At 49.6% G+C, this 57671-nt stretch carries 37 protein-coding genes (2 of these 37 running past the window's edge); 19 read left to right on the plus strand and 18 right to left on the minus strand.

Translation table 11 applies throughout. The features are described from left to right. The 5 genes from ACMGDE_RS06300 to ACMGDE_RS06320 form a co-directional block, all read right to left on the minus strand. Positions 1 to 2291 carry the 5' portion of a cadherin-like beta sandwich domain-containing protein gene (locus ACMGDE_RS06300; RefSeq protein ID WP_436831919.1) on the minus strand. 31 nt of this gene lie to the left of the window's left edge, so only the first 2291 of its 2322 coding nucleotides appear in the window; it begins with the start codon at positions 2289 to 2291; its stop codon lies beyond the left edge, outside the window. 368 nt (positions 2292 to 2659) lie between these two features. Continuing rightward, on the minus strand, positions 2660 to 5617 hold the full coding sequence (locus ACMGDE_RS06305) for a LamG domain-containing protein (protein ID WP_436831920.1): 2958 nt from the start codon (positions 5615 to 5617) through the stop codon (positions 2660 to 2662). A gap of 100 nt (positions 5618 to 5717) precedes the next feature. Next, the gene (locus ACMGDE_RS06310) at positions 5718 to 6632 is read right to left on the minus strand and encodes a DUF5017 domain-containing protein (protein ID WP_436831921.1); all 915 of its coding nucleotides are present in this window, start codon (positions 6630 to 6632) and stop codon (positions 5718 to 5720) included. Positions 6633 to 6649: 17 nt separating this feature from the next. Next, on the minus strand, positions 6650 to 8497 hold the full coding sequence (locus ACMGDE_RS06315; RefSeq protein WP_436831922.1) for a RagB/SusD family nutrient uptake outer membrane protein: 1848 nt from the start codon (positions 8495 to 8497) through the stop codon (positions 6650 to 6652). A gap of 23 nt (positions 8498 to 8520) precedes the next feature. After that, positions 8521 to 11724 carry a SusC/RagA family TonB-linked outer membrane protein gene (locus ACMGDE_RS06320; RefSeq protein WP_436831923.1) on the minus strand — a complete coding sequence of 1068 codons (3204 nt, stop codon included), beginning with the start codon at positions 11722 to 11724 and terminating at the stop codon, positions 8521 to 8523. A 594-nt stretch (positions 11725 to 12318) separates the two neighbouring features. Between ACMGDE_RS06320 and ACMGDE_RS20050 the strand changes: the two genes are divergently transcribed. After that, positions 12319 to 12690, plus strand: a complete 372-nt coding sequence (locus ACMGDE_RS20050) for a hypothetical protein (RefSeq protein WP_495911615.1) — start codon at positions 12319 to 12321, stop codon at positions 12688 to 12690. A 35-nt stretch (positions 12691 to 12725) separates the two neighbouring features. On the opposite strand, the gene ACMGDE_RS06325 is transcribed toward ACMGDE_RS20050, so the two are convergent. The 6 genes from ACMGDE_RS06325 to ACMGDE_RS06350 form a co-directional block, all read right to left on the minus strand. Further along, positions 12726 to 13565 (minus strand): helix-turn-helix domain-containing protein, encoded by an 840-nt coding sequence (locus ACMGDE_RS06325; protein WP_436831924.1) that lies wholly within the window; start codon positions 13563 to 13565, stop codon positions 12726 to 12728. Between the two features lie 67 nt (positions 13566 to 13632). Beyond that, positions 13633 to 15057: an arabinose isomerase gene (locus ACMGDE_RS06330; RefSeq protein WP_436831925.1), complete on the minus strand. Its 1425-nt coding sequence runs from the start codon at positions 15055 to 15057 to the stop codon at positions 13633 to 13635. Positions 15058 to 15114: 57 nt separating this feature from the next. Next, positions 15115 to 17151, minus strand: a complete 2037-nt coding sequence (locus tag ACMGDE_RS06335) for a family 20 glycosylhydrolase (protein ID WP_436831926.1) — start codon at positions 17149 to 17151, stop codon at positions 15115 to 15117. 19 nt (positions 17152 to 17170) lie between these two features. Beyond that, the gene (locus ACMGDE_RS06340; protein WP_436831927.1) at positions 17171 to 19957 is read right to left on the minus strand and encodes a family 78 glycoside hydrolase catalytic domain; all 2787 of its coding nucleotides are present in this window, start codon (positions 19955 to 19957) and stop codon (positions 17171 to 17173) included. Between the two features lie 20 nt (positions 19958 to 19977). Then, a complete protein-coding gene (locus ACMGDE_RS06345; RefSeq protein ID WP_436831928.1) occupies positions 19978 to 21513 on the minus strand; it encodes a RagB/SusD family nutrient uptake outer membrane protein in 1536 nt (511 codons plus the stop codon). A gap of 12 nt (positions 21514 to 21525) precedes the next feature. Further along, the gene (locus ACMGDE_RS06350) at positions 21526 to 24570 is read right to left on the minus strand and encodes a SusC/RagA family TonB-linked outer membrane protein (RefSeq protein ID WP_436831929.1); all 3045 of its coding nucleotides are present in this window, start codon (positions 24568 to 24570) and stop codon (positions 21526 to 21528) included. 276 nt (positions 24571 to 24846) lie between these two features. Here ACMGDE_RS06350 and ACMGDE_RS06355 point away from each other — a divergent pair, with 276 nt between their 5' ends. From ACMGDE_RS06355 to ACMGDE_RS06375, 5 genes are all read left to right on the plus strand, one after another. Further along, on the plus strand, positions 24847 to 25632 hold the full coding sequence (locus ACMGDE_RS06355; RefSeq protein WP_436831930.1) for a beta-carotene 15,15'-monooxygenase: 786 nt from the start codon (positions 24847 to 24849) through the stop codon (positions 25630 to 25632). A gap of 70 nt (positions 25633 to 25702) precedes the next feature. Then, positions 25703 to 26887, plus strand: a complete 1185-nt coding sequence (locus ACMGDE_RS06360; RefSeq protein ID WP_436831931.1) for a 1-deoxy-D-xylulose-5-phosphate reductoisomerase — start codon at positions 25703 to 25705, stop codon at positions 26885 to 26887. A gap of 10 nt (positions 26888 to 26897) precedes the next feature. After that, a complete protein-coding gene (rseP, locus tag ACMGDE_RS06365; protein ID WP_436831932.1) occupies positions 26898 to 28226 on the plus strand; it encodes an RIP metalloprotease RseP in 1329 nt (442 codons plus the stop codon). Between the two features lie 4 nt (positions 28227 to 28230). Continuing rightward, positions 28231 to 28707 carry a Dabb family protein gene (locus tag ACMGDE_RS06370; protein ID WP_436831933.1) on the plus strand — a complete coding sequence of 159 codons (477 nt, stop codon included), beginning with the start codon at positions 28231 to 28233 and terminating at the stop codon, positions 28705 to 28707. Positions 28708 to 28770: 63 nt separating this feature from the next. Next, a complete protein-coding gene (locus ACMGDE_RS06375) occupies positions 28771 to 28965 on the plus strand; it encodes a YwbE family protein (protein ID WP_436831934.1) in 195 nt (64 codons plus the stop codon). Between the two features lie 22 nt (positions 28966 to 28987). On the opposite strand, the gene ACMGDE_RS06380 is transcribed toward ACMGDE_RS06375, so the two are convergent. The 3 genes from ACMGDE_RS06380 to ACMGDE_RS06390 form a co-directional block, all read right to left on the minus strand. Continuing rightward, a complete protein-coding gene (locus ACMGDE_RS06380; RefSeq protein WP_436831935.1) occupies positions 28988 to 29929 on the minus strand; it encodes a T9SS type B sorting domain-containing protein in 942 nt (313 codons plus the stop codon). A 105-nt stretch (positions 29930 to 30034) separates the two neighbouring features. Then, on the minus strand, positions 30035 to 30721 hold the full coding sequence (locus tag ACMGDE_RS06385) for a hypothetical protein (RefSeq protein ID WP_436831936.1): 687 nt from the start codon (positions 30719 to 30721) through the stop codon (positions 30035 to 30037). Between the two features lie 14 nt (positions 30722 to 30735). After that, positions 30736 to 31578, minus strand: coding sequence for an immunoglobulin domain-containing protein (locus ACMGDE_RS06390; RefSeq protein ID WP_436831937.1), 843 nt, complete (start codon positions 31576 to 31578; stop codon positions 30736 to 30738). A 640-nt stretch (positions 31579 to 32218) separates the two neighbouring features. Here ACMGDE_RS06390 and carA point away from each other — a divergent pair. The 3 genes from carA (at position 32219) to ACMGDE_RS06405 (ending at position 35109) form a co-directional block, all read left to right on the plus strand. After that, positions 32219 to 33361, plus strand: a complete 1143-nt coding sequence (gene carA, locus ACMGDE_RS06395) for a glutamine-hydrolyzing carbamoyl-phosphate synthase small subunit (RefSeq protein WP_436831938.1) — start codon at positions 32219 to 32221, stop codon at positions 33359 to 33361. A gap of 62 nt (positions 33362 to 33423) precedes the next feature. Continuing rightward, positions 33424 to 34716, plus strand: coding sequence for a phosphopyruvate hydratase (gene eno / locus ACMGDE_RS06400; RefSeq protein ID WP_436831939.1), 1293 nt, complete (start codon positions 33424 to 33426; stop codon positions 34714 to 34716). 90 nt (positions 34717 to 34806) lie between these two features. Continuing rightward, entirely contained in the window at positions 34807 to 35109 is a 303-nt protein-coding gene (locus tag ACMGDE_RS06405) for an FtsB family cell division protein (RefSeq protein ID WP_436831940.1), read from the plus strand. 34 nt (positions 35110 to 35143) lie between these two features. On the opposite strand, the gene ACMGDE_RS06410 is transcribed toward ACMGDE_RS06405, so the two are convergent. Beyond that, positions 35144 to 36040: a DUF3078 domain-containing protein gene (locus ACMGDE_RS06410; protein ID WP_436831941.1), complete on the minus strand. Its 897-nt coding sequence runs from the start codon at positions 36038 to 36040 to the stop codon at positions 35144 to 35146. A gap of 103 nt (positions 36041 to 36143) precedes the next feature. Between ACMGDE_RS06410 and rlmH the strand changes: the two genes are divergently transcribed. Both rlmH and ACMGDE_RS06420 read left to right on the plus strand, forming a co-directional pair. Beyond that, complete coding sequence (gene rlmH, locus ACMGDE_RS06415; protein ID WP_436832471.1) at positions 36144 to 36617, plus strand: 23S rRNA (pseudouridine(1915)-N(3))-methyltransferase RlmH; 474 nt, start codon at positions 36144 to 36146, stop codon at positions 36615 to 36617. A gap of 119 nt (positions 36618 to 36736) precedes the next feature. Next, entirely contained in the window at positions 36737 to 36859 is a 123-nt protein-coding gene (locus tag ACMGDE_RS06420) for a hypothetical protein (RefSeq protein ID WP_436831942.1), read from the plus strand. 56 nt (positions 36860 to 36915) lie between these two features. Here ACMGDE_RS06420 and ACMGDE_RS06425 read toward each other — a convergent pair whose 3' ends face one another. Together ACMGDE_RS06425 and ACMGDE_RS06430 are read right to left on the minus strand one after the other, a co-directional pair. Next, positions 36916 to 37323, minus strand: a complete 408-nt coding sequence (locus ACMGDE_RS06425; RefSeq protein ID WP_436831943.1) for a DUF5606 family protein — start codon at positions 37321 to 37323, stop codon at positions 36916 to 36918. A gap of 7 nt (positions 37324 to 37330) precedes the next feature. Beyond that, positions 37331 to 37768 carry a peptidylprolyl isomerase gene (locus ACMGDE_RS06430; protein WP_436831944.1) on the minus strand — a complete coding sequence of 146 codons (438 nt, stop codon included), beginning with the start codon at positions 37766 to 37768 and terminating at the stop codon, positions 37331 to 37333. Positions 37769 to 37987: 219 nt separating this feature from the next. Here ACMGDE_RS06430 and radC point away from each other — a divergent pair, with 219 nt between their 5' ends. The 6 genes from radC to ACMGDE_RS06460 all read left to right on the plus strand — a co-directional run bounded on the left by radC (position 37988) and on the right by ACMGDE_RS06460 (position 44227). After that, complete coding sequence (radC, locus tag ACMGDE_RS06435) at positions 37988 to 38686, plus strand: RadC family protein (protein WP_436831945.1); 699 nt, start codon at positions 37988 to 37990, stop codon at positions 38684 to 38686. Between the two features lie 117 nt (positions 38687 to 38803). Beyond that, complete coding sequence (gene pheT / locus ACMGDE_RS06440; protein WP_436831946.1) at positions 38804 to 41203, plus strand: phenylalanine--tRNA ligase subunit beta; 2400 nt, start codon at positions 38804 to 38806, stop codon at positions 41201 to 41203. Between the two features lie 52 nt (positions 41204 to 41255). Continuing rightward, positions 41256 to 41564 carry a hypothetical protein gene (locus tag ACMGDE_RS06445; RefSeq protein ID WP_436831947.1) on the plus strand — a complete coding sequence of 103 codons (309 nt, stop codon included), beginning with the start codon at positions 41256 to 41258 and terminating at the stop codon, positions 41562 to 41564. A 37-nt stretch (positions 41565 to 41601) separates the two neighbouring features. After that, positions 41602 to 41892: a cell division protein ZapA gene (locus ACMGDE_RS06450; protein ID WP_436831948.1), complete on the plus strand. Its 291-nt coding sequence runs from the start codon at positions 41602 to 41604 to the stop codon at positions 41890 to 41892. 273 nt (positions 41893 to 42165) lie between these two features. Beyond that, the gene (rny, locus tag ACMGDE_RS06455; protein WP_436831949.1) at positions 42166 to 43719 is read left to right on the plus strand and encodes a ribonuclease Y; all 1554 of its coding nucleotides are present in this window, start codon (positions 42166 to 42168) and stop codon (positions 43717 to 43719) included. Next, complete coding sequence (locus tag ACMGDE_RS06460) at positions 43709 to 44227, plus strand: DUF962 domain-containing protein (protein WP_436831950.1); 519 nt, start codon at positions 43709 to 43711, stop codon at positions 44225 to 44227. The genes rny and ACMGDE_RS06460 overlap by 11 nt, the downstream gene beginning before the upstream one ends. Before the next feature lie 18 nt (positions 44228 to 44245). Here ACMGDE_RS06460 and ACMGDE_RS06465 read toward each other — a convergent pair whose 3' ends face one another. Then, positions 44246 to 46756 carry a hypothetical protein gene (locus ACMGDE_RS06465; RefSeq protein ID WP_436831951.1) on the minus strand — a complete coding sequence of 837 codons (2511 nt, stop codon included), beginning with the start codon at positions 46754 to 46756 and terminating at the stop codon, positions 44246 to 44248. A gap of 832 nt (positions 46757 to 47588) precedes the next feature. On the opposite strand from ACMGDE_RS06465, the gene ACMGDE_RS06470 reads away from it, so the two are divergent. Both ACMGDE_RS06470 and ACMGDE_RS06475 read left to right on the plus strand, forming a co-directional pair. Beyond that, complete coding sequence (locus ACMGDE_RS06470) at positions 47589 to 56963, plus strand: Ig-like domain-containing protein (protein ID WP_436831952.1); 9375 nt, start codon at positions 47589 to 47591, stop codon at positions 56961 to 56963. Between the two features lie 81 nt (positions 56964 to 57044). Next, positions 57045 to 57671 carry the 5' portion of a PorP/SprF family type IX secretion system membrane protein gene (locus tag ACMGDE_RS06475; RefSeq protein WP_436831953.1) on the plus strand. It continues 336 nt past the right edge of the window, so the window shows 627 of its 963 coding nt (coding positions 1–627); it begins with the start codon at positions 57045 to 57047; its stop codon lies beyond the right edge, outside the window.

The raw sequence follows: 57671 nt of genomic DNA on the forward strand, positions 1-57671 counted from the left end.
GTCTGCTCATTACCATAGGCCACACCTTCACTGTTTATGGCATAGGTTCTTAAATAATATGTTTTTCCAGATTCAAAAACATTATTCTTTGAGAATGGACCCAAACCTGAGCAGATCTCTATTTTATGGTCAGTAATGGTTGGAGCGGGGGTTTCAGACCACACGATACCCCGGTCGAACACCATAGCACCTCCATCTTTACCTACAGAACCTGCCAACAGTATACACGTATCGGTTACAGGTTGCGGTGCATCTGTTGTTAATTGAAGTGGAACCGTCTTCATTAAAAAAGTAACCGTGTTACCATACGTAGTGCCGTTTGCATTAATAGCATATGTCCGGGCATAGTATAAAGTACCCTTAGTGAAGCCTTCAATGGTCTGCAGGAATGCACCTGTATCAGCACCCATTTGTACTTTGTTGTCAACTACTGTGGGATTGCTGTTTTCTCCCCAAACAATGCCTCGTTCGCTTACGGTAGCTCCGCCATCTGAGATTACCTCTCCTTCCAATACTACGCTGGGCGTATCAGTCATAGACAACGGACCAGAAGTAATGACGCCGGCCGGCGCACCCACAGAAAGAAATCTGATATCGTCAACACTGATAGGTTGGTTTAACGACCCGTACTGAACACCATACCCTCCTGCCGGAGGAATGGTACTAGGCAGGTCAAACCGTATGGAGGTCATTTTTGGGATTGTTAGCGAATCGTTGGGATTGTACGTCCATTTCTTGCCGACGTTAACCAGGTCACCGACATTGCCGCTAAAGGCATCACTATGGGCTAAATCGATTACGTAGTCGGTATAATCAGCATAAGGGGCAATATTAAACGGAATAAACACGTTGGTTAGGCCATAAGGAAAATAAAACCTTCCGCTGGTTTGCGGTGTAGCGTTCTTAAGTCTGATCTTTACATACTTGTAAATAGTTGTATGTATGTTCGATGCAGAAGCACTGGTTTGATACCTTATATAAGCGGACGAAGGCGTTAACGGTGTAACCAGATTCCAGTAGCCATCAGCAAACATGCTCGAGTGGTAATTAAGTTGGCTCCAACCGGCGGGTATAGTAGGTGCTGTAAAATCCCATCCATATTGGGCATCCACATTCAATAGTAATGTATACGTTTTACTGGTGGCGTTAACGATATTAGTCACCTCTACCACTATCGTATTGGCCCCAGGTGAAAGCGCTATAATGTCCGATGCGGTGTTATTGGCAACAGGGATGTTGTTTACTTTGACAGTAGCATTGCTGTCATATACCACAGGTGTGACTGCGACCCCTGTAACCGGGCTTGCCACAGTAATGGTATAATTTGTTTTATTGGGGTTAAAGTCCTCACCAAGGGTGATGCTATCGCTTAATGTTAAACTGGCCAGGTTCGCTGCAGAATCTGCATTTGCTGTAGTAAATGACTGTACAGCACTATAAGATATGCCCGCGGCATTTACAGCATATGATTTCACATAGTAGGTAGTCGCTGGCATTAAGTTATCCAAAGTTTGCGAAAAAGCACCAGTGCCTGAGCCTTGCCTTGCCTTGTAACCAGAGATTAATGAAGCAGCAGTTGACCACAGCAGGCCCCTGTCGGTAACAGCGGAGCCGCCATCATTGATGACTTCGCCGTTAAATGCGGCGCTGATACTTGTAACGGATGATGCGGGGGATAAGTTAACCTGTGGTGCCAGACTGGTGACAAAGCGTACGTAGTCTACGCTGACCAGTTTATCAGTGGAGACAGGCTGAACTCCTGCACCAGCTGCAGGCGGAATGACGCTTGGCATGTCAAACCTGATGTAAGGCATCTTGATGTAAGTACCGGCATCTGCTGCGTTGTATGTCCATTTTTTTCCGACGTTAACAGCCGTAGGGCCATTTCCCGTAAAAGCGTCGCTGTTGGCTACATCAATGGTATACTCGGTATAATCAGAGTTGGGTTGCAGGCTGAATGGTATGAAAACCGGGGAACCGTTGTACCAGAAATAAAAGCGGGCACTTGCTTGCGGAGTTTCGTTTTTTAGGTTGATCTTAACGAATTTAAAGGTTTCGGTATTGATCTGCGATGCAGCGGCAGAAACCTGGTACCCGATATAAGCAGTTTGAGCCGTAGCAGGTGTAATCAGGTTCCAATGCCCGGCAGAAAAATCACTGGAGGTCTGGTAATTTACCATTAACCATCCTGTCGGTGCCGTGGTGCCGTTAAACTCCCAGGCCGTTTGGGCTCGTGTTGAAACGGTGAAGCAATACAAACACACACTTATCAAATAAGAAATCTTTTTCATAGCAAACTAATAGTAAGAATTAGTGTGTCAAAATATATTTAGCCCAATATTCCTGTAACATAAAATATAAGCGGGAAAAGTGCTGGCCGGCCATGGCCTGGGTGGCTAATGTAACATACGGTGCATATACCCCGCCGGGGCCTTTGCTGGTTATGAGGTCCAACTTATCCTCCAGTTGCTGTATGAAGGCAGGCTTTACTACCGTTTCCACTGACATTATTTCCTGACTTTCTGATGGGCACACAAACACGCGCAGGTCATACGGCTTAAGGGTTAAATTTAAGTTTGATACACCGTTAAATTGTGCATTGTTTACAGGTTCTACAAAATTCTGGTTCTCTTTGAAACTTATGGTAGTGTTAACCGTATCAGGTAAACAGTTCAACACATAAAAAAACAACTGCGTCTACGACTTTCCTCCTAACCCGTACAGGGTCAGTTGCAGTGCTCACTGTATCAAATTTAACAGCTGGCAAGGCGCTTAAGGCTTTACTAAAACTTTCAATATCCTTTTCGGTACCGCTGGTGCCAGTCGCAAAGCCCCCCTTTGTGATACTGGTCACATCCAAATTATTCAGCGCAAGCATATAGGGCTCAACGGCAAAAAAGCCGGTAGCATTCAGCGTGCTGGCCCGCCATGGGGTTTCGGGATAACTAAGCCCCGGGAGCGGCTGCTCAGCGCCTATAGCATCTTCCCAATAACGGTCAAAAATCGTTACGCCCATGTCAGTCCGGTTATTGAAGGGGGCTATCACTTCAGGCGCTGTCATTACCGTACGGTTATCTTCAAACTTCTCCCCGCCGTAATTTGACATCCTTGTCCAACGGTAATCGGCAGGTACAATGGTGTAGTTGAAAACCAAGTTAGGGTTATTGGCGTACAAAGCCGGGTCAATGCCGATTTCCTTTAATACATCCAGAGATGGATTATGCACATAGTCTGCCATGCGCTGGTTGTTGGACAGATGGACAAATACGTTCAGGATCAATTTCAGGTCGGAACGTTTAGCGGCAACAATCTGACTCAGCTTGTAATACTGATTATATAATACGTGGCAGCGCCAGTCTATCCAGGCCGCTTTCGCGGTGGGGTTACCCATCAGCCAGGTATAGCTGTTCTTAAATCTATCGGGGTCATTAGCGACATAGGTGGGTATCGTAATTTGGGCTTCCTGCTGAAACCGCTTCAGGTTAGTATCGTTATAGCCTGAAGCAATAGAACCGAATGTAAATAATGTAGGACGTGCCATTACCAGCGAAATACCATTTAATGCAGGTTCATCACCATAGCGGTCGACCACCTCTGCTACCACATTTTCCACGGCTTTCATCACGATGGAATCTGCCGGGTTATAGTTCGGGTCTGTTCCGTGAAAATTGCCATAAATTAGTTCGCCATCTTTATTCATATTGATTGCCGTTTCCTGCCCATGCACTATTTTACCCGAATCAGTTATCGCATATTCGCTTAAACTGGGTAGTGTATGTAAGTGTAGACCCGCATTAAACTTCATACCTTCAGCATGTAAGCGCTTCAGCAGGTAAGCAGGGTAGCCGTCTGGATGCGGGCGTAAACCGCCCTGTCCGTTATTGGTTAAGTCTGGCTGCAGGGACTCTGCCGTTGAACCATACATTGGCCCACCGTACCAGGCCACAGGGTAATCAAAGAGTTTCTGCCCGAAAGATTTCATGTAAGTGATGAGCCTGTCAGTAGCCTTTTCAAACCCCGGCATGTCGCTGTCTGTGCCATAAGCCATATGAAGAATGGGGTCCTCAAAAAATAGCCCCGCGGTACGGGCGCCTGCCGCCCCACTATAAATACCGCTATCGGCCACATGCGGCAGGTCTGTCAATTTATATATCCTGATATCTTTGATAGCGGCAGGACCGCCGCTTTCGCTTGTCATAAAAATGAAAGCCTGCTTGGTAGAAGTTGGCCAGAAATTTAGAGACAGTTCTATCATACCATTAGATGATGGATATTCATCGCCTGTAAAAACCCCCGATTGTGCCTGCCTTTGGCCATTACCTGTCATGTCTTGCAGCAGCACTTCCATTGTCCTAGGTTTATCATCAGGAATGGTAATCTTGGCCACGTAAACTGTGCCTACATCAGCGGCCGGCACCTGAAATTCATAGGCGAAACGGTCATGCCAGTTCGTACCTGCTTCCAGGTAGGTCCCTATAGGGGAGTCAACAACAGTAGTTGTGCCAGCTTTCGCTGTTGGGGCCTGTGATGTTGCATTGATCTGCGTTACCAACAACGGAGGGCTAAGCGGAGGTTGTACGGTCGCTGTGTCCGAAAGTACTTCGACCATCGAATCTATGCCTTTTGTATTCCCGTTTTCGGTGTAGCTAACCGTGAAGGTATATTTTCCGGGCTGTGCGATGTTGATTGCAAGCTTTTCAAGGGAATCCTGTAAACCGGCAACAGTTATACTATCCAGCATATGCGTGTATACCGTTACATTTGCTGAATCCTTTACCGTAAATGACAGATTGGTTAACGTGATTTGCTGCGTGCCTGGGTTTTCAATCGAAACATTCAGAAAACCCGGTACAGACGATGTTAAAAAAGCATCTTTAACAGTGACCTCGGCCGAAAATGACCGATAGGTTGTGTAAGATGCCCTTACCTCGTCGGCGGTCATCTCCCTGTTATAGATATAAAGCTCATCTACGGCGCCCCGCCAGCTTTGTTCACCATTGTCATTGTAGGCTCCAAGAAAAAAACTATCAAAATCTTGCGGTGCCCATTTACGTAACATGTTATTGGCAATAATCTTACCGTCTAAGTAAACAGATGCTCCTTTATGACTGTTCCAGGTAAATACAAAATGATGCCATTCCTCTTTATCCGATAAAGGGATCTCCGGAGAAATGACTACATCGTCCCGCTGGGTTCTGAGATAGCTGAAAAACAAATACTGGTTCAGCAACTGCAATTTTAAACTCGAGCTGCCTGCATTGTCTGGGCCATCTTCTTTAAACAAGCTGAAAATTTCCCGTTGTGGGCCTTCATTGGTATCCGGTATCTTTATCCACATGGCAATGCTCCCTTCCGCCTTATTCAGATTGCACTTCGACATATATTGCAGATATTTCCCTCTTTTGAAGCGCGCTGCCTGGCCGCTCACTCCGCTCACCAAATCAGGAAAATTCCGGATGTTTACCGGTACACCACTTCCCTTGCTGTCAGCTTGAAAACCGCTGTCAAAACTTAAATGAAAAAGGATTTTGGATGAGTCCTGGCACGTGCAGGATTGCGCGCTTACAACATCAATAAAGCAGGCAACAAATAGGACAAATAAGGCAAGTTTTTTCATTGAACAACGGTTATGGTTGGCAAGTACGATGAGTAATTCCAGATTCTACGATGAGTAATTCCAGATTCATAAAATTTATTACTTAATTCTATAGTTCGATTTAAGGGGTTACGGTGATAGTGATCTGCTTAACTACCTCTTTCTGGTCATCAATTGAATAATTAGAGGTTAAAAATGTAACGGTATACTCACCAGGTTGGGTGTATATATAGGAATACCTGTCTATGGCGTTACTGCCTATGTTTTGAATAACCACACCAACATCTGGTTTTATCGCGTTTACTAACAAAGGCTTTGTTACCAGCCAATCTTCGCTGTCCGGCGTATTGATACCGCCCCCCACAATATATGCTTCGTTACGCGATGCGTTTGGAAAAACCCAATCCGTTGTCTCGTTTTTTATATTAAATTTGGCCCATCCGGCTGTGGCCATGCTGGCTAGTGATAAAATCGTTCCATCCGGAAGCGTGTTTATCACATCAAATGCACCGATAACCCAGTTTCCTGGATTTGTCGTCGGGCTATAGTAACCCACAAACTTGAATGCAACGTAAAGCGGCTTATCTTCTTCAATATAATCTGCTAATGGCAGGTTTCCCGACGGTGTGTAGGCGGTTCCGGGTGCAAATGTTACTTTATCAGATACATCCGTCCATTTAGTATCTACCATGTTGTCTTCATTAACGACATCAATGTCGCTTGTTACCAATAATTTCAATGTGCCGGGCTGACGGCCGCCACCACCATATACTGTCGTAAAATTGAGTACCGGAAGACCTCCCTCAGCAGTGGTACGATTGCGATTTTCATACCTGTATCCGGGTTCGCCAGAATAGAATGTAATATTTGCAGGGGTTCCGCTAAATATGAACTCCACCGAATCGCCAACCTTATATTGTACCTTTTCGACGGACACATTAAAATCATTTTCAGGGACGGTTAATTTCTTATTGCATGAGCAAAAGTAACCTGCAATTAAAACCATCAGCAGGTAAGGGTTAATAGTTCTTTTCATAATCAATTATGTGTTGTTTAATAGCCAGGATTCTGAGTCAGGGCTTTATTTAATGATAAATCGTAAGTTGGAATTGGAAATAGCAGACTTCTTGATTGCACATTCTGCGCCCCGGCTATTATTCCCGGAGCGGCCCCGTTGGCAGTGGCTTCAGCAATGTACTCGTGCATATCTGCTACAAAATTGCCCCAGCGTATCAAATCTGAGCGGCGGATACCTTCGAAGCAGAGTTCTTTAGCTCTTTCTTGCTTAATAACAGCCAGCATCGCCTCTTTACTGGCCAGTTTATCCAATGTAAGGTCTGCATCAGTAGCCGTTGTGATGACAGCTGTGGCCGTGGCCCCGGTACCACCACCGCCACTTATAAGTACTGTTGGGCTGGAAGTATAATATGGTCCGGCTGTGGTTAATGATCCCGGGTTGGTTACCTGGATGTCTGTAACCATTCCTTCGGCTACTGTAGCAACCGCTGTAGCGCCACCGCCACCACCACCGCTTAATGTAACGGTTGGTGCAGAGGTATAGCCCGAACCACCTGCGGTAACCCGTATGGCTTTAACAACATTGCCGTACATCATGCCATAACCCCTTTTACGTACTTCGTTAACATAGGGAGCTGCATCTGCTGGTCCGGTTACATGGTTTTGTGCTTCAGCAACCATAAGCAGCACATCCGCATATCTTAGAATTGGAACATTCTGAGGGCTAACTTGTGGATGTTTTGGAAGCACAAGTTCATATATCCGTCGCCACTTTCCCGTATTTCTGCGCCAAAGGTCGGTATTTGGAGTTACTACACCCGGTACACCGACATAAGTAAAAGGAGCGATATTCCAATCCCTTCTGATGTCGAAAGAAGGTTTTATTATTGCAGGACTTGCGGCATCTTGCTCGAAATAGTCAAACAGGCGTTTTGTGGCTAGTACAATTCCGCCGCATTGCCCAATCTCAGGGTCTGTGCTGCGAATGCCAGCTCGCGTTCCAGCATAGTAGCCATATTCCTGATAACCTCCGGTTGCATTGCCATAAAATTCTACTTCCCAGATACTTTCCTTAATATCATAAAGATCTTGGGCATAATTGATAAATATTTGTTTATAATCAGGGTTTAAGCTGTGTTTACCTGAATTGACGACTTTCAATCCCCACTCAAGTGCATCAGCATATTTACTTTCATCGTTTAAAGGATATCCGGCCATCGTAAGGCATACCCTGGCCAATATTCCCTGTACAGCAGATTTAGAGATATGGCCACCATGAATTACACCGTCGCCGGTTTGTCCCGTTGAAGAAACATCCGGAACAAGCGGTTCAGCAGTCGTCATATCTGCCAGTATCTGATCGTACACATCTTTAATAGATGTTCTGGGAACATTGACATTAGCAATGGATGGATTTGGTGATAGGTAAACCGGTACAGGGCCAAAGTTACTTACCAGCAAAAAATAGTAATATCCCCTTAAAAAAAGTGCTTCGCCTTTTGTCCTGTCTCTGACAGCTTGATCAATATCAGGATTATCTGTTGAAGCCAATAAGACATTTGCTCTATATATCCCTGTATACAACGTTCTCCAAAAGCCCGTAATCTGTACATCAGCCGGGCTATATATATAATTCACCGTGTTAAGTTGCCCGGTATTGGTATATTCTATATCACTGCAAACATTTAACCAATACGGCCATGTATCGCCATATAAGGTTGTGTTACCTAAGATTTCATACACTCCGGTCAAAGCCGTTGTGAGCTGGCCGGCTGTCGTAAACTCTGATGAGACAAAGTCTGTAGGCTTAGTGTCTAAAAATTTATCGCATCCTGATGATAATGCCAGACAAATTATAAAAAAGACGATATATTTTTTTTTCATGATCTTTATTTTTGTTTGTTAGGTTAAAATGTAACGTCAATTCCCACCACCACGGCACGAGGAAGAGGATAAGATGAATAATCAAAACCAGGTGTCAGGATCGAGTTCCTGACCGACACGTCCGGATTTTGGCCGGAATAGTTTGACCAGGTCAGCAGATTCTGGCCGGAAACGGAAATCCGGGCCGATGTAATCTTTGCTTTTGATACTAATTTCGGACTGAGATTATAACCAATAGCCACAGTTTTCAGCCGCAGATAAGAACCGTCTTCGATTACCCGGCTTGAATAGTAGCTATCCAGTATTCCGCCCGTTCTTGGCAGATCGCTTTCCGGATTGTCTGCAGACCATCGGTTATTGTAGGTGGCATACTGGTTTAAAAGTATTCGCTGACCGGCGTTTCCCTCAAAAACAAGCCTATTCGCATTGATGATATCGCTGCCGTATGACCATTGGAGGAAAATATTCAGGTCAAAATTTTTGTATTTGAAGTTATTGGTAAAACCTCCCGTATGGATTGGCAATCCTCTGCCGATGATCGTGAAATCTTTATCATTAACTGCAAGGTCGCCATTTATGTCCCTGTATTTGATATCTCCCGGTTTAATATTTGCTCTGGGCTGTCCGTTATCAGGTACGTTATCCTTCAGTGCCAGCGCACCGTTTATATTATTGAAGTCGGAATACTTGTAGGTGCCTTCGAATATCAATCCATGCATCATGCCAACTGGCATCCCCACTCTTGATATATAGGGTGAAACATTGTTGAAAGCAGCGTCAAAAGCTACATTTGATAAAAAGGATGTTTGACCCTCATTAAACTGAAGAACGTTATTTCGGTTGAAGCTTATATTGAAATTACTGCTCCAATTAAAATTTTTATCGGAAATGTTGACCGTATTCAAGGTAAATTCAAGCCCTGTATTTTCAAGTTTTCCAATATTTTTGAAAGCTTTGGCTAGGTTTCCGGTTCCAGCTACGGCAAGACCTGTAGCGTAAGGAAGGTCTGCATTGAGTAGCGCATCTTTGGTCACTTTTCGATAAACCTCCACGGTAAAGCCTATTCTGTTCTTGAATAGACTAAGATCATAGCCGACATTGGCCATAGTGGTTGTTTCCCATCTAAGATCCGGATTGCCATAATTACCCAGTAAAGCTCCCCTTGCCGGTGTGTTATTATCAAAGGCATAACTAGCAAAAGTAGGATAGGCGATTGCCGTTAAATATGGAAAATCCGGAACACGGTTATTACCACTTGACCCGTAACTCAGACGGAGCTTAGATTCATCAATAAAATTCAGGCTTTTGAAAAATTTCTCATCCGACATTCTCCAGGCTAAAGCCGCTGCGGGAAACATTGCCCACCTGTTGCCGCTTCGGAATTTCGAGGACCCATCATTTCTAATGGTGCCCGTAAACAGGTATTTACCTTTATATGAATAGTTTACCCGCCCCAAAAATGACATCATCTTCCAACGGGAACTTGATGATGAACCGATGTTGGTTCCAGCTTCGTCTAGTCCGTCTATCTGCAAGGATTCGCTAAAAACATTTAGCCCGCGAAAGCCGTAGTTTCCAGAAGTATTGCCTTGTATAGTTAAGCCTCCCATGATATCAAATCTGTGGCCATTTTGATATGCTTTGGTGTAAGTTAACGTGTTCTCGTTAAGTAACGTGTTGTATGGGGCAAAAATCACGGATCCATTAACACCGTTTACGTTTCTGACATTTCCGGCAGATGTTAGCGAGTTGTAAAATGCCTCTCCTCGCTGGGTGATGTCGGTCATGCCTCCAGACACCCTGAGTACAAGGCCTTTTAATGGCTCATAGTTGATAAAGGCATTCGCGTTAAAAACTTTAGCACGGGACAAGCGGAACTCATTATTTACCGATTGGATAGGGTTGACTCTGGCATCAGAATTTGGAACAGATGGATCAAAAAGCTCTTCTTCCCCAATTCTTTCACCCTCGCCAAAGACCGGCCTCCATCCCCAAACACCATATAGCAGGGAAACTGTAGCGGAGGCTGCTCCGCCAGTTCTGCTCGCTTCACCCAGTATCATGCCCCGGGTACTTTGGTCACTATAGTTTAAATTTGCGCCAATTTTTAGCTTAGCATTAATTACCTGATCTATCGCTATCCTACCTTGGTATCTTTGAAAGCTCGTGTTGGTAACGATACCCGTTTGATCTGCCAGATTTCCAGAAATAGAGTAGGTGGTACCCCCACTGCCGCCACGCAGTGAGAATTGGTGGTTTTGTAAGGGCGAACTTTGGAAAACACGGTTCTGAAGATCTGTGGAAGAAGCATTTCGATAAAATTCCAAATCTCTGCCAGATGTGAAATATAAGGTATTAGTGATAGTGGGATTAAGTTCAGCTTGATACTTCACAAAATCATAAGCGTTCATCAATTCAATTGGAGCGGGTTTTTGAGACATTCCGAAAAAACCGTTATACGAAACCACAGGCTTTCCGGCCTTGCCTCTTTTCGTGGTAATGATAACCACTCCATTTGAACCCCTAGCACCATAAATTGCTGTGGCCGATGCATCTTTTAATATGTCAATTGTTTCAATATCCCCCGGTGCTATTGAATTAAAATTTGCGTCCTCCATAGGGAAGCCGTCTACCACATATAATGGGGCAGTACTCTGCGTTAAAGATCCCGCGCCGCGGATGACGATATTGTTGTTTGCCCCCGGTTGTCCGTCTGTTGTTGACACAACCACCCCGGCTACACGGCCGGCCAGCGCCTCATCTGCTGATTTTACAGGTGCCTTATTCAGGTCTTCAACATTGACAGCTCCAACAGAACCCGTTACGTCTCCCCGTTTTTGCGTGCCATAGCCTACTGAAACCACCACTTCGTTAAGATCAATGCTAGCCGTATTCAAGGTAATTAACAATTTCCTATTGTTTGCTATCGGTATGATTTGCCTTTCATACCCTATGGCAGACATGATCACCGAATCATTTTTGTCGATGTTTCTTAAGTCGAATTGTCCCTGTGCATCAGTAACTGCGATCTTTTTTTGCCTGTTAAGAGAAACAGTTACCCCCGGAATAGGCTTTCCACTAATGTCAGACACTATTCCCGAAAGATCCACCCGCTGGCCTTCCTGAGCGTAAGTTTTACAGTTGAAAAACGTAAAACAGGCAATAACTCCCATAATGATGAGAGATTGAAATACGTTGCTTTCAAAATAATTTAGGTATTTCTTCATAATTGGTTAAAATTGTGTTCTTAACGCACTAAGGTGGCGCATGTCAAAAGTATATATTTAAAAAATAAGAACAAAATAAAATATTTTTATTTCGTAACTAATTATTAATGAAAGTGTTATTATTTTAATAAATAATCTTAGTGCGTCAACATGTTGAATAAGTTTGTTAATTTCTACGGCGAAATTATAGAGAGGATAAAGCACTTGAGATCGTCCAGCATTATCAGGTTAGCAATACGATTGCTCGGAAAGCGCTCCTTCGGGGTGTTCTTTTTTAATAAGTTGTAGAAATCATTGACATCCGATTGTCGTCCCCCTTTTTCGGTGGAGCGATTATAAAACTCCGACACAGCGCTTTCTATACGCTCGTGGCCAATGATGCTGCCGAGCCGATATAATACATAACTTCCTTTTGTTCGGAGACGTATGTTGCTTCCTCGTCAACCTGCAACAGTGAAGTGATTTCGAGACGGTGGAGATGCATTTCGACCTGATGGCGGACACGGAAACATTCACCGGGGCCGAACGGAAATTAACCGCTTTCTCCGCAAACGAACATAATATCATCTATGTGCCAGGTATCAAGGGAAAAGTATCCTTTACCACCGGGAGCAATCGGATGCTCGAAATCAATATCTCCCCCCCCAGGCATTCAGAAGTTACATCGGTCACAGTAAACTGTTTGATGATTTTATCAGGAAAATCGAACAGCAGTCGCCATCATTCATCAGTAAACACAACCTTCGTGTCACCCCCGAGATGATGGGAATTATCAACGCGATCATTGACTGCCAAAGACAGGGGTTCTTTAAGCGGACGTTCATTGAAGCCAAGGTAATCGAACTGATACTGCTGCAGATGGAACAATTCTCCAGCCACACCTGCAATTCGTTCCGTATGTTCCGACCGGCCGATGCGGAAAGGCTGCAACAGCCTATCATTCTTTATTCTCTGTACGATCTATAGCAGAAATATTGGCTCTGTTATCTTCGGTTAATCGCCTATTGGCCTCGCTTTCTGAAAAGGGATGGCGATATGTTAAACTTCTCTTTGAATATCCTCGAAAAGTGATATTCAGACATAAACCCCGCCGCGAAGGCGATTTCAGCAATGGTCAGGTCTGTTTCTTTCAGCATCTTGCACGTTTTTTCCAACTTCAGGTTTAGGAGGTATTGACCCGGAGAAGTGCCTATTACCTCTTTAAATGCTTTCCTGAACCAGGTATAGCTGACGTTGTGTTCAGCGGCCAATTCGTCCAGGTTAATATGCTGATGTAGGTTATCATGCATTTTGAAGCGAATATTGTTGATGATGTGCTCTTTGCGATTTTGCGGGGATGCTTTGAGCAATGCCGCAGCGTACACCAAGCCCAGCAGCTGAACGGTCAGGCACGAAGCGATCTGGCAAAAGGCGACGCCTTCGCCCTTCAGTGTTTCCAGCAAACGGGTATAGATGTCGAGAAACTCGGTATTGAAACCCATGTGGATAAGCGGAAAACGGGGATTAAAACATTCTTGCTGCATTAAATATTCTGCATAGGGGCCATTGAATCCCACCCAATACTCTTCCCAACCCTGATCTTGTAGGGGTTTAAACGTATGCCAGGTATTCGGAAAAAGTAAGAAGACCGAACCGGGATTAATGGGCACTTCACCGATGTGTTCGGTTTCAAAGGTGCCACGGCCGGCCGCGATGAATACCAATTGGTATTCGTTGAGTACTCTTCCTTTTTCCCAATTGAAGAAATAGCGGTTTGGATGATTTTTATCGGGATAATTTTTGTTGGCAGGATGAATGTTATGGCCGACATTTAAGACATTAACCCCCCAGTTTGGCTGCATTTCAACCAATTCTTCGAGTTGTTTTGAACTAAAGTATCTGCGATAGGGATCCATTTCGAGCCCAAAGTTAACAAACAATAACCGTTTCCATGTCTAACAAGTTGCCGAGTTTTTCAATTTTAGAAGCGATATGACCTACCGCTACTGCGCAATGATGGGCCGGACCATGCCGATTCCACTGATTGATGAAGTTTCGCGCGCCTATCGAAAACCGGTAGCGGCTGTTCGTGTTGCCAATCTCCAATATCGGTCCGGCAACCGACACTGCTTCCGCCACCAGGAAACTTAATTCGCCCGATTTGCGCTGTACGACCGAAAGCAACGTCACCGGTCCGTTCCTGACCGACATTTCCACCGACAATCCCTTGCCGACCTTTCCGTGATATACATGGAGTGGCTTTACTTTGGTCTTTCCCTCTGCGATGGAAATATGTCCTGGCCCGTCGTGCCCCATCAGTACGATATCATCGTTGAAATCGACCGCATAATATTCGGTAAAGGATCCGCCCGCACCGAAACCATCCAAAATCTTCATGGCCTGCGCATTTTTTATTTCATATTCGCCGGCAACCGGTATGTTCCTTGCGGTGAGGAGCGACGTGCCGAGGATGATGGAACTCATCGTGTCTGCATTCTCGGTCCCGGTCCCTTTATAGTAATAGGCCATGGAGCCGAGCCGATAATGATCAACTAATTTATCGAGCGCTACGGAAGTTCTCGCGGCTCTTTCGAGCTCTTCTTTTGAGCAGTCGGGTTGTACATCGAAGCATTCGTAAAACAGCGACACCCGCTCGGTAATCTCCGCCAGCCGAACGCTTTTGCGTAAGGTCGAAAGCTCGTCTACTTCAATAATTTCTACGTGTCCGCCGAAGTAAGCATACTGTTGGGTGAGGTCGGAATAAATGTCGAGCATGCCGCTGTAATAATGCCCCATGCAGCCCAGCCGATTATGAAACATCATATGGGCGACCTTGGCTGCGTCCACCCATTCACGTACCTCGTTCCAGCATTCTTCTTCATGCAGCATTCCGGTCACCTGGTGGAACGTGATACCGGTCCGGTTGAACACACTGGCGATCTCGGGTACCGGGCAAGCCGAACAATAGGCCAGCCATTCGCCCGTCATTTTGGTTCGGTCTCCCATGCTGTTGAACGCGTCGTAATCGATACTAGCAGTTGGCGCTAAATTGAGGATGACCACGGGAACCTTGGCTTGGCGCACCACCGGAAACACGGTAGCTGATAACGCGTAGGTAGACGCGTATAGGAAGATAATGCTAACTTCTTCCTGCCTGAACGTACTGCCCGCTTCAAATGCTTTATCTACGGTATCGACCAACCCCAGGTTGATCACCTCGGGATGAAATGATGTCAGCTTCTGCGCTATTTCTGAGAGATATCCCTCGAGGCGGTCCCGCAGTTGCGGAAACTGGGGCCAATAGGTGTCAAGTCCGATTCCAAATAACCCGATCTTCGCTGTTTTATTGCTCATCTAAAAAATTTGTTTGCATTGTACCATGTTAAAGAAATGATCATCTTAAAAAAACAATCACTTACCGGGTTGAAATTTTACGTCGTTGGCCGAATAATTGATGCCTTCACCTCGATGCACCGGTATGACGGTAAACATCCATTTCGGTGGAACCTGCCAATCCAGCAGCGGATCGAATGTATTCATCGGCAGCTTTACCAAAATCTTGTTCCAGCCTTTTTTGACATTCACCATCATCGGCGGGCGGTAATAAAATCCCTCATCTTCTAATGGCGCTTCTAACTGTCCGGATGGCCTGCCGGGGAAGGCCCATTCGGGCGGGGGGATGAGGTTGCCATTGATCCATAATTTACTTTGCATATAATCCCATTCACCTTTTGGCGGGGTGGCGTCGGCGCCCGACTTCGATTGATCTTTAAAATCGGCCCAAAACGCCACTGCCGAATCGGCGTCGCTCCAAAACTTCGTATAGGCATACCAGGTGGTATTTTCCCTGGGCGATGGGAGCCAGGCTTCCACCGGCGGACCATGGGTGTGCCAGAGCCAGATCGTGCCGCCTGTCGCCACGAGGGTCGCCGTGGAATCTTCGGGCACCGCGCCGGGGTTTTCGGGCCAGTAAACTGCCGACAGATCCCCGTTGTTGTCAAATGGGCCGAACAAGTTCCACTTCATGTGGGTTTGTTTCACATAATTGAACGGCAGCTGGCTAAAATATTTTTCCTTATGCGTTAATAATCGTTTTTCAAATTCGACAAACGCCTGCGCCCGATCGGACGAATCGGGACCGATGCTGAATACCACGCCGGGATAACCCCCGCCGCGCCAGCTCCGCTCGGCAAAGGCCAGCATTGCCGGGTAAACCGGATTCATGTTGATCAGATCGGATTCTTGTTTTGCCCTTCTATCGGCCCACAAGCAAAATTCGGCGCCCAATAAACCCGAATCACCGTGCGGCTTACCGCCGAGCTGCCGGTTGAAAATAGTCACCACACTATTCAGCGGATCGAAATCGCTGATGTACAAAAACTTGGAGTCGATATAACGATGCGTATTTGCCTTCACTTCCTGATCGCCCTCGTCTTTCCACAGCTGACGGATAGTGTGATCATCATAGTTGCCCCCAGGCGCCCAGCCAATGACCGTCTTTTGATGTTGCCCGATGAGTTTTGTTATTTCCGGCAGAAACTGCTGATTGGTTATTTTTACCTCATCTGCTCCAATATGGATATATGGAACATCATAGGTAGTACACACCTCTTCGATAATGTCCTTAACAATTTTAGAACCTTTTTCCGATTGCATATCCACACCCATCGCCCTGGTAAATGCGGCGCTATGGCCCGGCATGTCGATTTCGGGTACCAGCGTAATGTGCCGGTCTTTGCAGTACTGGATCAGCGCTTTCACCTCCTCAATACTGTAAAACATCCCCTTGTTTCGTGTCATGTGCTCGGCGGCAGTGAGCTGTGGGTATTGCGTGACCTGCAATCGCCAGGCAACATCTTCGGTCAGGTGAAAATGGAATACATTCAGCTTGTAACGGGCCATTCTGTCAATTTGCTGCTTCAGCAATTCGACCGATTGATAGTTGCGCCCCACATCGACCATATAACCACGCCATTGATAGGCAGGGAAGTCTACGATGCTGCAGCCCTGTACGGAGCGTCCATCCAGGATCAGCTGGGCAAGCGTTTGAATCCCGTTAAAGATACCGTGAGCCGAATTAGCGGTGAGGACTACCGAATCGTTTCCTACCTGGAGCCGATATGCTTCTTCGGGTAAATGACGGGCGTCCACGGTGCCGAGATTCAGCACGATTGCGTGTTTGTCGGGCGGTGTCGAATTGCTGAGTGCTACCGTGTGCCCGTTGTCTGCAAGCAGCTGCTGCAATTGCAACGCCTCCTTGTTGAGGGACGGCGTCATTACCGCAATGGCATCGCACGTGGTGAGGTCGAACGTTTCGTCCGACCATTCCAATGATTGGGGTAGGGGAATGATGGATGCCGCAGGCCCTTCGCTGTCTGCGCGATCGCTGCATGCGATATGACAGGCGAGGAAAACAATTAATACCATCCAGCTGATGCTAACCTTCATTCTGTTGATCATATATAGTTTAGTTTTTCACGACATATCGGAATGTTCCCGAACCAACGGAAACGGTCCGTTTCCCGTTTCCGACAGTTGCCATCCGGTCCGGATGGACACGTTTACCGTTTTCAGAAATGATGGATTCGGCACCTGCTGGCAAATAAATCACAGCGTCCGTATTTGGAGGAATCTCGACATGGAGTTCAAACCTGCGCGTATTCTTTTTCCACTCGCTAAGAATGACACCATATGGCGAACGATAGCTGGCTTTAGCCGAGGTGATGTCTCCCACCGGTTCGGGGCAGATCACGATTTTATTAAACGCAATGGAATTTTCCGCCGGACGGATCCCGCCAAGTCCGCTATAAAACCATTTCATTAAATGCCCCAGCATGCAATGGTTATTGCCCAATGTTTTGATTGCTGTCCAATCCTCCATTAATGTCGTAGCGCCGTGCGCGATCTGATAACCATAGCCCGGCACGTCAGCGCGGTTATTCATATCAAACAGCACATCGGATTTGCCTTCCGCTTCAAGTACGTCAACGAGGTGGCGAAACCCGACCTCACCGGAGGTGAGCCTATTGTTTCCGGCACGGATACCCTTGATCAGGTTTTCAACGACCGCTTCCTTGTGCTCAGGATCCACCAGTTTCATGTAGACGGCCATAGCGTTTGCCGTTTGGCTTCCTGTGCCGTATTGTTTCGTCTCTTCGTTAAAAAAGGCATTGTTAAATGCGGATCTTACCTGTTCACTGAGTTGGTGATAACGCGAGGCATCATCGTGTTCGCCCAATAGCGTCGCGACCTGCTGCAGGATACCCAGATCATAATAATACATGGCTGTACCGGTGATTCCTTGTGGTGTATTCAACGAATAGCCCGAACCGGAACCGTTCTCACCGATGTCAAACCAGTCGCCCAGCCCGTGCGATACGATGTGGTTTTCGGCTTTCCTGCCGAGGTAATCCACGTACCGTTTCATCATCGGGTAGCTTTCCCTCAAGATTTCTTCATCACCATACCATTGATACATGTACCAAGGCAGGATCACGCTGCTGCTGCCCCATTCGGGCGAATCCCGGAAGTCGGGGTCGAATTCCACCCACTCCGGCGCAATGTTGGGCACCAGTCCCTCGGCGGTTTGTGCCAGCTGCATGTCCCGGATGATCTTGCGGTAAAAGGAGGCAATGTCATAGTTGTAGCGAATGGAACCGCCAAGTAGGTGGGCTACCTCTAGCCACCCCAGTTTTTCACGGTGGGGGCAGTCGGTCAGCACACTGGCCATGTTGCTCCTGATCGACCAGTTGATCAGGTTGAATATCTGGTTGAAAAGTTCATTGGAGCAGTGAAATTCACCCACGGTGCTGGCCGAATTTCGGGTATGCAACCCCTGTACCTTCTTCAATACCGGTAAGCCTTTTGGATTCGGCTCCCCCTCGGGAACAGCGCCCTCGATTTGCAGGTATCGGAAGCCATAATAGGTGAATTGGGGCTGCCAGCTTTCCGTGCCTTTGCCATTCAGCACATATGTAAAGTAGGAGGGGTCACCCGATGGCCGTTGGCTGACCGCAGTGGTGGAATCCAAGATCTCGCCCGGTATGATTTTTACGGTATCTCCGCTTTTCCCGCTTACTACGATCGCCGGTATACCCGAAAAATTTTGCCCCAAGTCGTACACCCACGTACCGGGCTTGGGTTGGCTGATTTTTACGGGCGCGAAGGTTTCCATCACCTTTAGCGGTTCAGTCGATTGGCTGTTGAGTTTTTCAGGGCCATCGACCAACACGGCATCTCGCCATGCTGCATCATCAAACGAAGGCGCGTCCCAGCCGTCTTGCGCTAGCCGGGCATCATAATCCTCCCCGCCGAAAATACTGGAAAAAATAACCGGTCCGGGAGCGGCTTTCCAGGAGCCATCACTGATGATATCCGCGGCGGTGCCATCGGTATACTCAAGCCGTAATCGGCAAATCATTTTAGGATGGCCGAACGTGCCGGTCAGCTTGCGGTACCGTTCTGCGGGCACGTGATAAAAACCGTTTCCAAGCATCACACCCAACGCATTTGCCCCGACTTGCACCTCCTTGGTAATGTCGAAGCCGACGTATAGCGCGGTCTTATCATAATTTGTCCAACCCGGGTCCAAGAAATGGTCGCCGATCTTTTCTCCGTTTACACGCAATTCGAAATGCCCCAGTCCGGAAATAAAGATCGTGGCCTGCTTTAAGGGTTTTTCAACCGTAAATTCCCGGCGCAGCAGGGGCAAGGTATCCCTGAGCGGTCCCCACTCCGGTTCGCCGCCGAGGTGAGCTGCCGGTACGATCCGCTTAGCGTTGGGCAATTCGTCATACCCAATCCACTGTGCACCTTTCCAATCCGGCGGCGCTATCAACCCCATCTGCCAGCTTGCCGGTTCGCTCCAATCGGAAACATGACCCTGATTGTCCCATATTTTTACCTTCCAGTAGTATTTTTTTGCCGACGTCAGTGCCTTCCCGGCATACGGGACCTGGATGGAGCTACCGGCGTCTATTTTTCCAGAATCCCACACATTTCCCTTTTCCTGCTTCAGCATCTCCGGGTCATCCGCCACCACGATCTGGTAAGCGGTTTGTTTTACGCTCCGGCGCTCCGCCAGAATGGTCCAGCTCAACCGGGGGCGTCCGGATTCGATACCCACGGGATTGCGCTTATCGTCGCACGTTAGGTTTGCGAGCACCAGCTTTCCGGGCGCTGCCATCGAAAGGCAAACATCTGCGCCAAGTAAGATGACCAGAACAAGGAACCCGAATCGATTTTTCAACTCCATATTTACATGTTATGCCAGTGTCAATATTCAGGATTTTGTTCCAGCCTTCCGATCTGTATCTCCCTTCTGGGAATCGGGAATATCAGCCTCCACGCGGTGACGTTGTACGCACTTGGACTCACATTCGGGTCCGCCGCTTTGATCTCTACGCCATGCGCATTCATCACGTCCACGGCTTGGTCTGTCCTGACCAGATCGAGCCACCTTTTGTTTTCAAATGCCAGTTCAATCCGGCGTTCATGCGCGATTATATCCCTGAGCGTCGCCTGGTCGGTAGCCGCGATGGTTCCCTCGCCATCAAACGCCCTGTTCCTGACTTGGTTTAAATAGGTGAGGGCCTCAGCTGATTTACCACCTCCTTGTTCGTTCAGCGCCTCGGCAAGCAGCAGCAGCGCATCTGCGTAGCGGTAAATGGGCCAGTTGCTATTGGTTTCTTCCACTATCGCATGGGGCCAGGAATATTTGCTGATGAAGGGCTTTCCCTCTTTACCGGCTGGGGCTGAATAATTGACCGGACTTTTGATCGATTCAATGATGAAGCTAGAGCCTGTTTCACCCGTGCCCTCGGCAATGGCTACCGAAGCTTCCAGCCTGGTGTCGCCTGCCTCGTAGCTCTCGAGCAGATCCTGTGTCGGCACATTCAGCCCGCTGGTGATGTTTTTGACCGAAAAGCCCGTCACGATGGAGGCGTCGTCGGTGAGGGGCAGGAACCGGTAAATAAAATCACTAGGTATGCCATTCGGACCGTCTTGGTATTGTACCTCAAAAATCAGCTCGTTGTTCGTTTTATTCGTCGGGTCGAATACCGAGCGGTAGTCCGGGAGAAGCGAATACCCATAGCCCGTAACCGCTCGGAGGACCTCCTCAGCGGCGGGATAGTTTTTTTGCGTAAGGTATACATAGCCCAGCAACATGTGGGCAGCCGCTTTGGAAGCCCTACCCAGTTCCCTGGCTTTGGGCGGCAGGATCGCCGCCGCTTCCGTGGCGTCCGCGATGATCTGGGCATACACTTCGTCTACCGTGGCGCGTTGCAGCGATGCCTCCTCAGCATTACTGACTTCGTGTATGTATAGGGGTACACCGCCATAATAGCGCACGAGTTCAAAATAAAAGAATGCCCGCAGGAACTTCGCCTCGGCAATGATCTGGTCTTTTTTTCCCGCGTCCATTTGCACATCAATGATTCGGTCTAATATCACGTTTGCACGTGAAATTCCCACATAGGATCCATCGTATTTCGAATTGGTTACCCCGTTGCCATCGTCATCCAAAAAATCAGCAACCGCTAACCTCGCCATGGTACCGATACTGGCGTCAGCACCCCGGTTAATATCATAATGCGTATTATCCGATCGCATTTCACCCATTACCCACGAATTCAGGTCACCCGCCGTACGCACGGCCCCATAAGTGGCGATCAACGCTTGCTGAAAGTCGCTTTCCGTTTTGAAGAAATTGCCAGAGGTTAATGTGTCTTCCGGCACATTATCCAGAAAACTCTCCGAACATGCCCCCAGCGATATGACGGCAACGACCAATATAATTAATTTTTTCATCGTCGTGAATAGTTAAAAGTTAATATTTAAACCCAAACTGAATATTCTAGGGATGGGGTATGCCGCGGCATCCTTACCTTCGCTGAGCCCATTGAGCCCATTTGCGCTGACCTCCGGATTGGCATAGCTGCTGAATACCAGCGCTTGCTGCACACTGATAAATGCCCTTAGGCTACGAATGGATTTAAAAGGCTCCGGATAGGTATACCCCAATGCAACGTTTTTGATGGTCAGAAACGTGCCGTCATGCACATACCGGCTGTTGTCTTTCCGATGTTCAGCCGTTGTCGATCCCGGGGCGGTGCGCCCGATGATACCTGCTCCCGGATTTTCCGGTGAGCGCCACCGGTCACTCACATAACTATAGGTATTGAACAGACCATCGATCAGTTCAAGCCATTCGGCTTTGCCATCAAATATATCACCGCCCACGGCACCACTTGCAACGATATTGAAGTCGAAATTTTTGTAAGTCAATGTGTTGTTGATTCCGAAGATAAATTTCGGATTGGGGTTGCCGATATACGTGCGGTCTTCCGCATTGATGATACCATCACCATTCAGATCCTTGAATCGCACGGTGCCCACCATGGAGTTTATTCCTTTGGGCTGCGATTCGAACTCCGCTTCGGTCATATAGATGCCGTCATAGACATAGCCCCAAAACTGTCCCATGGGCCTGCCCACTTCCGTTTTCCAGCTATCACCATATTCGTTGATGCCGCCGATGGGAGTATTGTTGGCACCCAATTGGATCACCTTATTCCGGTTGATCGACACGTTGATATCCGTAGTCCAATTGAAGTTGCCCTGGATGTTTTTTGTGCTGAGGGCAAATTCATACCCCCAAAGCCTGAACTCGCCGATGTTTGACATGACACTTCCATATCCCGATGAGGCCGGCACCTCAAGGTTGTACAACAGGCCTTCCGTTGTTTTATCGTAATAGTCAAAGCTGAATGCGATCCGGTCGTTGAAAAAGCCCATATCGGCGCCGAGGTTGACCCCTTTGGTGGTTTCCCAGGTGAGCAGCGAATTCCCCAGCGCCACGATCGGCCGACCGATCGTAATGTTTTGGTTTATGGGGTAATTATCCTGCCCGATATTGGGGTATTGGCGGAAATCACCGATATTGAAATTGCCCGTCACGCCGTAACCCGCTCGGAGTTTCAAATAGTTGAACGGTCCCCAACCCTGCGCAAAATCCTCCTCGGTCACGATCCACCCGAGCGAGAGCGAGGGGAAACTACCCCACCGATCATCTACACCGAACCGTGATGACCCATCGCGCCGGACAGCAGCGTTGAGCAAATATTTTCCCTGGTAATTATAGTTCAATCTGGCGTATTGGCCCAATAAAGACCACTGCGTCGTACCGCTGTTTGCGGTACGGAATTGGGGCGGTCCGCCGCTGATCCACGGAATCAGGTCGTCCGAAAAGTTGGAGCCGCCGGCCGCATTGAATTCCCTCCGGAATCGCTGGGCCGAATAGCCCGCCAATACTTCCACGTGATGATCCTCGGCAAAGGTTTTCTGATAGGTGAGGTTGTTTTCCCAAACCCAGGAAATGTCCGAAGTGCTGTTGTAGCCCGCTGCACCCGGAGTAGGCGGCGGAGCGAACACATCCCCCGTTGCGGTCGAAGGCCGCCAAGACCGGTTCCGCCAATCTTCCAGCTCGGCCCCGAAGGTAGATTTAAACCTGAAATCCTTGAGGAAATTAATATCCACGTAGCTATTGGTCAGCAATCCATTAGTGTGTGTCCGTTCAATGCGTTCCGTGAGGCTCCGGTACCAATTGGGTTGCGTGAGTATCCCCGGTGCCGAGAAGCTCGTCTTCATGTTGCCATTTTCGTCCGTATCGAAAGGCGAGAAAATCGGCGGTGTTACAAATGCTGAGAACAGGATTTGGTAGCCGCCGTCCGTATTGAAACTTTGAAAACTTTGGCGTGTTGCCGAAATATTGGTGCCGATTTTTATGTATTCATTGACATTGTATTCATTGTTAGACCGCAGGGAAAAGCGTGAATAATCGGTATTGATCAGGACGCCGTCCTGTTTAAAATACCCGGCGGTCAACGTAGAACTAAATTTGTCCTTATTCGTCGCGATGGAAAGGCTATAATCGGACGATTTACCTGGCCTGAGCAGCGCATCGTACCAATCGGTACTTTTATCCCGGTAGGCGGATGGGTCCTGGTACATTTCGGGCACACCGCCAGTATACCCCTCGTATGTCGCTTTATCTTCATATATCTCCTTCTGAAACTGAACCCATTCCTCCGCATTCATCAGATCCGGACGCCCTTTTTGCGGTACGTTGGTTAAACCGAATAGTGCGCTCAGCGTGACGTTGGTTTGTCCGGCTTTCGCTTTTTTGGTGGTGATCAGTACCACCCCGTTCGCTGCCCTTGAGCCGTAGAGCGAGGCGGCGGAAGCATCTTTCAATACACTGATGTTTTCCACTTCGTTGGGGTTGATGTTGCCGATGCCAAAAGCGCCGCCTACAATCGGAATGCCATCAACGACATACAAGGGGTTATTGCCCGCGCCGATCGAAGCCGCTCCCCGTATTTTGATGGACATGCCCTGCCCGGGTGTACCGCTCGTTTGGTTGATCTGTACACCGGCCAGTCTTCCCTGAAGCTTATTTAATAGCTGACCTACAGGCTGGTCTTTCAATTTGTCGGCATCGATATCTGAAACCGCACCCGTTATCTCTCTTTTTTTCTGTGTGCCGTAGCTCACCACGACTACTTCTTCCAGAAAGGCGTCTTGAGCAACCAGCTGGATGGTTAGTGGGGTTGCCGTATCTGCAACGCTGACTTCCTGTGTTTGGTAACCGATAAAAGAAATGACGAGGGTTTGCCCTGCACTGGCCTCCAACGAGAAATTCCCGTTCTCATCGGTTTTGGCTACGGATGAGGTGCCTTTGATTTCAATGGTTGCTCCGGCAAGCGGAAGACCGTCGGCGCTGATAACCTGCCCTTTAATGGGCGGAGGCGTGGCATTAGCGCTTAGCGCAAATACCGTTAATAAAAAAACATACACTAATTTCATTGTTTTGAATCGTTTGGGTGAATGGTCAATGGCAATTATTTGTTGAGGGCGCATGATCAACAGACGGACTGTGGTCATCCTTCGTAATTTCATAATCAGTCTTTTGATTAGTGGTTATCAACTAATATAGCGCAAGGTACACCGTTAGAAAAAACACCACCATGCGCAAAATGGCAATTCATTTATCATTTTTGGTAGACGTTGGTGGGCGGTTTCGGTTATTTTTTTTAAATACTAAAACTTTATCCCACCTTTGCGTGATAATTGGCCATTCCGATGATTCAGTTTTTGAAGGACAGTACATTTGCCGTAAATGAGGTGATCAACCGGTCTTGGGACCTGTTGCGGAAACACTATTTTTCCATTGCCGGGCTGTGCTTTCTGCTGTTCCTCACTTCGAATACCTCCGGGATACTGGCCTTTTACTTCAGCGAAGTGAATCCCTTTCTCAGCGTATTCATGGCGTTTCTCTTTGTAGTGCTGTATTTCGGCACGCAACTCACGTTGTTTAAGTACATTTTTGCGCTTATCGATCGAAAAGAAAAGGTACACCTGACCGAAACGATACCCAGCACGAAGGAATTGCTGTATTTTTTTACAAGCATGTTCAGTATCGTCCTGCTTGCATTAGTATTCTACCTGATCATCTCCATCGTGGCATTTCCGTTGGTCTATGCCAATATCGATGTTTCGGTGATGGTCAATATTGCACGCATCGTCTCCGCCGTTGTAATTTTCGTTTTCTTGCTCCGGGTGGCCTTTTACCCATTTTTTATCATTGAGCGACAGGCGGTACCTTTTCGGGCCTTGCGGCTCAGTTTTGCGTTGACCAGAGGAAATGTTACCAAATTGTTGCTCATCTTGGCATTTTTTGCCATTTTGCACCTTTTATATTTGTATTTCAACTATGCTGGTTACCCCATGGTATCAACGGCGCTGAGTTTAGTAAATTCGTTTTTGGTGGCGCCGCTGTCAAGTGTCGTCATAGCGACGGCCTATCGGAGTATGATGGCCGAATACCGTGGTGGGGACGACCCCGAGGTGATGAAGAATATTATTTAGCGGTTGGTGATGGTGGTTGGTGAATGGTGATCGGGGGTCGGTGAACGGCTGATGAATAGATAAAGAAACATTGAAGAAAAAGCAAATAGCGTTATTAGGTGCTACAGGCAGCGTGGGTACACAGGCATTGGAAATTGTGCGTGCCCATCCGGATCGGTTCGAAATACAGGTGCTTACGGCCGCAACCAATGCACAGCTACTTATCCAACAAGCACTGGAGTTCCGTCCGCAAGCGGTGGTCATTGCTGATGAGTGCAAGTACGACGAAGTGAAAACCGCACTGGCCGGTCAGTCCATCGACGTGTTGGCAGGGAGCACTGCCCTTGAAGACGTGGTACAATATCCCGAGGTAGATGTGGTCATCAGCGCATTGGTCGGGTCTGCGGGCCTGCGGCCCACGGTAGCGGCCATTAAAGCCGGAAAGGATGTGGCACTGGCTAACAAAGAAACGCTGGTGGTTGCCGGGCAGCTAGTCATGGATCTCGTCCGTGAACACCGCGTAAACCTGTTGCCGGTAGATTCTGAGCACTCCGCCATCTTCCAATGCCTCGTAGGTGAGGCCAATAACCCCATCGAAAAAATATACCTGACAGCATCCGGGGGGCCATTCAGGGGTAGGAACCGTGCCTTTTTGGCCGATGTGAACCATGAGCAAGCCCTGCGGCATCCTAACTGGGTGATGGGCGCAAAGATCACCATCGACTCCGCTACGTTGATGAACAAGGGCCTGGAGGTGATCGAGGCAAAATGGCTGTTCGGCTTGCAACCGCGACAAATTGACGTGGTCGTGCACCCTCAATCCATTGTCCATTCCCTGGTGCAATTCGAAGATGGAAGCATTAAGGCGCAGCTGGGGTTACCGGACATGAGGCTGCCCATCCAATATGCGCTTACCTATCCCGACCGGGTTGAAAGCCGCCTGAAACGGTTTAATTTCATGGATTTCCCGTCATTGACGTTCGAGCAGGCCGATACGGATACCTTCCGGAATCTGGCGTTGGCCTACCGGGCGCTGGACGCGGGGGGCAATATGCCCTGTATCCTCAATGCTGCCAACGAAGTGGCCGTGGCAGCATTTTTGAAAGACCAGATCGGCTTTTTAAACATGAGCGATGTCATCGCCGAAACCATGGAGGCCATTGAATACATAGCGGCACCTTCGCTGGATGATTACCTGATGACGGACGAGAGGAGCCGCGAAGTTACCGAGGAGTTGGTAACAAAGCATAAAAAAATATATCATATAGCAAAGTAAGTTAAATTAAATGGGTGTATTGGTAATGATCGGGCAGGTATTGTTAGGCCTGTCTATATTGGTGGTGTTGCACGAGTTCGGTCACTTCTTGGCGGCCCGTGCATTTGGGATTAAGGTTGAAAAGTTCTATCTCTTCTTTGATGCGTGGGGTATCAAATTATTCAAATTCACATATAAGGATGTAGAATATGGCATCGGGTGGCTCCCGCTGGGCGGCTACGTGAAGATCGCCGGTATGATTGACGAGTCCATGGACACGGAGCAGCTAAAGGGCGAGCCGCAGCCATGGGAATTTCGTTCCAAACCCGCGTGGCAGCGCCTCATCGTCATGTTGGGCGGGATTATCGTCAACATTATTTTGGGGATGTTCATCTTTTGGATGCTGACCTTCAAATATGGTGAAACCTACGTGGACAACACGAAGCTGGAAAACGGCGTTGCGCCGGGCATCATAGGCAAGAAAATCGGACTACAGGCCGGTGACCGGATCACGGAGATCGACGGGCAGCCCGTCCTCCGGTTCGATGAACTCATCGGCTCAAAAGTGTTGATGGGGAATACATCGCTGACCGTCGAGCGCGGCGGCGAGACGATTTCCATTGCCGTACCGGGCGACATCCTGAATGACGTAGCCGATTATGACCGGAATGAGTTTGTCGGACTTCGCTCCCGTACGATGGCCGTCGATTCGGTATTTGTCGGCGGCGCAGCCGATGCGGCCGGTCTCCGCTCCGGTGATAGCATCCTGATGATCAATGGCCGTGCGGTACCCTTTTGGGACCAGGTGAGGGAAGCCGTTAGCGGAAGTGCGGGCAAGGAGGTTTCCTTGGTGGTGCTTCGGGGTAGCGATAGCACAACCATACAGGCCTCCGTGCCGAAAGAAGGTGCATTGGGCTTCTCCATTAATCCGGATACGGACTTCCCATCCGTCACCACGCACTATGGCTTTTTCGAGTCATTGCCGATCGGCGCATCGCGGGCGTGGACGATGTTTATCGATAACGCGAAGGGCATCGGCAAGATTGCCACGGGCGAGTTGCGGGCCGACAAAGCGATTTCTGGCCCGGTGGCCATCGCCACCATGTTCGGCTCGGAAGTAAACTGGCTTAAATTCTGGACCCTGGTCGGATTGCTGTCCATGGCGTTGGCACTGATGAACCTGCTGCCCATCCCGGCGTTGGATGGCGGGCACGTAGTGTTTTTGCTCATTGAAATGATTCAAGGCAAGCCGCTGAGCGACAAGTTTCTCGAGAAAGCGCAGATCGCAGGCTTTTTTATCCTGTTGGCACTGATGGTCTTTGTCTTTGGCAACGATATTATGAAGATTGTAAATAAATAGTTTTATGGAAAGACGTCATTTCATCAAGCAAGCAGGGGCGGCGGTTGCCCTGGCCGGTGCAGGCGGTGGACTATTGGCCGCGTGTGCCCCACCGACTTCAAACCAAGCGAGTGAACAAACGAATGAAGACCAAGTAACCACAGAAAAAATGGAGAACAAAGAAGTAATTACACATTATGTGCTGTTCTGGCTTAAGGACGGCTTGTCTGAACAGGAAATCAATGATTTTGCAGCATTTTTCGAGGAACTAAAAACCATTCCCGAAATCAAATCGCTGCACTATGGGCGTGCCGCCAATACGCATCAACGGGATGTCGTCGACAATAGCTTTACGTATAATCTGCTTGTGTTTTTTGATACCATGGACGATATCAATACCTACGAAACACATCCAACCCATTTGGCAGCCATCGAAAAATATTCGAAATTCTGGACCAAGGTGGTCGTACACGATTCGTTGCTGAAGCAGGCCGTGGCGTGATACGAGATTAAAGAGCAAGGATTGAGGAGTAAGGATTGAGGGGTAAGGATTAAGGAGCAAGGCATGGATGGGCAATACCGCAAAGACATTTATCCCGGTTTGGAGGTGGCCATCATTCTCAAAAAGGACCAACGCACGGGCAAACTTACGGAAGGCGTGGTGAAAGATATTCTCACCTCGGCGCCTTATCATTCCCGCGGGATCAAGGTGCGGCTTGAGGACGGGCAGGTAGGCCGCGTAGCGGAAGTATTGGGGTAATCATGTTGCTGAGGTCATCGGGCTAGTTATTCGTGTTCCGGATGAGGGTTACGAAACCTTTAAACGTTTCCCACCGGCCGTTAGGAGCTTTAAGCTCTAATACATAGTAATATGTGCCTTCAGCCAAGCCGTTGCCGTTCCAGTCGTTTTGATAGTCGGTTGTCTTGAAAAGCTCGTTGCCCCAGCGGTTGAAAAGCAGCAGCCGGTTTTCAGTAAACAGGTCTAGCCTTGGGATGACGAAATAGTCATTCAGTCCGTCGCCATTAGGTGTAAATACATTCGGGATGTTCAAGGCGATGATCTCCACCACTGCGGTATCTTCATTATCATCAAGGTTGCTGTCCGTTTGATCATTTGTTATTACAGCTAGCTGCGATGCCATCCCCTCATTTTCCGCCCGTACGCTGATGGTGATCGATACCGATTGCCCGGGCGCGATATCCCCCGGCCGCCAGGTAAGTTCCCTTGAAGCCGCATCATAGCTCACCTCGCCGGTATACGTACCCAATATATTATCATAAGTCACCTGCTGTGGTAATACGACGTTGACGGCTACGTTATGGGCGGTGCCGTTGCCATTGTTTATCGCAAGAAGCTGGTACGTGAATGCATCGCCAACCAGTACCGCAGGACGGTCTGGCTCGTTGTTGATGGCCATGTCTACGGTTATCGGCTCGCCACCGGGATCAACGATGACCTCCACAGGTGCTGACAGGTCAGAGTCGCAGCCCTCGCCGATCGCCATGACCGTATAGATTCCCGCTTCGGAAACCCGAAGCCGTTGATCGTGAAAGCCATTGATCGGCTCGCCGTTTCGGAACCAGAGAAAGGAGACGGCACCCGCCGCATCGGCACGTAGGGTCACAGCACTGCCCTGCACGATACGGACTGTCTCGCGTTGCTGCGCAAAACCGGTACCGGCGAGCATGAGCACCCAAAAGACGATATGGAATAACCTAACCATTCCCTGACACAGCGTTTACTGATCTGCGATCACCTAATTGCGCACCCGGCACCAATGGCCGGGGCGCGCATCAGGCATCATGTTATGTCTGCCACTTGGCGTGGGTTACCACGTTTCGCCGGTTGAACCTTCGACTTCAATAGTAGGCATACCAGGCTTAGCCGTAACAGTTACATCTACGTCGACACTTACTGCCGTGCAATACCGCAATCCGTCCACCACGTAGCCGGTTTTCAAACGGTAGGTGGTCGTGGTGCCTGGAGCGATGTCCTCGCTTGGGCTATACGTGGCTTCGGTAGCGCCGGTAATTGCCGTTTCCACACCCTCTACCACCGTATACCACTGGTATGCTAAAGTGGTAGCATCTGTTGTGGTCGCCTCGCCGGTAAATGTCTGGGTGGTGGCATCCTCGATACAATAGTCGGCTGCCGTAAATGCTACCGTAAGCGGCGCAAATTTGTAAACCGGCAGCTCCTGCATGTCGGATTCGCAGAGCTCGGGGTTGTCGGCATCCCCTTCAATCGACAGGTAGTAATAGCCCGTCTCGAGCTCGGCCGCGGGAATGGTGACCCCGTCAGCCAGGGTCAGCGTTGTGCTCGGGGTAGTTGTTGAGGTAGCGCTGTACCGCATCACATACTGCGTTCCCGCTGCGGGAGTGGGTAAGACGAGATCCGCGCCATCGCAGAATAAGTCTACGTTGGGGGTCGTAGGTGTCACCTGGGCGAAAGCCGATGAAACATTCAGCAGCAGCGCAACGGCTGCCAGGATGAAGAAATTGATGGTGGTTTTCATAACATGTTTTTTGGTTAATATTGAGAATTTGGAGTTAGTTGCACATTGGGGGCGGGGGGTTTGGGAACGACCGTCAGTTGGATAGCTGTCCTCGCCGAGGGGTAGAGATCGCCTTCCCGCGCTTCCAGCCAGTAAGTATATGTGCCCGGGCTCGGCGGTGAGGGGATGGATAGGGCATTTCCCGCCCTGGTCACGCCCGTGATTTCACTGCCGCCTGTTTGGGCGCTATAAAGCCGATAAGTATAGTTGTTTTGGAGATTGGAAATCGTCAATTGTGCTGGTTCCGCCGGACATACTGTGACCGTGGATTGAGAGAGATTGGGAGGCTTGATATAAAAAGCGTAATATAAATTGGCAGATAATGCGGCTCCGGCCAACGTGGCGATGCGCAATCTTAATCCGTCACTAGTGGCAGTTGAAGATGGAATTGGAATAATAACTTCACTCTCCACGCTTCCATTTAATAATGTCAATAATGAGGTTGACGTGTATTCCGTTCCAACGAGGTTATTAATTCCATTGTTCGTCCTTATAATGCTCAATCCCCCCACCAGATTTGCAATTGATGCTGCACTTGAAAATCTTATCATAATCGGAGAAGTGTTGCTAGGTTTCGGATAAGGTGTTCCAGAAAATTGGAGGTTCTGCATAGCATGCATGAGATTTAATAGACCAACACCCACACGAAGAGTTGAGTAATTGGTATAATTGGTGTCTGAGGCGAAGGTTGGGTTTTGTACAGATCCACCAAGCGAACCAACAGAGGTTTGCTGCGCATTCGCATACACCCGTTGCCCATACCCATCCTTTACCACGCCAAAGAGTAGCAAAGCAAAGGCAGCAAAAAGCCGCAGCATGAATATTAGGATAGGTGGAAAGTACATATCAATTCATAGGCGTGTAGGGAAATAATTGGTCTCTGAACAATCAGATCGATCGGTGCTATTTTCTCATGCAGTACAGTGCTGTGCCAACAAATGTAGTACGCTAACTAATCGGGAATTTTGTTCATCTCATTCATGTTTGCGAGAATAAACACGCCCATAGGTATTACCTTAGGGAAAGGGCAGCAAGAGCAAGACATTCGGACAGGTCCTCAAGCAATTGATGCAGGATGCGATTGAAGGTAATTATCCAGACCAACGGGTGATACCAGAACACGTATTGGTTAGTTCCGTATGCGCCCCGGTGTGCAGGTCCAGGACTTACCTCTTCGTACGCAGCGGCCGCAAAAAGCAATACAGCAAGAGTGTTTATGTCGGGCACCTGAAGCTGCAATAACTTCAAAAAAAATTAGCTTGATACCATAAAAATACGTACCTTTGTCCCTCGTGAAATTTGGAGTACATTGCTTCAGGACAACATCCCCCAAGCCTGGAAATCTTTCTGGAGGGGTTGGTATTTCAAAATCCGTTTTTGGCCCGTTGAGGGCTTTTTTTATGGGTGTATGGTTAGGTATGATTATGGATACAAACCATCAAATTACAATAACAGCGAATGACGAATTACAGTAAACTTCCGGCGATATTGCTGCTGGAAGACGGAACCGTGTATCACGGCAAGGCCGCCGGAAAGATCGGCACTACGGCAGGTGAAATTTGTTTCAACACTGGTACCACCGGCTATCAGGAGATCTTCACCGATCCTTCTTACTTCGGCCAGATTATGGTGACAACCAATGCCCATATCGGCAACTATGGGATAGCTGGGGATGAGTCTGAATCCAACAAGATTCAGATTGCGGGACTGGTCTGCAAGAACTACAGTGTCAACTACAGTCGTAAAATGGCGGATTCCTCCATCCAATCATATTTCGAAGAAGGCAACCTGATCGGCATCTCGGATATCGATACCCGCTCACTGGTGCGCCACATCCGCAACAAAGGCGCCATGAATGCGATCATTTCATCGGAGACACTGGATGTAGACGTGCTTAAAAAGCAATTGGATCAGGTGCCCTCGATGGCTGGCTTGGAGCTTTCATCCAAGGTGACCACGGAAACCCCTTACTACTATGGCAATGAGGATGCGCCGCTTCGCGTAGCGGTGCTGGACCTGGGGATTAAAAAGAATATCCTGCGAAACTTCGATGCGCGCAAAGTATACGCCAAAGTGTTCTCCGCCAAAACACCTTTTGCTGAAATGGAAGCCTGGGGTGCCGATGGCTATTTTATTTCCAACGGTCCCGGTGATCCGGCAGCCATGGACTATGCCATACATACCGTAAAAGAAGTACTCGAGGCCGATAGGCCCCTCTTTGGGATCTGCCTCGGACATCAATTGCTAGCTCTGGCCAATGACATCCGCACCAGTAAGATGTTCAACGGGCACCGCGGCATCAACCACCCGGTGAAAAACATCATTGCCAACAGGTGTGAGATCACCAGCCAAAACCATGGCTTTGGCGTGGTGGCCGAAGATATTGAGCGATCAGATAAGGTGGAGATCACGCACGTGAACCTCAACGATAAATCTATCGAAGGCATACGGGTGAAAGGCAAGTCGGCCTTTTCGGTGCAATACCACCCCGAGTCGTCGCCCGGACCGCATGATTCGCGCTACCTGTTTGATGAGTTTGTCGAGCTGATGGAAAAAGGCAAAAAATCATTATATTTGGCGGGTGCAACTGAAGGTGTATGAGTTACACTAACTGTGCACTCGGTATTAGCAAACGTTAACCTTAAAAAAATAGAAAAGAACACATGAGTTTGATCATCGATGTACATGCGCGGCAAATATTGGATTCGCGCGGTAATCCTACCATAGAGGTGGATGTGACTACTGAAAATGGTTTTGTAGGCCGTGCTGCCGTTCCTTCGGGCGCTTCGACGGGCGTGCACGAGGCTGTTGAGCTTCGGGATGGCGACAAATCCAAGTATCTGGGCAAAGGCGTATTGAAAGCCGTTGAAAACGTGAATACCAAGATTGCCAATGCGCTGGAAGGTATTGATGTCTTTGAGCAAAATGCCATAGACAAGATCATGATTGAGTTGGACGGCACCGAAAATAAGGGCAACTTGGGTGCCAACGCCATTTTGGGTGTTTCATTGGCGGTTGCCAAAGCTGCCGCTCAGGAGAGCAGGCAACCGGTGTACCGTTACATCGGCGGTGTCAATGCCAATACGCTTCCGATCCCGATGATGAATATCATCAACGGTGGTTCGCATTCGGATGCACCCATCGCTTTTCAGGAATTCATGATCATGCCGGTCGGTGCACCCTCGTTTTCAGAAGCGTTGCGCTGGGGTGCTGAGGTGTTCCATACGCTGAAAAAAATCCTGCACGACCGGGGGTTATCCACTGCCGTGGGCGACGAAGGGGGCTTTGCACCTACGTTCAACGGCACGGAAGATGCCATCGAAACGATCTTGAAAGCCGTTGAAACGGCCGGATACAAGCCGGGTGATGATATCTACCTCGCGTTAGACTGCGCTGCCTCTGAGTTTTACAAAGACGGCAAATACGATTATACCAAGTTTGAAGGCGATAAGGGTGCTGTTCGCACGAGTGAAGAACAGGCGGCTTACCTCGCAGAACTGGCCGGCAAGTACCCCATTATTTCCATCGAAGATGGCATGGGCGAAGATGATTGGGCCGGATGGAAACTGCTTACTGAACAGATCGGTAGCGCCGTGCAACTGGTGGGCGATGACCTGTTCGTGACCAATACGAAGCGGTTGCAGCAAGGGATTGATACCAATACGGCCAACTCGATATTAGTAAAGGTAAACCAGATCGGTTCGCTCACCGAAACCATCAACGCCGTTTCACTGGCGCAGAATAGCGGCTACACCTCGGTCATGAGCCATAGAAGCGGCGAGACAGAAGATTACACCATCGCTGACCTGGCAGTGGCCCTGAATACCGGACAGATCAAAACCGGCTCGGCTTCGCGCTCGGATCGGATCGCAAAATACAACCAGTTGCTTCGCATCGAAGAAGAATTGGGCAGCAATGCGAAATTCTTAGGCAAGAACTTCAAATTTGCGAAGTAAAGGATTTTAATTCTTCAATGAAAAGGGGAGCTGCGACACGGCTCCCCTTTTTGTTTGCATTTCCGATTTTTTTTGCGCTATTTTGTATACATGGAAAGACTGCTGACCCTCATTCGGAATAAATACCTGATTGCCGCGGTGGCATTCGTGATTTGGATGCTATTTTTCGACCGGCATGACGTAGCGATGCAGTATGACTACTACAGCCAATTGAAAGGGTTGAAAGCGGAGAAAGCCTTTTACACCCAGGAGATTGAGCACGTGAATAAAACTCTAAACGACCTGAATACCAACCCCCAGGAACTTCAGCGGATGGCCCGCGAGAAGTACAAGATGAAAAAAGAAAACGAGGATGTTTTCGTGATCATTGAGCGCATAGAAGAAAAGGAATAAGGAAGCCGGGAGATCCCCGACTTCCCGATAGATTTTAGAACTTGTATGTGATACCGGCACCCAGCACCTGTCTTACCTGAAGCGCAGGCCGTCCTGAATCGGGTATGAACACACCATCTTCCTGACGCAGGATGTCAGTGTTGTCGTCGTAGATGAGCTGTACGCCGCCGTTGACGGTGATGTAGTCGTTTACCTTCATAAACAGATTCAACGTATAGTCCACATCCACATTCTGCGGATCTTCGAGGTAATTCGAATACAATTTGAGGATGTTTTCTACACTGATGTTTTCCATCAGGTTCGCCTTATAGTAAGCGTCGAAGGCGGCGCCGAACTCAAAGCGCGAAGTGGCACCCGGGTCTACACCGAATGCACCCTGCTCCGATAGCTCGTCGTTGGTGACAAAGATGAGACGCGCTGCAGCGGGGGAGAGGTTGAAGCGGAAGTTGTCTGATTCTTTGTAGGCAAAGCCCGGTCCAAAGCTTAAGTATGCAGGGGCGAATGAAGTGGAGATCAACGTGCCGTTATTGTCTGCATCGTACTGGAAACCATCTGTAAACTGCGTATTGAAGTTCATGAAAAAGGTGTACATCCAACGCTCAGCCGCTTGATATCCCAACAAACTGTTCAGGATGACCCGGTCATCGTTTTTGCGCCAACCGATGGCCTTTTGCTTGGTAATGCCATAGGCAGCGATGGCCTTATTGTCCCAGCTCCACTTGTCTTTCTTATAGTTGAAATCATAGTTGAAAATCAAATTGGTCGCAAATGAATTGATGCCGCCGGCCGCCCAATTGGAAAAGGAACTTTGATTGAGGAGCAAGGTGTTTTCGCCGGATATCCGCCACGTCGTGTCAGATGTGCTTTCCTGTGCCCATGCGTTCCACGACAATGCGAGCGCCAAACCTAATAGTAATAAAGATTTTTTCATGGTAATAGAATTTTATGAAAGTTGGTTTAAAAATGACTGAATGGAAACAAAACAGGTGCCAAAGATGTTATTCGATGCCAATTTTTTCGTTCATTTGTACAATATGCGGATTACCCTACTCTGTGTTGGCAAGACGGATGACGTCCATTTCGCAGCAGCAATTGACAAGTTTCAGCTTAGGTTGAAGCACTATGTGCCGTTTAGTATGGTGCTGATCCCCGACGTTAAAAACGCCAAGTATCTGAGCGTCGATGAGCAAAAGGCGAAGGAAGCGGCAGCACTCAACAAGCACCTGTCACCCGGTGATCGGGTCGTTTTATTGGACGAAGGTGGAAAAGCATACCGCTCGGTGGAATTTGCGGAATACCTGAATAAATTGATGGTGGGAAGCGTGCAGCATGTCGTATTTGTCGTCGGCGGCCCCTATGGCTTTGACGACACCCTGTATGATCGGGCTGATGGTAAGCTTTCGCTATCTAAAATGACATTTTCGCACCAAATGGTGCGGCTTTTCTTTGTGGAACAGCTGTATCGTGCGTTTAGCATCCTTAAGGGAGAGCCCTATCATCATGAATAAGCGTCAGTGATCAATCATGGGTGGGTCGGCGACCGGTGATTGAATTATACAATAAATATGGAAATAGCGGAATGTGATCATCCAAACAATAAAAAGGAACAATTGTTAACCACTATATTATGAATATTCCCAAACGGAAATATCACTACAAGGGCGCAGATACCTCCAGCGAAAGCAGGATGTTTTGGCTGATGGTCATCATTGGCCTTGCGATCATGGCGGCCATTATCTTTTTATTCTGACGTACCCGGTAGAATGGCCACGTCGGTGACGACATGGCCATTGGCATGACGTGTTATTATTCAGTAGCGGCATCCTCGGAAGGCGCCTCGTGGAAAAGCGGCAACTCCTTAATGATGCGGTACCAATTGATGATTTTCTTGATGTCTGAGCTGTACACACGCTCTTCGTCATGGTCCGGCGCGACTTCCCTAAAAAACTTGCGCAGGGTATTCCCGTCGGATTTCGGATCGGGCAGTTCACCTTTTTCCTGCATACGTTGCAGGATGTCGATCAGTTTCAGCTCCGCTTCGTTGCCATAGATGGTGATGTCCTCTAAGGTGGCAAGCTTGGTGGTCGCGAGGTTGACGACAGATTTAACTTTTTGTTCATCAAGGCTCTCCAGTATAAAGCCACTTTTATTTTGGCCGATCAGTTTAAACAGTCCGGGTTTGCCCGTGACCGCTACGAGTGCTTTTAGATTCATGCGGTGGTTATTCTTCGATAATGTCGATTCCCAAAATTTTGTCGCCTTGGCGGATATCATCGATGACGTCGATATTTTCGACGACTTTACCAAAGCAGGTATGGTTCCGGTCGAGATGTGCCGTGTTGTTGCGGCTATGGCAGATGAAAAACTGGGAACCGCCGGTGTCACGACCCCGATGCGCCATGGATAGCACCCCCCGGTCATGATATTGATTGTCGCCGTCCAACTCGCACTTGATCGAATAGCCGGGGCCTCCGGCACCAGTGCCTGTGGGATCTCCGCCCTGAATAACAAAATCCGGTATGACCCGGTGGAAGGTAACGCCATCATAATAACCCGATTTGGCTAGCTTCAAAAAGTTGGCCACGGTGCCCGGAGCATCCGCGTCATAAAATTGCACGGTCAAATCCCCCTTTTCAGTCTTGATAATTGCTTTGCTCATTTTATTAAAATTGGATTGCAAAGATAAGGTTTTAGTCGTAACACGAAAGGTGTAAGTCAAAAGTCAAAAGGAAAAAGTGATAAGCAACAAGATGTGTATCTCAGGCCAAGCACAGCGTAGATGCCCGAAATAAAACACTAAAAAAATTAGTAAAAGTATTGCAATCCCCGAATGAATTACATACCTTTGGTTGTGAGCGATAACCTTAACATAATACCAATGGACACTAACTTATCTCGCGTAACCATCAAATCGTGGGCAGAAACTGACCGCCCGCGCGAAAAACTACAACAACAGGGGCGAAGGATACTGACCGACGCCGAATTGCTGGCCATCCTTATCGGGAGCGGCTCCAAGGGGGAATCGGCTGTTGAACTTTGCCGCCGTATCCTGCATGACCATGATAATGACCTGAATAGACTCTCCAGGCTGTCGGTAAGCGAACTGTCGCGCTACCGAGGGATTGGAGCGGCCAAGGCCATCAGTATCGTGGCCGCGCTCGAAATGGGTAGGCGGAGAAAAGCACGGAAAGAGCGAGCACGCCCCATACTCAATTGCAGCAAACGGGTTTATGAATATATGAAACATCTTTACGAAGACCTGCCCTACGAGGAGTTTTGGGTCGTGTTTTTATCCGGGAGCTGCAAAGTGATTACCAAAACACTTGTCGGTAAAGGAGGCAATGATTTTACGCCGGTAGACATCAAGCAAATATTGCGGCTTGCACTGGAACACGGCGCGACGAGCCTGGTGCTCACGCATAATCATCCGTCGGGCACGATGGCGGCCAGTAAAGCAGATATCCAATTGACGAAGAAGTTGACGGAAGCCGCCAAGCTGTTTGACTTTTTCATCAACGACCATGTCATTTTTACCAATACCGGTTACTATAGTTTCCGGGACGACGAGTTGATTTAGTGGCCGGAGTTGATGATCGGGCTGCCAGTTGCCCGGCGGTCGGGTTGCCCGGCAGCCCATAACCGTATTTGAGAAACGAGAAAAAAAATCTAAGTTTGCACAAATTCCGAACTTAGGATGGACATATCATACAATTGGCTAAAAGACTTTATACAAACAGATAAAACACCAGATGAGCTTTCGGGTATCCTGACAAATATCGGTCTTGAGGTAGAAGCGCTGAATGTCGTGCAGCATATCCCGGGTGGGCTGGAGGGACTGGTCATCGGGGAGGTGAAGACCTGCGAACAGCATCCCAATGCCGACCGATTACGGGTGACGACGGTCGATGTAGGAGGAGAAGCACCTCTGCACATCGTCTGCGGCGCCGCTAACGTGGCGGCGGGCCAACGGGTAGTGGTGGCCACTGTCGGTACGACGGTACATCCGACAGCCGGAGAGCCCTTTAAAATCAATAAATCAAAGATCCGAGGTGAGGTGTCCGAAGGGATGATCTGTGCCGAAGATGAAATCGGGCTGGGTGTATCGCATGACGGTATTATGGTGCTTGCAGGCGATGCACCGATCGGTGCGCCTGCCAAGGTGTATTTTGGCATACAAGATGATTATGTCTTTGAAATCGGGCTGACCCCCAACCGTGCGGACGCGGCCTCGCATCTGGGCGTTGCCCGTGACGTTGCTGCATTTTTGCGCAGCGGGTACCGCCTGCCGGACTTATCGGCGTTTGCCGCAGGTGCAGCGCGTGAATGGCTGCCGGTGAAGGTGACCGCCCCTGAGGCCTGCCTACGGTACAGCTCCATCAGCATTGAGGATGTTCAAGTAGGTGATTCGCCTCAATGGCTTAAAGAACGTTTGACAGCCATCGGCGTGCGGCCCATCAACAATGTGGTGGATGTGACCAATTATGTATTGCACGAGCTGGGGCAGCCGTTGCATGCCTTTGATATAGACACCCTAACCGGAGGCCAGGTAGTGGTACGCTATGCTAATGCAGGCGAATCGTTTGTGACCTTGGATGGTGTGGAACGCAAGCTCGACCCCGAAGACCTCATGATCTGCGATGCCGAGAAGCCCCTGTGCATCGCCGGTGTGTTTGGCGGCCTGCACGCTGGAGTAACTGTGAGCACAACGCGCGTATTCCTGGAAAGTGCCTATTTCCATCCGGTATCCATCCGGAAGACATCGAAGCGGCATGGACTCAAAACAGATGCTTCGTTTCGTTTTGAACGGGGCACGGATCCGGATATGACCATAACGGCACTGAAACGAGCGGCGTTACTGATCACTGAGGTAGCGGGAGGGCGTATTTCAACATCGATATCAGATCATTATCCTGCGCCGATATTACCCTTCACGTTTGATGTGCGGTATTCCCAAGTGCAACGACTCATCGGGAAGCCGATCACTGAACAAGAGATTAAGGCCATTATCGAGGCGCTGGGTATCGCAGTGCTGAGCGAAGAAGGTGGTGTGCTGAAGGTGCAGGTGCCGCCCTATAAGGTAGACGTAACGCGCGAGGTGGATATCATCGAAGAAGTGCTCCGTATCTACGGGTACAATAACATCGAAATCAAAAGGCAAATCAAAGCTTCGCTCAATACCTCACCCAAGCCGGATAAGGAAATCGTGCAAAACCAGGTGGCCGATCTACTGATCGGTAACGGGTATCGCGAAATGTTGTCCAACTCATTGACAAAATTGGATTATGCGGATGACCCTGCCCTGGCCGTTCGCATACTGAACCCATTGAGCGCCGATTTGGATACGATGCGGCAAAACCTCTTGTTTTCGGCATTGGAAGCCATCGGCTACAACCAAAAACGCAAGCACCCCGATTTGAAGCTGTTTGAGTTCGGCAATACCTATCGCTTAGCCGGAGACGGCTATCTGGAAACCCAGCGGCTGGCTTTGGCCATCACTGGCAGACAGTTGCCGGCGCAATGGAACCATACGACCAAGCCGGTGTCGTTCTATCACATCAAGGCAGGGGTGGATGCCATTTTACGGCGGTTGAATATTACCGACCTCCAATTATCGGAAGCGCCCGATACCCATTATCAATACGGTTTGACATACGAAAGGGGCGGAAAGCCGCTGGTTTCCTTCGGGGCGATTAATCGATCGCACCTGGACAAGGCGGACGTGGATGGAGAAGTCTTCTATGCCGACTTTGATTGGGGCGGTGTGCTGAAAGCGGTCCGGAAGAACAAGATCACCGTGCGCGAGCTATCCAGGTTTCCCGCCGTACGCAGAGACCTTTCGCTGTTGGTAGAGGCGGGGATAAACTTCAGTAAGCTGCGGGAGATCGCCGAGAAAACCGAACGTAAGCTGCTCAAGGAGGTCAATGTGTTTGATGTATATAAAGGCGATAAACTACCGCGGGGCAAAAAATCCTATGCACTCCAATTTGTGCTGCAGGATGAAGAAAAAACACTCGCCGACAATCAGATTGATGCAATAGTTAAAAAATTAATTTATAATTTTGAAAAGGAAGCGGGAGCAGAAGTGCGGAAGTGACCGGTGGTTGGTGATGGGTGATTGGTAACGAAAGTAAATAAACAAAAAACGGATGTCATCAATAACGGCGCAACTGGCTAATGTAGTGGCAAACACGCGTAAATTGCTGGATTTATGCATATCTTTGCAGGAAGAGAATGATCTGCTGAAGCTGGAAGTGCAGTCGCTAAAAGTGGCGTTCAACACGAGCGGTGATAAGAATAAGCAGCTGGAAGAGAAATTGAAAGCCCTAGCGGTAGCGCGTTCATTGGAAGAAACAGAAGTGGGCAAAGGGGGAATAAATGAAAAAATACTTGACACAAAGCAAAAAATTAACGATTTTGTGCGAGAAATAGATAAGTGTATTGAATTGCTCAGGTGATGAGCGGGTGAGTGGCGTATAGTGAATTAGCTCAAACATGGGAGAAATTTCCATAAAAATAAACATCGCGGACCGGATTTACCCCTTGCGGGTGGATATGGAGGAGGAAGAGGTTATCCGGCGAGCTGCCAAGTTGATTAACGATAGGATTAAAGAGTTTCAGGAGAATTATGCCGTAAGGGACAAACAGGATCTGTTATCGATGTGCGTACTTCACTATGCTACCGGGATGCTAAAAGCTGAACGGAAGTCGAACGCAGACGAGGTTGGGATGGTGAAAGCGGTAAATGAACTGGATGGCATGTTGTCCGAATTTTTTAACCAATAACGTTCTTATTAGAGCTTAAGACAACGAATTTACCGCAGTTAAATTCGGGTTTCACTATTTTAAACTTAACGCTTCAATATCACAAGCGTAATGGAGATGTAGGCCATCTTGCTGATGCAACCTGGTCATGATCAATACGCTAATGCTGTGTAAAGAAGTTTATGATACATGAAGCCTGATTAATTTAATTGCGGTTTTTTTGTGCCGTGACGTTGACGGTAGCGGCCTTTAAAAAATTATTGACGAATGAAACAAATTAAATACTAACAGATAATGGATAATATTATATACATCGTTATAGCGTTTGTAGTGGGCATGGTGGTGGGCCGTTTTGTGCTACGCTTTTTATTTAAGAAGCAGGAGATAGCGGCGCAGGGCAAAGCAAAAAAAATACTTAAAGAGGCTGAACAAGCGGGCGAACACCTGAAGAAACAGCGGATGCTGGAAGCCAAAGAAAAGTTTCTGCAACTCAAGACCGAGCATGAGAAGGAAACGACTCAAAAGAATAATGTGCTCAACCAGCGCGAAAATGGTATCCGGCAGAAAGAACAATCAATCAACCAAAAGCTGGAAGGCCTAAATCGTGAAAAGCAGGAACTGGAAACTGCACGTAAAAACCTCGAACGGCTTACCGAAGTCAACGAGAAGAAGCAGGAGGAAGTGGAGCAATTGAAAGCGCAGCACATCAAACAGCTGGAAACCATTGCGGGGCTTTCTGCCGAAGAGGCCAAAAATCAATTGGTAGAGAACCTTAAAGAAGAAGCACGCTCGAAAGCCATTATTCAGATCAAAGATATCGTAGACGAAGCGAAGCTCACCGCTACGAAGGAAGCCAAGAAGGTGGTGATACAGACGATACAGCGTACCGCCACAGAAAGTGCCATTGAAAACACGGTTTCCATTTTTAATATCGAAAATGATGAGATCAAGGGCCGCATTATCGGGCGCGAAGGACGGAACATCCGTGCGTTGGAGGCTGCCACGGGTGTCGAGATCATTGTTGATGATACGCCGGAGGCCATTATTCTTTCGGGTTTTGATCCGGTACGCCGGGAGATAGCCCGCTTGGCCTTACACCGGTTGGTGACCGATGGCCGTATACATCCGGCACGGATCGAAGAAGTGGTGGCGAAGACGAAAACCCAGATCGAGGATGAGATCGTAGAGATCGGCGAACGCACAGTGATCGACCTGGGCATACATGGGCTCCATCCGGAGTTGATCCGAATGGTAGGCCGTATGCGCTACCGTTCATCTTACGGCCAGAACCTGCTGCAACACTCGCGTGAAGTGGCCAATTTCAGCGCGACGATGGCGGCTGAGTTAGGGCTCAACGTGAAGCATGCCAAGCGTGCCGGACTGCTGCATGATATTGGCAAGGTGCCGGAAGATAACCCGGAGCTGCCGCACGCCATTCTGGGTATGCAACTGGCCGAAAAGTATAAGGAACATCCCGAAGTGTGCAACGCCATTGGGGCCCACCACGATGAAATCGAGATGACGTCCATGATCTCACCGGTGGTTCAAGCCTGCGATGCGATCTCGGGTGCTCGGCCCGGCGCCCGGCGGGAAGTGGTCGAGAACTATATCAAACGGCTTAAGGAATTGGAGGCGTTGGCGCTCTCATATCCTGGCGTGGAGAAGACCTTCGCGATACAGGCCGGGCGCGAATTGCGTGTAGTAGTGCAAAGCGAGCGGGTATCCGACGCCCAAGCCGAGCTCTTGGCGGCAGATATCTCTACCCGCATACAGACGGAGATGACCTATCCGGGACAGATCAAGGTAACGGTGATCCGCGAGACACGTTCGGTATCGTATGCGAAGTAATCAGCAAGCTGCGCCAAAGCGGAAAGTTGATCAATATTTCGAAGCGCTGAACAGCCAATTCCAGCATCCCGTAAACCGTGCGATCCAATATATCGCGCTACCGATCTTCTCATTCGCGGTATTAGGGCTGGTGTGGATGATGCCTTTTCCAGAAATAGCCTTTTTGAAAAAGTATGGCTATGACACCTTCCTCAACTGGGGTTCGATCTTTATCGCTGCCGTCATCTATTACTATTTGCGCTTGGCTACCACATTGTCTTATGCCGTGTTGCTGACCGTGGGCGTATTCAGTTTCTTCATCGTACAATTGGAGTATTGGGAACAGCGGGGCGGGCCAGCCGTTTGGCTGGTATGCGCTGTTTTACTGATCATGTCACTGCTGGTATCGTATCTGGGCAAAAGCACTGAACGCAAAGCCGTGCCGTTCTCCAGCTTTTTGAAGCTGCTGGTATTGGGCCCGATCTGGCTCTGGCACTTCCCTTTTCGAAAATGGAATATTCCCTATTAGGGTTCGCCAGCCTCCGATTCAACCATACTTTTTCGATAGCGCCTCCACACCGATCACATAGCCGAAGGCCAGCGATTGGAATTTGAGCTCGTTGATGTTCCGAAGCCGCTCGTCCCGCGGCATTCCCCGTAAGGCAAGCACCCTGCAATATGCGCCTAATAACTTGAACCCATAGGCATCACATGCTGCGATGGCGCGGTGAGTGATTTCGTCGTGTTTAGCATCCTTGAACTTGCCCAGGAGGATGTGAAAAATGGCATGGAGCAGGCTGTAGGTCATGTTATTCAGCGAGTGGGGTGATCGATAAGTAGCGTATTGTAATGCGGTGTCTATATCACCACATTCGAGGAGATAAAGCGCATAGATAATAGACGTAGAATCCAATTCAAACGTGTTTGCAGGGTTGATGTCGGCGATCCGCTGTTTCAGTACAGCACTGTACCAACGGGCGATCTCAACGTTGTCCAAGACCCTCACCAGCATATAAATCAGGATATCGAATAGTTGGTTTGTAACAGGCTGGTTTGTCAATTGGAATCGTATCGGTAGGCTTTCCAATTCGTGGGCCAGCATATGATCAGCCGCCTGCCCTTTGAAATACTGATAAAGATACGAAAGCATGTTATACGGGTTGGCAATGAAGCCAACATAAGCCTCCGGCCGCAGGGTGCTGAGTTTATCCAGCTGGAAGTGTAATGCGTCTTCATCCCACTTCAACAAGGCGACGAGCGCGAGTTTGCTCCGCAGGATAATTTCGTTGGTATCTGACAGATCAAAGTCCAGCAAGTTTTCCAACCCCGGCTCGTATTCGACCTGGAAACAAATGTTGTTGTGCACGTATTTCATGAACCCGCCATCCTTTAATTTCAGGTTTATTTCGGCTTTGATGGACGGAGCCGCGCGCTGACTGAGTTTGTGGAGCCCATCGCACACAAAGGGGATGATGGTATAGGGCTCTTCCTGGATATAAGGGATTTTACCGAATACGTTGACTAAGGAAAGATTCCCTGATTCGATATCAAATAGCAGCAACCATTTCAATAACATGACCTTCGTTTGCGGGCAGAGGGGCAGCTGCTCCAATGCATTGATGATCGGGGGGGCTTCCTGATGACTATTGAACAAACGGAGCGCAATGAAATATGCCGCTACCACGTCGAATTGAAACTGAATGACGGTATGCTGCCGCAGTTCGAGGCCATCGTTATTTTCGTAAAGCATGCCGATGTAAAGCAAGTCATTATAGGCCGTCCGATATTGCCGGATGATCGCATACGCTTGTTTTTTGGTGATCTGTAGTGTGCCATTGTGTTCCTCGATCAGCTCGGCCAGCTCTTCCATGAGGGCTTGTTTGGCCATGGTATTGATGCCATTAAAGACCTTCTTTTTCAGGTATCGGGTAATGACCAAATATTCATCAAATTGGCTGACCTGGCTAGGGTCCAGTTTTTCCCCGTACAATTCATAATAGTGCTGGAAGAATTGAGGCGTATTGATGAGCGTTGTCCGATTACGGGATCTCAGTTGGTACGGATTGACTTTTTCATTGACGTTTCGAGCAAGCGAAAGCAGTTCTAAATTAGAGAAAGGCCCCATGTTTGCCCACTGCTTACCGGTCTCTCCGCTCAACACAGAAAACCATTGCGGATTGATGACCGTACTTTTGAACAGGCTTTCGTATTTGAGGAAGGTAATGGTGCGTAAAACCAGAATAACGCGAAACCAGTTATACTGAGCAAAATGGCTTACCATTTCGATGACCTGGCTGATTACGGTATACAATTGACGGTCCGCAACCAATTCACTATGCAACTCATCGATCACCAGGTAGAAATTGCCCGGTGGGTTTTCCCTGTTGTTATCCATGAAGCCGTCCAGGAGTTCGGTCGTCTCAAAACCCAATAGGTGGGCCAACCATTTATTGATATGATAACCAAAAGCCGCGCCCTGCAGCAGCGATAAGCTATTGGTAAAAAAATAAATGTCGTGGTTCGGGTCGTCATGAATTTCGCTAATTCTTGCCTCGACCCAACGAGAGATGGCTACCGTTTTGCCACATCCCGCCGAACCGCTGAGGACACCGATGGTCGCGTCACTTTCGAGGAAATGCTCCACAAAATCATGAACACATTTCCGATCAATGGTTTGGTGGTATGGGATGCCGCATTTGTATTTATTGCTTTGGATATTGAAGAGGCTGATTTTGGTTGCATTGAGTGCTATTTCGCACCAGGCTTTCTGCTGGGATGTGTGCAGGTGGTATTGCTCCATTTGCATATAAAAGTGATCCCAGCCATCGAAATCGGAGTATTCAGCCAACGCATTGAGCGTATAGATGGAAGGATGGTGTATGGAGGAGGCAAAACCGAAGACCCGTTTGATCGTGGTTTCACTCACACTTTTGTTGGTTTTATCTTTGATTTCCAAGGCCAATCGGTAACAATCGGCTGGGCTGATCTTTGAAAGTTGAGCTTTGCTCAATACATGCAACTTGAGCTTATCAAAATAAGCCTGCAGATAGGTTCTCATTCTGTGGTAGATGTTTGAACGATAATTAAGTTAATTAACGCCGAATACACGTCACGTTGGCAGACTGCGGACAGTTACACAATAAGGTTGACCGCAGGTGAGCAACGGACCATCACGAAATCAACTCCACTGCAATCATTAGGCAGGTTGTCTCTTTCGTTTTATCAGTCGTTTGGTTAATAATTGTTAGTTTCTCGTTGTAATAATTGTAGTCATCTTTTTCATGGTATCTGTTTGGTATTGTTAATTGAATTCAGTCGGCTGATTGACTACCTCCCAAAATGATAGCCAATATACGTACGGCAAATATATCATAATTGTTTGGTTGTTCAATATTCGCCGTGAATGACTTGAACACCGAGTCGGATTATTCATGTTCGCCGCTACGTCACCTAATTATGCATGCGTAATGATATAAGCCGTCCAAACAAACTTACCTAATTCATCCGTATCTGTATCGGCAATCGATATACATGAACGAAATGAACGGATTACGGAAATCTGAATGCAGTGAACGAAAATTGGATGATTGACTAGGTTATCTTTGTGTCAAAGGTTGGCCGCATAGGGCGTTGCTGAAAGAGGCACTTCCGAAGAACGAGGGTGTTCTTCAGAAGTGCCTAAAACATCTACCGATGGAAATACTGCAATAACCATACCTTTTTTTGTGTCATACGGCGAAGTGCTGAAAATAGATACAGAAAATATTATAACCTACTAAAAAATGTATTCTGATCAGCATCATATAGGCGATGACGAGTGCTTATATCTGCGAAAACAAATACTACTACTATTGAAAAAAAGCATGCCACTGTTCAAAATCTATTAGCCCATGGAAACATCATCTACTTATCCAAAATCTTCGTTTTTGCGTTTTTTCCTTTCCTTGCTTGTCATGTGTGGAATGGTATCCACAGGTTGGGGACAGACGAAACAGTATGCCGACGTCACACCAAACAGTGGCAGGAACGGCGCTACGATTTTTTTAGGTGCATTTGGCGAATACAATCCAACAACTGATGATGCTGTCGCTCAGGTGTCCAATGTGCCCCAAGCGGGCGATGCGGACGAGCTGACGTATGCCACGCTGGAAGCGAGCAACTTAAATGTATTAGCCGTACAGGTGTCCGGTGAGGCATGGGTACAGCTGAAGTTCCCCAGTCCCCGTACACCTTATAGCACGACGTATGTTCGCATGGATGAGGTAACCGCGGAGGGTGCAAACCTGGACCTGATAGCGACGGTAGGTGGGTTATTAGGCCTATTGGAGAACGATGTCATCATACCGGAGGTTTACACGGGCGCCACGGCCACCGCCGATGGTACCATGATCGATGGTGACAATGTCAATGCCACGATGGTCCGGGACGAGGCCGGGCATTTATATTTGGCGGTCACCGCTTCCGAAGCCTATGACGCGGTCCGTGTAAAACTGCGGAACCAAGGGAACCTTTTGGGGTTGGCTTGGGGTTCCACATTCAATCTGAATGTTTATGATGCGTTTACAGTGGATGATCCCACATGCGGCCAGGCCATGTTCACCGAGTTAGGAGAGGTAGAAGGCATCAACTTGGATTTGTCCGAAACTGTCATTAATCCTGAGTATGTTCTGGATGACAATACCTCAAATTACTCAGAAATCAGACTGGGCTTGTTGGCTGCAGGAGCATCGGCTTCGCAGACCATTCACTTTACAACCTTATCAGAACCCAATTCCATCCTCAATGTGCGGATGCAGGTCAACCCCACGGCGCTGAACCTGAACCTGATCGGTGCTTATGGGATAAGGGCCTATAACGGCACCACCGTGGTTGATCAACAGTTCGTGAGCGGCGGGCTGATCGGCGGTGTGGATGTATTGGGGCTTTTGAACGCAGGGGGCATCGTGACAGTGCCGTTTGAGGTCGCCCTCCCATATGACCGGGTAGAGGTCATTTTGTATTCAACCGCTAACCTCGCTACTGATGCAGGCTTGCGGCTGTATCAGGTGAGCCGGACCAGCGCTTCCTGCCCGCCGCCGCCGCCAACACCAAACCCACTGATTTCTCCGGTTTGTGCAAGCGCCGTAATTGTGGACCAGCAAAATGCCGATGATCCGCAGAACGCTGTGGATGACAACTTTGATAGTTATGCAACCATCCGTTCGGATGCGGGAATATTGGTAGGTATCGGCGACAATGAGGGATATCTGGAGGTGGCCTTCGCTAGTCCGGTTCCCGTTGGAAAAACAGCTTACGTGCGGATTGACTATGAGGACGACATTCTGAATGCGCTATTGGCTGGAAGTTTAGGCATTGCAGCGCAGAATCTGGTGCTGGGCGATCATTATTTCGATGTTGCCCTGACAAATGGAGGCGCACCGGTGCTATCGGCTTCCGGTGATGATGGTTTTGCCGATGCAAACGGTCAAATACGGATTGTGCAAGACGGGGAAGGCCGTTATTACATCGCCATCAAAGCGGATAATCCATTCACCAACATTCGGTTGACAGATCATACAGATGCGTTATTAGGTGTACTCAGTCCGGACCAATACCTGAATGTATACAGTGTTTGCTACGAAAATAGTGAAGAGATCTGCGACCCTGCATTCGCTACCTATTATGACGGAAGTGGCCTAACCCTAGACATATTGGACATTGGCAGTGCTGGTGTAGCCAATGCGCATCGGGCTATTGATCACGACACCCAGGCTGTGGAAGATGATGGAACGTATTCTGAAATAAATATTGGTGGGGCGGGCATCGGTGCAAGCCTATTCCAATTCGCGAATTTCCATACACTGTCTTTACCTACGGATTATTTCAAAATCAAGCTCGGTGTAGAAAACGGCAGCGCACTTAATGTTGAATTGCTGAACAATATCGAAATCCGTGCTTATAACGGTGAAGAACTGGTTTATGCTCAGCGCGTACAAGACGGCCTGGTCGCCGGTTTGGATATTTTGGGATTGTTGACTGCAGACAATGTGGTCACCATACCGATCGGTCCAGGCGTACCGTTCGACCGGGTAGCCATAGGCATTAGCACGTTGGCAGACCTTGATCTGTTCAGCAATCCGCTACGGGTGTACAGCATCAAGCGCTTCGGGATTGACTGTCCCGATCCGAACCCGCTGCCCAATTACCCGGATACGGAATCACCGTTCACCGGTCCGGATTGCGGGGTAACCCTTGGGGAGTTTGAAAACGTAAACTTCCCGCATAATGCGATCGATGGCGACCATGATACGCCTGCTAGGCTGTCTGCCGGTTCGGGTGTAGTATTGGGGGCGGGCGCGTATAACGGCTATATCGAAATGAACTACGATGCGCCGGTACCGGCACTGGAAACCTCCTATATCCGTATCGATATGGCGGATGAGGGATTGCTCGATGCACTTGTTGGCGGCAGTTTGGGCGAGCTCCTCGCAGATGTGGGCGACTTGGCGTTGTTTGGCACCCATTATTTTGATATTTCCGTGCGGAATGCCGCCGGTAACGAAATCTATGATGCCTCCAGCCTGGGTGGCTTTGACGAGGAGGATAATGGCGTTCGGATCGTACGGGATGAATTTGGACGCTATTATATCGCCTTTACGGCTGGTGAACCCTACCAGTCGGTAAGGATTACCCTAAACAATACCGCGGTTGCGGGACTGGACGCAGTGACGACCATGGACGTGTTTGGCATGTGCCGCGAAACGGTCTTCGATCCGTGCGAACAGGCTACGTTTACCTCTTTTGATGGAACAGGGTTAAGCGCGAATCTGTTGGAGGGAGCCGATCCGGCAGGTGTCATCAATCCGCAGTATGTTATCGACGGCAACAACGCCAATTACGCGGAATTCTCATTAGGAGATGCTGCCATAGGCGCAACATTGTATCAAGACATCTATTTCAAAACCAAAGTAACCACTACGGCTACCGATAAGCTGCGGCTGCGGTTGCAGACTCCGGGTAACCTGATCAATGCGGATATCTTAGGGGCCTATACGGTATACTTGTTTAACGGTGATGTTCAAGTCGGCGACGCCATGACGTTGCAGGAAGGGTTGATCAACGATGCGGATTTGCTGAATTTGTTTAATTCCGGAGGCGTTATTGGGGTAGAATTTGAACCGGGTGCGGGGATTGTCTATGACCGTGTCCGTTTTGAAATAGGCTCTGTGGCCGCTGCAGGTATCGGTAGCCCTATACGGTTGTACGGTGTATATCGTATTTCGGATGCATGTCCTGATCCGGAGTTTGAGCAACCGCCTTTTGAGGTATGTGCCGATGTGTTCCTAGGTACCAATGAGTATGTAGACGATATCCAAAACCTGACCGATGGTAATCACAACAGCTATGCGACAGTCCGTTCGGATGCAGGCTTGGTTGGAGGTATTGGCGAATACTCCGGTTACGTGGAGTTGGGATACGGCGCAGTCGTTCCAGCCGGCACTTCATCTTATATCCGTATTGGATACGACGAAGACGTGCTCAACGCGTTGCTTGCTGGTTCGCTTGGCAATCTGGTCGATCAAGTGCTCGACGGTGTCGCATTGAGCGAACATTATTTTAATGTAACGGTTAAGGGTGCTGGTGGTACCGAGCTGTTTACGGCCAGCAGCGCAGACCTATTTGATGACGCCAGCGGTCAGGTCAGATTGGTACAAGATACCAAGGGTCGATATTATTTGGAGATTACGCCTACCGTAGACTACCAGTCTGTTCGGTTGGAAGACCACACCACAGCGTTGCTGGGAGCGCTGTCCGAAGGACATTTGGATGTATATGGCATGTGCCATACACCCACGACCTTTGAATGCACGGCGGCATTTTCTACATCTTACGAAGGTAGCGGATTGAGCCTCGACCTACTGAATATTGGCGGGGCGGGTGTTCAAAACGCGTTCTGGGCGATTGATCAGAATACTACGAATGCGTCGACATTAAGTTTGGGCAGCGGAGCCATAGGGACTTCTGCGACGGTTCAACAGAATATCCAGTTCAACCAAGTGCTTCCGGCGGACGCGGAAATCATCGTGAAACTGAAGGTTGATGGTGGTGTATTGGATGCAAGCCTGCTGAGCGGGTTGGAAGTAATCGGTTATTTGGATGGTGTGGAAACAACGTTCTCAGAAGATTTCAATCAGGCGTTTTTGGAGGCCGATATTCTCGGTCTGCTAAATGGCAACGATCCCGTTGAAGTAACGATCACACCTGGTGTCGAAGTGGATGAGATTGCAATCCGGTTGAGTGGTTTGGTGAGTGTGGCAACGCCCACGGTGAGTATATACCATGTGATTCCGTTGTGTACATCATTTGCGGGCAGCTACCTGGAAGTCACAGCAAACGGAGCCATAGCTGACGGCGTAGCTGCGAATGAGGTTACAGCCACCATATTAAACCAAGACGGCGACGCACTTGCTAATCAAGAAGTAGTGTTTACTATCGTCAATGTAGACGGTACGACCACTACACAGACCGTCACCACAGATGCGGACGGCAAAGCAGCGGTACCGATTACCAGTACCTTGGCTGGTGACGCTACGGTCACGGCTACGGTCGGAGGAATGGTGATTAGTACAGGAAGTCCGGCGGTGGTTACCTTCGTTGCGGGTCCGGCGGATCCTGCATCGAGCACGCTTGCGGTAACGAAGGACAATGCCGTTGCGGACGGCACGGACTACAACGAACTGACGGCCACGGTGACGGATGCCAACGGCAACCCGGTGGCTGGCCAGGACGTGGTGTTCGGCATCACGTACCCTGACGGCACGGCGGGCACGGAGACGGTGACCACGGATGCCGAAGGCAAAGCGGTACTTCCGATCACAAGCACGACGGCAGGCGAGGCGCCTGTCACGGCTACGGTCGGCGGCACGGCCATCAGCGGCAGCCCGGCCACGGTAACGTTCATTGCGGGTCCGGCGGATCCTGCATCGAGCACGCTTGCGGTAACGAAAGACAATGCCGTTGCGGACGGCACGGACTATAACGAACTGACGGCCACGGTGACGGATGCCAACGGCAACCCGGTGGCTGGCCAGGACGTGGTGTTCGGCATCACGTACCCTGACGGCACGGCCGGCACGGAGACGGTGACCACGGATGCCGAAGGCAAGGCGGTACTTCCGATCACAAGCACCACAGCAGGCGAGGCGCCTGTCACGGCCACGGTCGGCGGCACGGCCATCAGCGGCAGCCCGGCGACCACAACCTTCATCGCAGGCCCGGCTGACCCCGGCTCGAGCGTGTTGGAGGTGACCAAGGACGGTGCCATTGCAAACGGCACGGACTACAATGAACTGACGGCCACGGTCATGGACGCCAACGGCAACCCGGTAGCCGGGGAAGAGGTGGCATTTGCCATCACATACCCTGACGGCACGACGGGCACGGAGACGGTGACCACCGACGAGAACGGGGAGGCTGTATTGCCGATCACGAGCACGACCGTCGGCGAGGCAACGGTAGCGGCCACGGTAGGCGGCACGGCCATCAGCGGCAGCCCGGCTACGGTGACCTTCGTAGCCGACGTAGTGGACAACGAAGCGAGCACGCTTGAGGTGACCAGGGACAACGCGGTTGCCGACGGCGCGGACTATAATGAAGTAACAGCCACGATCGTGGATGCGACGGGCAATCCTTTAGAGGGTGTAGGGGTATTTTTCGAGATCACGTACCCTGACGGCACGGCGGGCACGGAGTCCGTATTGACGGATGCCGCTGGTGAGGCGGTGCTTCCGATCAGGAGCACGACGGCCGGCGAGGCCACGGTGGCAGCCACGGTAGGCGGCGAACCGATCACGGGCAGCCCGGTTACGGTGACGTTCATCACCGGGCCGGTGGATCCGGGAGCGAGCACGCTTGCGGTAACGAAAGACAATGCCGTTGCGGACGGCACGGACTATAACGAGTTCACGGCCACGGTGACGGATGCCACAGGCAACCCGGTAGCCGGCCAGGACGTGGTGTTCGAGATCACATACCCTGACGGCACGACGGGCACGGAGACGGTGACCACAGACGAGAACGGTGAGGCGGTACTTCCAATAACAAGCACCACGGCGGGTGAGGCCACGGTAGCTGCCACCATCGGCGGAGAGCCGCTCTCAGGCAGCCCGGCTACGGCAACCTTCGTTGCGGGTCCGGCGGATCCTGCATCGAGCACGCTTGCGGTAACGAAGGACAATGCCGTTGCGGACGGCACGGACTACAACGAACTGACGGCCACGGTGACGGATGCCAACGGCAACCCGGTGGCTGGCCAGGACGTGGTGTTCGGCATCACGTACCCTGACGGCACGGCGGGCACGGAGACGGTGACCACGGATGCCGAAGGCAAAGCGGTACTCCCGATCACAAGCACGACGGCGGGCGAGGCGCCTGTCACGGCCACGGTCGGCGGCACGGCCATCAGCGGCAGCCCGGCCACGGTAACGTTCATTGCGGGTCCGGCGGACCCGGGAGCGAGTACGCTTGAGGTGACCAAGGACGGCGCCGTTGCCGACGGCGTTGACCCCAACGAGTTCACGGCCACGGTGACGGATGCCAACGGCAACCCGGTGGCTGGCCAGGACGTGGTGTTCGAGATCACCTATCCTGACGGCACGACGGGCACGGAAACCATCCCGACCGACGAGAACGGCCAGGCAGTGCTGCCGGTGACGAGCACGGAGGCGGGCGAGGTGACGGTAGCTGCCACCATCGGCGGAGAGCCGCTCTCAGGCAGCCCTGCTACGGCAACCTTCGTTGCGGGTCCGGCGGATCCTGCGGCAAGCGAACTCACGGTAACGAAAGACAATGCGCTGGCAGACGGCGTGGATCCCGATGAATTGACGGCCACGGTGACGGATGCCAACGGCAACCCGGTGGCTGGCCAGGACGTGGTGTTCGGCATTACCTATCCGGACGGCACGACGGGCACGGAGACCATCCCGACCGGCGAGAACGGTCAGGCCATACTTTCAATAACAAGCACCACGGCCGGTGAGGCGACGGTAACGGCTACCATCGGCGGCACGGCCATCAGCGGCAGCCCGGCCACGGTAACATTCATTGCCAGTCCGGCGGACCCGGGAGCGAGCACGCTCGAGGTGACCAAGGACGGCGCCGTTGCCGACGGCGTTGACCCCAACGAGTTCACGGCCACGGTGACGGATGCCAACGGCAACCCGGTGGCTGGCCAGGACGTGGTGTTCGAGATCACCTATCCTGACGGCACGACGGGCACGGAAACCATCCCGACCGACGAGAACGGCCAGGCAGTGCTGCCGGTGACGAGCACGGAGGCGGGCGAGGTGACGGTAGCTGCCACCATCGGCGGAGAGCCGCTCTCAGGCAGCCCGGCTACGGCGACGTTCGTGATTCCGAATAATTTAACGATAACGAAGGTTGCAGATGAAGACCGTGTACAGGCAGGGACAAGCACTAGCTTCACCCTGACGATCACCAACGATGGTCCATCTGAAATGGCCAGTGGTAAAGTGATCAGCTTGGGTGAGCGCCCGAGTGAAGGCGTGACCATCACGGGTTATACAGTAACCAGCGGCAACGGCACCGCGACGGGCACGGGCAACAGTGCCACAGTGACCACCAGTGCGGTGATTCCGGTAGATGGCACCATCACGATTGCCGTGACTGCAGACATTGCCACCGATGCGCCGGCGACGATTACCAATGGCGTCGACGTCTGGGGTCCGGATAAGGATCCAGGTACTGACACACCGGACGATGGTGACGATACGCCGGAGATACCGGTCGATCCGAACCATACACTGAGCATCACCAAAGTGGCTGATCAGGACCGTGTACAGGCAGGTGCAAGCACCAGCTTTACCGTAACGATCACCAACAGCGGCCCGTCTTCGATCGCCAGCGGTGCTGCTATCAGTGTCGCAGAGCGTCCAGGCGAAGGCGTGACGGTTACCGGATATGAAGTGAGTTCCGGAAATGCGACGGTGAATGGCACGGGCAATGCAGCAACAGTGACAACCACAGCTCCGATCCCTGCCCAAGGCACGATCACATTAACCATTACGGCTGACATAGCTGCTCAAGCTGAAGGCACCATCACTAACGGTATCGCAGTGTGGAGTCCGGATAAAGATCCAGATACGGACGAACCGGATGATGAAACGGAAACGCCAGAAATACCAGTGGATCCAAATCGCATGCTGAGCATCACCAAAGTAGCCGATCAGGAAACAGTAACTGCTGGAATGAGTACGACCTTTACGGTCACCGTGACCAACGACGGGCCCTCGGGAATTGCGGCCGGTGAGATCATCAACTTGGAGGAACGCCCGGGTGCGGGTATGGCGGTAACGGGTTATGAAGTCACTTCTGGCAATGCGACTGTCACGGGAACAGGCAACGCTGCAAGCTTGACGACGACATCGGCTATAGCTGCCGGCGGAACGATCACTATCCGTGTAATGGCTGATGTGACGGCAGCAGCAGGTGCTACTATTTCTAACGGAATCGCCGTTTGGGGTCCGGATAAAGACCCGGATACCGATGAAGTGGACGATGAGACGGAAACACCGGAAATACCGGTTGCAGCACCTTACACGCTGAGCATCGAGAAAGTAGCCGACCAATCGTTGGTGAACGCAGGTGAAACGACCACATTCACCGTGACGGTGACCAATAACGGCCCAATGGAAATTGAGTCGGGTAAGGTGATTACACTTGAAGAGCGTCCAGGAGTCGGGGTGGCCATCACGGGATATGAGATCGTATCGGGTGCAGCAACAATAAGCGGCAACGGAAATAATGCGACCATTACCACCAATGGTGTCGTCGCAAATGGATCAACCATAGTGGTCCGCATTACCGCCATGGTAGACCCGACGACAACGGGTACCATCACCAACGGTATTGCGGTTTGGGGACCGAACACAGATCCGGATACCGAAGATCCCGAAGACGAAGACGAGGTAGAACCGATTCCGGTCGACGAAACCCTGGGAATTCCGAATCTCTTTACGCCGAATGGCGACGGATTGAATGACCTATTTGTGATCAAGAACCTGCTTCAATACCAAGGCAGAGAGTTGATCGTACTCAACAGGTGGGGCAACCAGGTGTATAAGAGTACCAACTACAACAATGATTGGGATGGCAATACACTTGCTGAAGGCACATATTATTATATCCTACGTGTTCGCGGTAGCAACAATGGCGAATGGCAAACCCACAAAGGAGCTATAGCCATCATCAGAGTGACAGGCCGTTAAACGTAAATAACCTGCCGGGGCTATTCTCCCGGCAGGTTAATAAAGACGCTGATTTGATCACATCGAATAAAAGATAACGACATGAAGAAGTATTTTTTTCTATTACTGATAACCGCCTCAACAGGCCAAGCACTGGCCCAACAGGTAGCGCAGTACAGCCAGTACATGTTCAACGGCCTATACATCAATCCGGCATATGCAGGATACCGCGGCCCTGTGAACTTCCACACTTACTACCGCTCACAATGGACAGGCATGCCGGGTGGGCCAAGAACCTTGGCACTGGCCGCGGATATGCGTACGGCCAGTGATAATGTTGGACTCGGGTTAAACCTGATGAGCGACCGCGTTGGTTTGGAAAAGCGCATCTATGCATATGCCAATTATGCTTATCGCCTGCGTGTAGGATGGGATCCCGAAGACCGACTGGCTTTCGGCTTGGGTTTAGGTTTTATTCATTCCGGATTTGATAACGCCGCGGCAAGGACACAGGATCCCGAAGCTGTCAATATTGAAAATTCATTCTTACCGGATGCACGCTTCGGTGTTTATTATTCCAACAATACGTGGTTTGCCGGTGTCGGCGTCGATAACCTGATTTCTAAACTGGTCTTCAATGCAGACAATGGAAGTACGCGAATCCCTCCGGTTACCCAATATTATGTTACTGCCGGTGGGATCGTCCCGTTGGCTACGGACATCTTGCTG

The sequence above is a fragment of the Parapedobacter brassicae genome (assembly GCF_051400755.1).
Taxonomy (GTDB): domain Bacteria; phylum Bacteroidota; class Bacteroidia; order Sphingobacteriales; family Sphingobacteriaceae; genus Parapedobacter.

Excerpts from the sequence above, each read along its gene's own strand:
- ACMGDE_RS06305 (WP_436831920.1), bottom strand. The coding sequence starts at position 5,617 with ATGAAAAAACTTGCCTTATTTGTCCTATTTGTTGCCTGCTTTATTGAT.
- ACMGDE_RS06310 (WP_436831921.1), bottom strand. The coding sequence starts at position 6,632 with ATGAAAAGAACTATTAACCCTTACCTGCTGATGGTTTTAATTGCAGGT.
- ACMGDE_RS06315 (WP_436831922.1), bottom strand. The coding sequence starts at position 8,497 with ATGAAAAAAAAATATATCGTCTTTTTTATAATTTGTCTGGCATTATCA.
- ACMGDE_RS06320 (WP_436831923.1), bottom strand. The coding sequence starts at position 11,724 with ATGAAGAAATACCTAAATTATTTTGAAAGCAACGTATTTCAATCTCTC.
- ACMGDE_RS06325 (WP_436831924.1), bottom strand. The coding sequence starts at position 13,565 with ATGCAGCCAAACTGGGGGGTTAATGTCTTAAATGTCGGCCATAACATT.
- ACMGDE_RS06330 (WP_436831925.1), bottom strand. The coding sequence starts at position 15,057 with ATGAGCAATAAAACAGCGAAGATCGGGTTATTTGGAATCGGACTTGAC.
- ACMGDE_RS06335 (WP_436831926.1), bottom strand. The coding sequence starts at position 17,151 with ATGAAGGTTAGCATCAGCTGGATGGTATTAATTGTTTTCCTCGCCTGT.
- ACMGDE_RS06340 (WP_436831927.1), bottom strand. The coding sequence starts at position 19,957 with ATGGAGTTGAAAAATCGATTCGGGTTCCTTGTTCTGGTCATCTTACTT.
- ACMGDE_RS06345 (WP_436831928.1), bottom strand. The coding sequence starts at position 21,513 with ATGAAAAAATTAATTATATTGGTCGTTGCCGTCATATCGCTGGGGGCA.
- ACMGDE_RS06350 (WP_436831929.1), bottom strand. The coding sequence starts at position 24,570 with ATGAAATTAGTGTATGTTTTTTTATTAACGGTATTTGCGCTAAGCGCT.
- ACMGDE_RS06355 (WP_436831930.1), top strand. The coding sequence starts at position 24,847 with ATGATTCAGTTTTTGAAGGACAGTACATTTGCCGTAAATGAGGTGATC.
- rseP (WP_436831932.1), top strand. The coding sequence starts at position 26,898 with ATGGGTGTATTGGTAATGATCGGGCAGGTATTGTTAGGCCTGTCTATA.
- ACMGDE_RS06370 (WP_436831933.1), top strand. The coding sequence starts at position 28,231 with ATGGAAAGACGTCATTTCATCAAGCAAGCAGGGGCGGCGGTTGCCCTG.
- ACMGDE_RS06375 (WP_436831934.1), top strand. The coding sequence starts at position 28,771 with ATGGATGGGCAATACCGCAAAGACATTTATCCCGGTTTGGAGGTGGCC.
- ACMGDE_RS06380 (WP_436831935.1), bottom strand. The coding sequence starts at position 29,929 with ATGGTTAGGTTATTCCATATCGTCTTTTGGGTGCTCATGCTCGCCGGT.
- ACMGDE_RS06385 (WP_436831936.1), bottom strand. The coding sequence starts at position 30,721 with ATGAAAACCACCATCAATTTCTTCATCCTGGCAGCCGTTGCGCTGCTG.
- ACMGDE_RS06390 (WP_436831937.1), bottom strand. The coding sequence starts at position 31,578 with ATGCTGCGGCTTTTTGCTGCCTTTGCTTTGCTACTCTTTGGCGTGGTA.
- carA (WP_436831938.1), top strand. The coding sequence starts at position 32,219 with ATGACGAATTACAGTAAACTTCCGGCGATATTGCTGCTGGAAGACGGA.
- eno (WP_436831939.1), top strand. The coding sequence starts at position 33,424 with ATGAGTTTGATCATCGATGTACATGCGCGGCAAATATTGGATTCGCGC.
- ACMGDE_RS06405 (WP_436831940.1), top strand. The coding sequence starts at position 34,807 with ATGGAAAGACTGCTGACCCTCATTCGGAATAAATACCTGATTGCCGCG.
- ACMGDE_RS06410 (WP_436831941.1), bottom strand. The coding sequence starts at position 36,040 with ATGAAAAAATCTTTATTACTATTAGGTTTGGCGCTCGCATTGTCGTGG.
- rlmH (WP_436832471.1), top strand. The coding sequence starts at position 36,144 with ATGCGGATTACCCTACTCTGTGTTGGCAAGACGGATGACGTCCATTTC.
- ACMGDE_RS06420 (WP_436831942.1), top strand. The coding sequence starts at position 36,737 with ATGAATATTCCCAAACGGAAATATCACTACAAGGGCGCAGATACCTCC.
- ACMGDE_RS06425 (WP_436831943.1), bottom strand. The coding sequence starts at position 37,323 with ATGAATCTAAAAGCACTCGTAGCGGTCACGGGCAAACCCGGACTGTTT.
- ACMGDE_RS06430 (WP_436831944.1), bottom strand. The coding sequence starts at position 37,768 with ATGAGCAAAGCAATTATCAAGACTGAAAAGGGGGATTTGACCGTGCAA.
- radC (WP_436831945.1), top strand. The coding sequence starts at position 37,988 with ATGGACACTAACTTATCTCGCGTAACCATCAAATCGTGGGCAGAAACT.
- pheT (WP_436831946.1), top strand. The coding sequence starts at position 38,804 with ATGGACATATCATACAATTGGCTAAAAGACTTTATACAAACAGATAAA.
- ACMGDE_RS06445 (WP_436831947.1), top strand. The coding sequence starts at position 41,256 with ATGTCATCAATAACGGCGCAACTGGCTAATGTAGTGGCAAACACGCGT.
- ACMGDE_RS06450 (WP_436831948.1), top strand. The coding sequence starts at position 41,602 with ATGGGAGAAATTTCCATAAAAATAAACATCGCGGACCGGATTTACCCC.
- rny (WP_436831949.1), top strand. The coding sequence starts at position 42,166 with ATGGATAATATTATATACATCGTTATAGCGTTTGTAGTGGGCATGGTG.
- ACMGDE_RS06460 (WP_436831950.1), top strand. The coding sequence starts at position 43,709 with ATGCGAAGTAATCAGCAAGCTGCGCCAAAGCGGAAAGTTGATCAATAT.
- ACMGDE_RS06465 (WP_436831951.1), bottom strand. The coding sequence starts at position 46,756 with ATGAGAACCTATCTGCAGGCTTATTTTGATAAGCTCAAGTTGCATGTA.
- ACMGDE_RS06470 (WP_436831952.1), top strand. The coding sequence starts at position 47,589 with ATGGAAACATCATCTACTTATCCAAAATCTTCGTTTTTGCGTTTTTTC.